Source organism: Prauserella cavernicola, assembly GCF_016595675.1.
Taxonomy (GTDB): Bacteria; Actinomycetota; Actinomycetes; order Mycobacteriales; family Pseudonocardiaceae; genus Prauserella_A; species Prauserella_A cavernicola.
Genome location: NZ_JAENJH010000004.1, coordinates 113,455 through 168,977, shown reverse-complemented (window position 1 = coordinate 168,977; position 55,523 = coordinate 113,455). Strand labels below are relative to the sequence as shown.

General features: G+C 71.7%; 59 protein-coding genes (2 of these 59 only partly in view). 25 read left to right on the top strand and 34 right to left on the bottom strand.

What is annotated here, in order from left to right; all coding sequences use genetic code 11:
• The 7 genes from JHE00_RS18565 to JHE00_RS18535 form a co-directional block, all read left to right on the top strand.
• A protein-coding gene (locus tag JHE00_RS18565) for an aldo/keto reductase (protein WP_200319697.1) crosses the window boundary here: on the top strand, positions 1-365 show its 3' portion. The gene continues 586 nt to the left of window position 1, outside the view; the window shows 365 of its 951 coding nt (coding positions 587-951); its start codon lies off the left edge, out of view; the stop codon is at positions 363-365.
• Positions 366-390: 25 nt separating this feature from the next.
• Positions 391-1,158 (top strand): HpcH/HpaI aldolase family protein, encoded by a 768-nt coding sequence (locus tag JHE00_RS18560; RefSeq protein ID WP_200319695.1) that lies wholly within the window; start codon positions 391-393, stop codon positions 1,156-1,158.
• Positions 1,155-2,324 (top strand): sialidase family protein, encoded by a 1,170-nt coding sequence (locus JHE00_RS18555; protein ID WP_200319693.1) that lies wholly within the window; start codon positions 1,155-1,157, stop codon positions 2,322-2,324. Before JHE00_RS18560 ends, JHE00_RS18555 begins: the two co-directional genes overlap by 4 nt.
• Positions 2,321-3,262, top strand: coding sequence for a phosphoglycerate dehydrogenase (locus JHE00_RS18550; RefSeq protein ID WP_200319691.1), 942 nt, complete (start codon positions 2,321-2,323; stop codon positions 3,260-3,262). The genes JHE00_RS18555 and JHE00_RS18550 overlap by 4 nt, the downstream gene beginning before the upstream one ends.
• 26 nt (positions 3,263-3,288) lie before the next feature.
• Positions 3,289-4,452: an enolase C-terminal domain-like protein gene (locus JHE00_RS18545; RefSeq protein ID WP_200319689.1), complete on the top strand. Its 1,164-nt coding sequence runs from the start codon at positions 3,289-3,291 to the stop codon at positions 4,450-4,452.
• Entirely contained in the window at positions 4,449-5,849 is a 1,401-nt protein-coding gene (locus tag JHE00_RS18540; RefSeq protein WP_200319687.1) for an Nramp family divalent metal transporter, read from the top strand. The genes JHE00_RS18545 and JHE00_RS18540 overlap by 4 nt, the downstream gene beginning before the upstream one ends.
• A 149-nt stretch (positions 5,850-5,998) precedes the next feature.
• The gene (locus JHE00_RS18535) at positions 5,999-6,925 is read left to right on the top strand and encodes a VOC family protein (protein ID WP_200319680.1); all 927 of its coding nucleotides are present in this window, start codon (positions 5,999-6,001) and stop codon (positions 6,923-6,925) included.
• Positions 6,926-7,077: 152 nt separating this feature from the next.
• Here JHE00_RS18535 and JHE00_RS18530 read toward each other — a convergent pair whose 3' ends face one another.
• The gene (locus JHE00_RS18530) at positions 7,078-7,962 is read right to left on the bottom strand and encodes an SMP-30/gluconolactonase/LRE family protein (protein ID WP_200319677.1); all 885 of its coding nucleotides are present in this window, start codon (positions 7,960-7,962) and stop codon (positions 7,078-7,080) included.
• Between the two features lie 58 nt (positions 7,963-8,020).
• A complete protein-coding gene (locus tag JHE00_RS18525; protein ID WP_200319675.1) occupies positions 8,021-8,374 on the bottom strand; it encodes a YciI family protein in 354 nt (117 codons plus the stop codon).
• Between the two features lie 417 nt (positions 8,375-8,791).
• Between JHE00_RS18525 and JHE00_RS18520 the strand changes: the two genes are divergently transcribed.
• Positions 8,792-9,694 (top strand): nitroreductase/quinone reductase family protein, encoded by a 903-nt coding sequence (locus JHE00_RS18520; RefSeq protein WP_230424537.1) that lies wholly within the window; start codon positions 8,792-8,794, stop codon positions 9,692-9,694.
• 4 nt (positions 9,695-9,698) lie between these two features.
• Here the strand turns inward: JHE00_RS18520 and JHE00_RS18515 are convergent, their stop codons facing one another.
• The 6 genes from JHE00_RS18515 to JHE00_RS18490 form a co-directional block, all read right to left on the bottom strand.
• A complete protein-coding gene (locus JHE00_RS18515) occupies positions 9,699-10,421 on the bottom strand; it encodes a Clp protease N-terminal domain-containing protein (protein ID WP_200319673.1) in 723 nt (240 codons plus the stop codon).
• An 86-nt stretch (positions 10,422-10,507) separates the two neighbouring features.
• Positions 10,508-11,989 (bottom strand): MFS transporter, encoded by a 1,482-nt coding sequence (locus JHE00_RS18510; RefSeq protein ID WP_200319671.1) that lies wholly within the window; start codon positions 11,987-11,989, stop codon positions 10,508-10,510.
• 52 nt (positions 11,990-12,041) lie between these two features.
• Entirely contained in the window at positions 12,042-12,599 is a 558-nt protein-coding gene (locus JHE00_RS18505) for an NUDIX hydrolase (protein WP_200319669.1), read from the bottom strand.
• Between the two features lie 57 nt (positions 12,600-12,656).
• Complete coding sequence (locus tag JHE00_RS18500; RefSeq protein ID WP_200319666.1) at positions 12,657-12,884, bottom strand: hypothetical protein; 228 nt, start codon at positions 12,882-12,884, stop codon at positions 12,657-12,659.
• 12 nt (positions 12,885-12,896) lie between these two features.
• The gene (locus tag JHE00_RS18495; RefSeq protein ID WP_200319664.1) at positions 12,897-14,021 is read right to left on the bottom strand and encodes a fatty acid desaturase family protein; all 1,125 of its coding nucleotides are present in this window, start codon (positions 14,019-14,021) and stop codon (positions 12,897-12,899) included.
• Between the two features lie 9 nt (positions 14,022-14,030).
• Positions 14,031-15,095, bottom strand: a complete 1,065-nt coding sequence (locus JHE00_RS18490; RefSeq protein WP_200319662.1) for a ferredoxin reductase — start codon at positions 15,093-15,095, stop codon at positions 14,031-14,033.
• A gap of 71 nt (positions 15,096-15,166) precedes the next feature.
• On the opposite strand from JHE00_RS18490, the gene JHE00_RS18485 reads away from it, so the two are divergent.
• Complete coding sequence (locus tag JHE00_RS18485; protein ID WP_372440473.1) at positions 15,167-15,835, top strand: TetR family transcriptional regulator; 669 nt, start codon at positions 15,167-15,169, stop codon at positions 15,833-15,835.
• Between the two features lie 15 nt (positions 15,836-15,850).
• On the opposite strand, the gene JHE00_RS18480 is transcribed toward JHE00_RS18485, so the two are convergent.
• The 11 genes from JHE00_RS18480 to JHE00_RS18430 all read right to left on the bottom strand — a co-directional run bounded on the left by JHE00_RS18480 (position 15,851) and on the right by JHE00_RS18430 (position 27,761).
• Entirely contained in the window at positions 15,851-16,819 is a 969-nt protein-coding gene (locus JHE00_RS18480; protein WP_307832001.1) for an aldo/keto reductase, read from the bottom strand.
• Between the two features lie 330 nt (positions 16,820-17,149).
• On the bottom strand, positions 17,150-19,078 hold the full coding sequence (locus tag JHE00_RS18475) for an HtaA domain-containing protein (RefSeq protein ID WP_200319658.1): 1,929 nt from the start codon (positions 19,076-19,078) through the stop codon (positions 17,150-17,152).
• A 2-nt stretch (positions 19,079-19,080) separates the two neighbouring features.
• Positions 19,081-20,175: a hypothetical protein gene (locus JHE00_RS18470; RefSeq protein WP_230424536.1), complete on the bottom strand. Its 1,095-nt coding sequence runs from the start codon at positions 20,173-20,175 to the stop codon at positions 19,081-19,083.
• Entirely contained in the window at positions 20,172-21,014 is an 843-nt protein-coding gene (locus tag JHE00_RS18465; protein WP_200319656.1) for a heme ABC transporter ATP-binding protein, read from the bottom strand. Before JHE00_RS18465 ends, JHE00_RS18470 begins: the two co-directional genes overlap by 4 nt.
• A complete protein-coding gene (locus JHE00_RS18460) occupies positions 21,011-22,108 on the bottom strand; it encodes a FecCD family ABC transporter permease (RefSeq protein ID WP_307832000.1) in 1,098 nt (365 codons plus the stop codon). Before JHE00_RS18460 ends, JHE00_RS18465 begins: the two co-directional genes overlap by 4 nt.
• Entirely contained in the window at positions 22,105-23,223 is a 1,119-nt protein-coding gene (locus tag JHE00_RS18455) for a heme/hemin ABC transporter substrate-binding protein (protein ID WP_307831999.1), read from the bottom strand. The genes JHE00_RS18460 and JHE00_RS18455 overlap by 4 nt, the downstream gene beginning before the upstream one ends.
• A 121-nt stretch (positions 23,224-23,344) precedes the next feature.
• Positions 23,345-25,597, bottom strand: a complete 2,253-nt coding sequence (locus JHE00_RS18450) for a heavy metal translocating P-type ATPase (RefSeq protein ID WP_200319654.1) — start codon at positions 25,595-25,597, stop codon at positions 23,345-23,347.
• Positions 25,594-26,472: a DUF8832 domain-containing protein gene (locus JHE00_RS18445; protein WP_200319651.1), complete on the bottom strand. Its 879-nt coding sequence runs from the start codon at positions 26,470-26,472 to the stop codon at positions 25,594-25,596. The genes JHE00_RS18450 and JHE00_RS18445 overlap by 4 nt, the downstream gene beginning before the upstream one ends.
• Before the next feature lie 44 nt (positions 26,473-26,516).
• The gene (locus tag JHE00_RS18440) at positions 26,517-26,723 is read right to left on the bottom strand and encodes a heavy-metal-associated domain-containing protein (protein WP_200319649.1); all 207 of its coding nucleotides are present in this window, start codon (positions 26,721-26,723) and stop codon (positions 26,517-26,519) included.
• A gap of 35 nt (positions 26,724-26,758) precedes the next feature.
• Positions 26,759-27,040, bottom strand: a complete 282-nt coding sequence (locus JHE00_RS18435) for a metal-sensitive transcriptional regulator (protein ID WP_200319647.1) — start codon at positions 27,038-27,040, stop codon at positions 26,759-26,761.
• 115 nt (positions 27,041-27,155) lie between these two features.
• Complete coding sequence (locus tag JHE00_RS18430) at positions 27,156-27,761, bottom strand: TetR/AcrR family transcriptional regulator (RefSeq protein ID WP_200319645.1); 606 nt, start codon at positions 27,759-27,761, stop codon at positions 27,156-27,158.
• Between the two features lie 92 nt (positions 27,762-27,853).
• Between JHE00_RS18430 and JHE00_RS18425 the strand changes: the two genes are divergently transcribed.
• Complete coding sequence (locus JHE00_RS18425) at positions 27,854-28,534, top strand: FadR/GntR family transcriptional regulator (protein WP_200319643.1); 681 nt, start codon at positions 27,854-27,856, stop codon at positions 28,532-28,534.
• A gap of 215 nt (positions 28,535-28,749) precedes the next feature.
• Here the strand turns inward: JHE00_RS18425 and JHE00_RS18420 are convergent, their stop codons facing one another.
• Positions 28,750-29,502 carry an SDR family NAD(P)-dependent oxidoreductase gene (locus JHE00_RS18420; RefSeq protein WP_200319641.1) on the bottom strand — a complete coding sequence of 251 codons (753 nt, stop codon included), beginning with the start codon at positions 29,500-29,502 and terminating at the stop codon, positions 28,750-28,752.
• A complete protein-coding gene (locus JHE00_RS18415) occupies positions 29,502-30,365 on the bottom strand; it encodes a fumarylacetoacetate hydrolase family protein (RefSeq protein ID WP_200319639.1) in 864 nt (287 codons plus the stop codon). The genes JHE00_RS18420 and JHE00_RS18415 overlap by 1 nt, the downstream gene beginning before the upstream one ends.
• Positions 30,366-30,541: 176 nt before the next feature.
• Between JHE00_RS18415 and JHE00_RS18410 the strand changes: the two genes are divergently transcribed.
• The 6 genes from JHE00_RS18410 to JHE00_RS18385 are packed head-to-tail and all read left to right on the top strand — an operon-like array spanning position 30,542 to position 37,189.
• Complete coding sequence (locus JHE00_RS18410) at positions 30,542-31,819, top strand: L-fuconate dehydratase (protein WP_200319637.1); 1,278 nt, start codon at positions 30,542-30,544, stop codon at positions 31,817-31,819.
• Positions 31,812-32,768 (top strand): aldo/keto reductase, encoded by a 957-nt coding sequence (locus tag JHE00_RS18405; protein WP_200319635.1) that lies wholly within the window; start codon positions 31,812-31,814, stop codon positions 32,766-32,768. The genes JHE00_RS18410 and JHE00_RS18405 overlap by 8 nt, the downstream gene beginning before the upstream one ends.
• The gene (locus tag JHE00_RS18400; RefSeq protein ID WP_200319633.1) at positions 32,768-33,616 is read left to right on the top strand and encodes an amidohydrolase family protein; all 849 of its coding nucleotides are present in this window, start codon (positions 32,768-32,770) and stop codon (positions 33,614-33,616) included. The genes JHE00_RS18405 and JHE00_RS18400 overlap by 1 nt, the downstream gene beginning before the upstream one ends.
• Positions 33,613-35,175 (top strand): sugar ABC transporter ATP-binding protein, encoded by a 1,563-nt coding sequence (locus JHE00_RS18395; protein ID WP_200319630.1) that lies wholly within the window; start codon positions 33,613-33,615, stop codon positions 35,173-35,175. The genes JHE00_RS18400 and JHE00_RS18395 overlap by 4 nt, the downstream gene beginning before the upstream one ends.
• Positions 35,176-35,181: 6 nt before the next feature.
• A complete protein-coding gene (locus JHE00_RS18390; protein WP_200319628.1) occupies positions 35,182-36,183 on the top strand; it encodes an ABC transporter permease in 1,002 nt (333 codons plus the stop codon).
• A gap of 37 nt (positions 36,184-36,220) precedes the next feature.
• The gene (locus JHE00_RS18385; RefSeq protein ID WP_200319626.1) at positions 36,221-37,189 is read left to right on the top strand and encodes an ABC transporter substrate-binding protein; all 969 of its coding nucleotides are present in this window, start codon (positions 36,221-36,223) and stop codon (positions 37,187-37,189) included.
• Positions 37,190-37,216: 27 nt separating this feature from the next.
• Here the strand turns inward: JHE00_RS18385 and JHE00_RS18380 are convergent, their stop codons facing one another.
• The gene (locus JHE00_RS18380; RefSeq protein ID WP_200319624.1) at positions 37,217-37,963 is read right to left on the bottom strand and encodes an ABC transporter permease; all 747 of its coding nucleotides are present in this window, start codon (positions 37,961-37,963) and stop codon (positions 37,217-37,219) included.
• Positions 37,960-38,883, bottom strand: a complete 924-nt coding sequence (locus tag JHE00_RS18375) for an ABC transporter ATP-binding protein (RefSeq protein WP_200319622.1) — start codon at positions 38,881-38,883, stop codon at positions 37,960-37,962. Before JHE00_RS18375 ends, JHE00_RS18380 begins: the two co-directional genes overlap by 4 nt.
• 121 nt (positions 38,884-39,004) lie before the next feature.
• On the opposite strand from JHE00_RS18375, the gene JHE00_RS18370 reads away from it, so the two are divergent.
• Both JHE00_RS18370 and JHE00_RS18365 read left to right on the top strand, forming a co-directional pair.
• Positions 39,005-40,168 carry a sensor histidine kinase gene (locus JHE00_RS18370; RefSeq protein ID WP_307831998.1) on the top strand — a complete coding sequence of 388 codons (1,164 nt, stop codon included), beginning with the start codon at positions 39,005-39,007 and terminating at the stop codon, positions 40,166-40,168.
• Positions 40,165-40,767: a response regulator transcription factor gene (locus tag JHE00_RS18365; RefSeq protein WP_200319618.1), complete on the top strand. Its 603-nt coding sequence runs from the start codon at positions 40,165-40,167 to the stop codon at positions 40,765-40,767. Before JHE00_RS18370 ends, JHE00_RS18365 begins: the two co-directional genes overlap by 4 nt.
• A gap of 6 nt (positions 40,768-40,773) precedes the next feature.
• Here JHE00_RS18365 and JHE00_RS18360 read toward each other — a convergent pair whose 3' ends face one another.
• Positions 40,774-41,388, bottom strand: coding sequence for a DinB family protein (locus JHE00_RS18360; RefSeq protein WP_200319617.1), 615 nt, complete (start codon positions 41,386-41,388; stop codon positions 40,774-40,776).
• 151 nt (positions 41,389-41,539) lie between these two features.
• Here JHE00_RS18360 and JHE00_RS18355 point away from each other — a divergent pair, with 151 nt between their 5' ends.
• Positions 41,540-41,983, top strand: a complete 444-nt coding sequence (locus JHE00_RS18355) for an Hsp20/alpha crystallin family protein (protein ID WP_200319615.1) — start codon at positions 41,540-41,542, stop codon at positions 41,981-41,983.
• 106 nt (positions 41,984-42,089) lie between these two features.
• Here JHE00_RS18355 and JHE00_RS18350 read toward each other — a convergent pair whose 3' ends face one another.
• The 3 genes from JHE00_RS18350 to JHE00_RS18340 all read right to left on the bottom strand — a co-directional run bounded on the left by JHE00_RS18350 (position 42,090) and on the right by JHE00_RS18340 (position 44,270).
• Positions 42,090-42,455, bottom strand: a complete 366-nt coding sequence (locus tag JHE00_RS18350) for a hypothetical protein (RefSeq protein ID WP_307831997.1) — start codon at positions 42,453-42,455, stop codon at positions 42,090-42,092.
• A gap of 108 nt (positions 42,456-42,563) precedes the next feature.
• Entirely contained in the window at positions 42,564-42,884 is a 321-nt protein-coding gene (locus JHE00_RS18345) for a DUF2795 domain-containing protein (RefSeq protein ID WP_200319611.1), read from the bottom strand.
• A 60-nt stretch (positions 42,885-42,944) separates the two neighbouring features.
• The gene (locus tag JHE00_RS18340) at positions 42,945-44,270 is read right to left on the bottom strand and encodes an aminotransferase-like domain-containing protein (protein ID WP_200319609.1); all 1,326 of its coding nucleotides are present in this window, start codon (positions 44,268-44,270) and stop codon (positions 42,945-42,947) included.
• 69 nt (positions 44,271-44,339) lie between these two features.
• On the opposite strand from JHE00_RS18340, the gene JHE00_RS18335 reads away from it, so the two are divergent.
• From JHE00_RS18335 to JHE00_RS18325, 3 genes are all read left to right on the top strand, one after another.
• Entirely contained in the window at positions 44,340-45,146 is an 807-nt protein-coding gene (locus JHE00_RS18335; protein ID WP_307831996.1) for an alpha/beta fold hydrolase, read from the top strand.
• A gap of 125 nt (positions 45,147-45,271) precedes the next feature.
• Positions 45,272-45,814, top strand: a complete 543-nt coding sequence (locus JHE00_RS18330) for a hypothetical protein (protein ID WP_200319605.1) — start codon at positions 45,272-45,274, stop codon at positions 45,812-45,814.
• Positions 45,815-45,888: 74 nt separating this feature from the next.
• Positions 45,889-46,737 carry an aminoglycoside phosphotransferase/kinase family protein gene (locus JHE00_RS18325; RefSeq protein WP_200319603.1) on the top strand — a complete coding sequence of 283 codons (849 nt, stop codon included), beginning with the start codon at positions 45,889-45,891 and terminating at the stop codon, positions 46,735-46,737.
• Between the two features lie 8 nt (positions 46,738-46,745).
• Here the strand turns inward: JHE00_RS18325 and JHE00_RS18320 are convergent, their stop codons facing one another.
• The 4 genes from JHE00_RS18320 to JHE00_RS18305 all read right to left on the bottom strand — a co-directional run bounded on the left by JHE00_RS18320 (position 46,746) and on the right by JHE00_RS18305 (position 51,346).
• On the bottom strand, positions 46,746-48,377 hold the full coding sequence (locus JHE00_RS18320; RefSeq protein ID WP_200319601.1) for a thiamine pyrophosphate-binding protein: 1,632 nt from the start codon (positions 48,375-48,377) through the stop codon (positions 46,746-46,748).
• Positions 48,374-49,147: a cyclase family protein gene (locus JHE00_RS18315; protein WP_200319599.1), complete on the bottom strand. Its 774-nt coding sequence runs from the start codon at positions 49,145-49,147 to the stop codon at positions 48,374-48,376. The genes JHE00_RS18320 and JHE00_RS18315 overlap by 4 nt, the downstream gene beginning before the upstream one ends.
• Before the next feature lie 100 nt (positions 49,148-49,247).
• Positions 49,248-50,375 carry an NAD(P)/FAD-dependent oxidoreductase gene (locus JHE00_RS18310; protein ID WP_200319597.1) on the bottom strand — a complete coding sequence of 376 codons (1,128 nt, stop codon included), beginning with the start codon at positions 50,373-50,375 and terminating at the stop codon, positions 49,248-49,250.
• An 86-nt stretch (positions 50,376-50,461) separates the two neighbouring features.
• Positions 50,462-51,346, bottom strand: a complete 885-nt coding sequence (locus JHE00_RS18305; RefSeq protein ID WP_200319595.1) for an RNA polymerase sigma-70 factor — start codon at positions 51,344-51,346, stop codon at positions 50,462-50,464.
• Between the two features lie 419 nt (positions 51,347-51,765).
• Between JHE00_RS18305 and JHE00_RS18300 the strand changes: the two genes are divergently transcribed.
• Positions 51,766-53,175 (top strand): amidase, encoded by a 1,410-nt coding sequence (locus JHE00_RS18300; protein WP_372440471.1) that lies wholly within the window; start codon positions 51,766-51,768, stop codon positions 53,173-53,175.
• A gap of 4 nt (positions 53,176-53,179) precedes the next feature.
• Here JHE00_RS18300 and JHE00_RS18295 read toward each other — a convergent pair whose 3' ends face one another.
• The 3 genes from JHE00_RS18295 to JHE00_RS18285 are packed head-to-tail and all read right to left on the bottom strand — an operon-like array spanning position 53,180 to position 54,125.
• The gene (locus JHE00_RS18295; protein ID WP_200319591.1) at positions 53,180-53,443 is read right to left on the bottom strand and encodes a DUF4235 domain-containing protein; all 264 of its coding nucleotides are present in this window, start codon (positions 53,441-53,443) and stop codon (positions 53,180-53,182) included.
• On the bottom strand, positions 53,440-53,718 hold the full coding sequence (locus JHE00_RS18290; protein ID WP_200319589.1) for a DUF3618 domain-containing protein: 279 nt from the start codon (positions 53,716-53,718) through the stop codon (positions 53,440-53,442). The genes JHE00_RS18295 and JHE00_RS18290 overlap by 4 nt, the downstream gene beginning before the upstream one ends.
• Entirely contained in the window at positions 53,715-54,125 is a 411-nt protein-coding gene (locus JHE00_RS18285; RefSeq protein WP_200319587.1) for a phage holin family protein, read from the bottom strand. Before JHE00_RS18285 ends, JHE00_RS18290 begins: the two co-directional genes overlap by 4 nt.
• A gap of 149 nt (positions 54,126-54,274) precedes the next feature.
• Between JHE00_RS18285 and JHE00_RS18280 the strand changes: the two genes are divergently transcribed.
• A complete protein-coding gene (locus tag JHE00_RS18280) occupies positions 54,275-54,628 on the top strand; it encodes an STAS domain-containing protein (protein ID WP_200319585.1) in 354 nt (117 codons plus the stop codon).
• A gap of 67 nt (positions 54,629-54,695) precedes the next feature.
• Positions 54,696-55,523: the 5' portion of a prenyltransferase/squalene oxidase repeat-containing protein gene (locus tag JHE00_RS18275; RefSeq protein ID WP_200319583.1), read on the top strand. The gene runs 63 nt beyond the window's last position; only the first 828 of its 891 coding nucleotides appear in the window; it begins with the start codon at positions 54,696-54,698; the stop codon falls past the right edge of the window.

The window sequence follows — 55,523 nt, the reverse complement described above, 5'->3', positions numbered from 1 at the left end:
CGCTCGGCGGCGGGCTGCTCACCGGCAAGCACCGCTTCGGCAACGAGCCGGGCAGCGGTCGCTTCGGCGACTCCGTGCTCGCCGGGATGTATCGCCAGCGCTACTGGGACGAGCGGCTCTTCGAGGCCATCGAGGCGCTGGAGGCCATCGCCGGACAGGCGGGCGTGCCGCTGACCGAGCTGGCCCTGCGCTGGCTGTGCAACCGCGACGTGGTCGGCTCGGTACTACTCGGAGCGTCCAAACTGGACCATCTCACCGCCAACATCGCCGTGCTGGGCAAGGGCGCGCTGCCCGACGACGTCGCCGCCGCGTGCGACGAGGTCGGCTCCAGACTGCGCGGGCCGATGCCCAACTACAACCGCTGAGAACGAAGAACAGGAGCACATTCCCGTGAGCGCACTCGAGTTCGCCCGTCGAGTCCGGAGCCGCCAGCAAGCCATCGGCTACTGGGTGGTGCTCGACGACCCCATCGCCACCGAGCGGCTCGCCCGCCTCGGCTACGACTACGTCGCGGTGGACGCCCAGCACGGTCTGCTCGGCTACGAGGGCATCCGCAACGCGATGCTCGCCATCGACGCGGGCGCCACGTCCGCGGCGATGGTGCGCGTGGAGCAGAACGACCCGTTCGCCATCGGCCGCGTGCTCGACGCGGGCGCCACCGGCGTGATCGTGCCGCTGGTCGACAACGCCGAGGACGCCGCCGCCGCGGTGCGCGCCACGCGCTACCCGCCGGTGGGCCGCCGCTCGTACGGTCCGATGCGCGCGCAGCTGCGTGTGGGCCCCACACCCTCGGAGTCCGACGAGTCGGTGCTGCTGCTCGCGATGATCGAGACGCCGGAGGGCCTCGAGAACGTCGCCGAGATCTGCTCGACGCCGGGCATCGACGGCGTGTACGTGGGCCCGTCAGACCTGCGGCTCGCGGTCGGCGGCGCGACCTCCACCGACCCGGCCGTCGACGACGTCTTCGAGGCCGCCGTGGAGAAGATCGCCAAGGCCGCGGAGTCCGCGGGCATCGCCGCGGGCATCCACACGCCGAACGGCGAGGTCGCCAGGCGCAGGTTGGACCAGGGCTACACGTTCGCGTCGGTGGCCTGCGACCTCGTGCACCTGGAGCAGGCGGCCAGGGCGCACCTGTCGGCAGCCAAGGGCGACCAGTGAGACTGCACGAAACCGGGCCAGGGCGCGTCGAGGCCTCCCTCGTCGCGCCCGTGGCCCAGTGCCACGCGGCGAACCTCGCCGTGCTGCCTGGCGGTGACCTGGGGTGCGTCTGGTTCGGCGGCACCCAGGAGGGTGTGCACGACATCCGCGTCTGGTTCTCGCGACTGGCGCCCGACGGCGAGCAGTGGTCGGAGCCCGTCGCGCTCACCGCCGACCCCGAGCGCTCCGAGCAGAACCCCGTGCTGTTCACCGATCCCGGCGGCACGCTGTGGCTGTTGTGGACCGCGCAGCACGCGGGCAGGCAGGACACCTCCGAGGTCAGGGCTCGCCGCTCGACCGACGGCGGCCACACGTGGGGCGAGCCGAGGGTGCTGCTGCCCGCCGACGAGACCGGCGGGGTGTTCGTCCGGCAGCCGGTCCAGGTCACCGAGGACGGCACGTGGCTGCTGCCCGCGTTCCGCTGCGTCACCCCGGCCGAAGGTGCGTGGTCGGGCGGCGACGACACCAGCGCGGTGTACGCCAGCGACGACTCCGGCGTCACGTGGACCCGGTACGACGTGCCCGCCAGCAGGGGCTCGGTGCACATGAACGTGCTGCCCTCGGAGACGGGCTACGTCGCGTTCTACCGCAGCCGCTTCGCCGACGTGATCCGCTCCAGCTCGTCCGCCGACGGTCTGGTGTGGACGGAGCCAACGCCGACGGAACTGCCCAACAACAACTCCTCGGTGCAGGCCACCAGGCTCGCCGACGGCAGGCTCGCGCTGGTCTACAACGCGAGCAGCGCCGCCGACGCCACGCACCGCAGGCTGGGCCTCTACGACGAGGTCGGCGACGACGGCGCGCTGGGCGGGCAGGACCGGCCCGCGCTGGCCCACACCGGCCCGGTGGGCACCGCCGAGGCATTCTGGGGCGCGCCGAGGGCGCCGCTGGCACTCGCGACGTCCGCCGACGACGGCACGAGCTGGCAGCGGCACCCCGACCTGGCGCAGGGCGAGGGCACGTGCCTGAGCAACAACTCCCGCGACGGCGTCAACAAGGAGCTGTCGTACCCGTCGATCGTCGAGGACGCGCGGGGCCGCGTGCACGTGGCGTTCACCCACCATCGTTCGTCCATCTCGTACGTCCGGCTCGACGCGGACTGGCCGGGCTGGCAGGAGAGAGCATGAGCCTGACCCTGATCACCACTCCCACGTTCGGCCGGTTCGCCACCGAGCCGTGGGACCTCCTGCGCGACGCGGGCGTGCGCGCCGAGCGGCCCCGCGAGGACGGTCCGCTGCCCCGCGCCGACCTGCTCGCCCGCGCGGGCGAGGCCGAGGCGCTGATCGTCGGGCTCGACCCGATCGACGCCGAGGTGTTCGCGGCGGCGCCGCGGCTCAAGGTCGTCGCCAAGCACGGTGTCGGCTACGACAACATCGACCTCGACGCCGCCCGCGAGCACGGCGTGCGCGTGGTCTACGCGCCGGGCAGCAACTCCCGCGCTGTCGCCGAGCTGACGTTCGGGCTGCTGCTCGACGTCGCCAGGGGCATCTCCGCCAACGACCGCGCGGTGCGCGACGGCGGCTGGCCCAAGACGTTCGGCGTGGAGCTCGCGGGCCGCGGCCTCGGCATCGTCGGCTTCGGCCGGATCGGGCGGATGCTGGCGGGCTACGCCGCCGCGTTCGGCATGCACGTGACGGCGCACGACCCGTACCTGCCCGCCGACGCGTTCGGCGACGTGGCCTCGGCCGACCTCGACACCACGCTCGACAGCGACGTCGTGAGCCTGCACCTGCCCGCCGTTCCCGGCGCGACCCCGCTGCTGGACCGCCAGCGGCTCACCGCCATGCGGAAGGGCGCGATCCTGCTCAACGCCGCGCGCGGCGGGCTCGTCGACGAAGAGGCGGCCGCCGAGCTGCTGCACAGCGGGCACCTCGGCGGAGCGGGCTTCGACGCCTTCGCGGTCGAGCCGCCCGGCGACAGTCGCCTGCTGAGCGCGCCGAACGTCGTGCTGACAGCCCACATCGGCGCGTGCAGCCGCGAGGCCAACCGGGCGATGGGCATCGCCGTGGTCGAAGGCGTGCTCGCCGTGCTCGACGGCTCCGAACCCCGCCACGCCGCCGTCTGAGAACTCCACCGAACCGAAGGACAACGATGAAGATCGAGCGCATCCGCATCGACAAGGCGAAGTTCGACATGGTCGACTTCTCCAAGCACCCCACCGGTTTCTCGCTGGTGTACACACCGGGCAGCCGCAAGCCGACCAGCGCCTACGCGATCCGGATCTACACCGACGAGGGCGTGGTGGGCTCCTACGTCGGCGGAAACTCGGTGGCCGCGGCGCAGGTGAACATGTTCGGTGACTACCTCATCGGCAAGGACCCGCTGCAGCGCGAGCTGATCTACAACGACGTCAAACGCCAGCTGCGCAAGTTCGACAAGATGGGCATGGGCTTCGTCGACATCGCGCTGTGGGACCTCGCGGGCCGCGCGCACAACGCCTCGATCCGGACGCTGCTGGGCGGCTGGAAGACCAGGGTGCCCGCCTACGCCTCCACCGCCGCCGGTGACCGCAACGGCGGGCTCGACAGCCCCGAGGCCTACGCCGACTTCGCCGTGGCCTGCAAGGAACTCGGCTACCGCGCCTACAAGCTGCACGTGTGGGACGTCTACGAGGTCTCCGAGGTCGTGCGCACCATCGCCAAGGTGCGCGAGGCCGTCGGCCCCGACATGGACCTGATGCTCGACCCCGGCTGCAAGCTGGAGACCTTCGCCCACGCCGTGCAGGTCGGCCGTGCCTGCGACGAGGCCAACTTCCTGTGGCTGGAGGACCCGTACAAGGACACGGGCATCTCGATCTTCGGCCACAAGCGCCTGCGGGAGCTCATCCGCACGCCATTGCTGCAGACCGAGCACGTGCGCGGGCTGGAGCAGCACATGGACTTCGCCATCGGCGGGGGCACCGACTTCCTGCGGGCCGACGCCGAGTACGACGGCGGCATCACCGGTGCGGTCAAGATCGCGCACGCCACCGAGGCGCTCGGACTCGACGTCGAGCTGCACACCCCCGGCCCCGCCCAGCGTCAGCTCATGGCCTCGCTGCGCAACACCAACTACTACGAGATGTCCTTCGTGCACCCGAAGTCCTCGGAGATCGGGCGCAGCCAGCTGATCTACGCCGACGACTACCGCGACGGGCTCACCGCGATCGACTCGGAGGGCTACGTGCCGGTGCCCGAGGGCGTCGGGCTGGGCGTGGAGTACGACTGGGACGCCATCGAGGCCCACACGGTCGACACCGTGGAGTTCACGAAATGACGGCTACGGCCTCGTCCAAGGCCGACCTGTACGCGCTGCACGAGGACGACGTCAAGGAACCGCCCACGACGTTCAGGGGCAGGTTGCGCTACCTCGGGCCGGGCATGATCCTCTCCGCCGCGGTGGTGGGCTCGGGCGAACTGATCCTCACCACCTCGCTCGGCGCCCGCGCGGGCTTCGCCCTGATGTGGCTGATCATCGTGGCCACCACGGTGAAGGTCTGGGTGCAGATGGAGCTCGGCCGACTGACTGTCCTCTATGGACGTCCGGCGCTGGAGGCGTTCAGCGACGTCAAGCCGCGCACGCGGCGGGGCAGCTGGATCAACTTCCTGTGGGTCGGTATGGACTTCGCCAAGATGTTCCAGCGCGGCGGGATCATCGGCGGCGTGGCATCGGCGTGCTCGATCCTGTGGCCGATCGCCGGCGAGCCGTTGAGCTGGACTTCCACCGCGGTGTGGTCGCTGGTGGTCGTGGCGATAACGGTCGCGCTGCTGCAGAGCAGCCGGTACTCGATCGTCGAGACCGCATCGGTGGTGGCCGTGGCCTTGTTCACGATGATCACCGTCGGACTCGCGCTGGCGCTGCCGTTCACCGAGTTCGGCTGGAGCCCCGCCGACATCGCGGGCGGGCTGGAACTCGCGGTGCCCGCGGGTGCGCTCGGGCTCGCGATCGCGATGTTCGGCTCCACGGGCGTGGGCGCCGACGAGATGACCACCTACACCTACTGGTGCATGGAGAAGGGTTACGCGCGCTGGACCGGCCCCGCGGACGGCTCCCCCGAGCGCGACCGCAGGGCCGAGGGCTGGCTCAAGGTGATGCGGCTCGACGTCGCCGTGTCGTGGCTGGTGTGCACGCTCTGCACGCTGGCGTTCTACGTGATCGGCGCGTCGGTGCTCAACCCGCAGGGCCTCGTGCCCGAGGGCAACGACATGATCACCACGCTGTCCAGGATGTACACCGACACCCTGGGCCCGTGGGCCGAGGTCGTGTTCCTCCTCGGCGCGATCGCGGTGCTGTTCTCCACCAACGTCGGCTCGACGGCGAGCGTGCCGAGGCTCTGGACCAACACGCTCGGCATCCTCGGCGTGCTGGACTGGAAGGACCCGGCGGTGCGCAAGCGGACCATCCGGGTGCTGACGTTCTGCTTCCCGCCGCTGTGGGCGTCGCTGTTCCTGTTCGTGCAGTCGCCGGTGCTGATGGTGCAGATCGGTGGCATCGGCTCCGGGGTGTTCCTCGTCGCCGTGGTCATCGGCGTGTGGTACCTGCGGTCCCAGGAGCCGGACAAGCGGTTCCGCCCCAACCCGTTCATCACCACGGCGCTGGTGCTGAGCAGTCTCGCGATCGGGGCACTGGGCGTCTACTCGGCGCTGGAGGTCTTCGGCATCGAGATCGGCTAGCGGGTGACCCGAACCACGGGGGGGTCGTCCACTTCGGACGACCCCCCTGGTGTGTCCGTGACCTGGGTCGCACCCGCACCAGGGGCGTGCTGTGCGGAAAATGAAATCGGCACTACTCTCGCCGGAGCCCGCCCGAAGGAGGATGCCGGATGCCCCGTGCCGACGCGGCGACGCATGCCTTCCTCCGCTGCACCCTCAACACCGCCGACCGGGCGAAATCCGCGCGTTTCTACGCCGACGTGCTCGACCTGCGGCAGCGCGGCGAGTTCACCGACACCGAGGCGGACGTCACCGCGCTGGGCGTGTCCGAACCCGCGCACCGGAGCAGGGTGCGACTGCGGGATCGCCGCTGGTCGCGCAGGACTCCCGCGCTGGAGCTCGTGCAGTGGCACGAGCCCCGTGGCTACGGCGTCGTTCCCGACTCGCCCACGACCATCGGGCTGCGCGCGCTGGGTTTCCGCGTCGACTCGGTGGCGACGGTGCGCTCGGCCGTGGCCAGGGCCGCCCGCGACGCGCGGCTGCTGCCCCCGGGCTGGCCTGCCGGAGCCGGGCCGACGGCCTGGACCACCGACCCCGACGGCGTCACGGTGGAGCTCGTGCAGTCACGCCTCGCCGACACCGACGGTCCCGTGCTCTCGCACCTGCGGCTCAACTGCGCGAACCTCGAACGCAGCATCGAGTGGTACCAGCACCTCGGCTTCGAGGTGGTCGCCAAGGAGACCTCGGTGCTGCTGCCCGGCCTGTCGTTCGGCCTGCCGGGCCACGTCGAGCTGGCGAGCGCGTCGCTGCAACTCGGCGAGGACGATCCCTTCCGGCTCGAACTGCTGCAGTGGGTGGACCCGCCCGGCGAGGCGACGGTCCGCGTCCACGGCAACACCCCGGGCCTGCGGCACGTCGCCTTCGCCGTGGAGGACACCCGGATGGCCCACCGCTACCTCGCCGAGGCGGGTATCGCCAACGGCGGGCCGCCGCGGTGGCACCCGATGCCCGCGGGCAAGGGCGAGACGGGCTGGTCGCTGTTCCTCACGGACCCGGACGGCGTCTACGTGGAACTGGCCGAACACCCCCCGCTCTGACAGCCCAACCGCACCGGACCGGGCTTACCTGACTGCGGTGAAGGGCACCTTTACTGCATTGAACGCAGTAAAGGTGCCCTTCACCACGGTCGTCGGCGGGGTCGGCGGGGTCGGCGGGGTCGGCGGGCTGCGGCGGGGGCCAGGGTGGTGGGTCAGGGGTGGCCTGTGTGGGGGGCCGGGGCGTTCAGCGCCAGGACCCGGCCCGTTCTGGCGCCGAAGGGGTCGTCCGGGTTCCAGCTCGCCGTGAGCGCGAACAGCGTCCGGCCGTCCCGGCCGCCCAGCATGCACGCGAAGGGGCTGCCCGCCACCTCGACACGGTCGAGGATCCGGCCACCCTCGCTCACCCGCACGCACACGTCACCGCCGGTGGAGGTCCAGATCGCCCCCTCGGCGTCGAGGCAGATGCCGTCGGGGGCCAGCCCGTCCGCCCACCCGCGGCGGTTCGTGAGGCTCCCGTCCTCGGCGATGTCGAACGCCGTGAGCCTGCCCGCGAACGACTCCGAGACCACGAGCGTCCGGCCGTCCGGCGTCACCACCATGCCGTTGGGGAACTCGATGCCCTCCGCCACCCGGCGCACCGCTCCGTCCGGGGTGACCAGCGCGAGGAAGCCCGGCTCGAAGCCCGGCCGCTCGCGCCACGGCACCGTCGGGTCCTCGTCGTGCTTGCGCTCCTCCAGGAAGGCGAGGAAGTCGAACGCGAGCCCGTTGACGTAGACGTTGCCGCGGCCGTCGGCCACCAGTTCGTTGAGCCCGCCCGGCAGCGCGCTCAGGTCGGCGTGGTCGACCAGCGACCCGTCGGGTTCCCTGCGCAGGAGGCGGGCCTGGTCCTTCGGCACGATCAGCTGTCTGCCGTCGGGCAGCCAGTCGATCGAATGGGCCCTGACCTCGTCGTCCGGGTAGGGGTGCTCACTCGCCCCTTCCTCGGTCACGGCGACGATCCGGTCGGGGCCCCAGTGGCAGAACCAGAGCCTGCCGTCGTGCCAGCGTGGTGACTCTCCGATCACCAGGTCGTCCATCAGCACTCGCGGGTCGGACATGGGAACCTCCTCGATTCGGTCTCACCCCCCACACGAACGGCCTCGCCCCGGATCGACATCAACAGTGCTCGCCGTCCTCCATCGGCCGGACCTCGATCGGCAACGTGAGCGCGGCGGCGAGCTTGCGGCCCCAGCCGAGCGCGGTGTCGAGGTCGGGGGCCGCAATGACGGTGAACCCGCCGATGTGCTCCTTGCCCTCGACGTAGGGCCCGTCGGTGGTGAGCACCTCGTCACCGCGCGCACGGACCACCTTCGCGCCATCCGGCGGACGCAGCCCGGCGGAGAACACCCACGCTCCGGCCTCGCGCAGCTCGGTGTTGACGGCGTCCAGGTCCCGCATGATCGGGTCGAGCACCTCGGGCGGCGGCGGATCGCCGTCGGGCTGGTAGATGCTGAGCAGGTAGTGCGCCACGGTGGTCCTCCTCGATGAGTTGCTCCCACCATTCTCACCGACGTTCGCCGCGTCGCGCACCGGCCAGGGAGCGCGGTCCATCCCTTGTGGAGGGACGAGCGGGTTGACAGCGCGGCGGCCGTTGGGCTGTAATAGCGCGCGTGTCGCGTGTCGAGGCCGGGTTGACGGTCCTGGGCATGGAGGCACCGTCATCCTTGGGGGGTCCATCGTGAGTTCACACATCACGCACGCCGGCTGACATAGCCGTCGTGGCCCCGGCTTCGCGCCGGGCCACACGCTTCGCCGCGTCTTTCCCACACTTTTCCGCACGGCAGAGCCCTGCCGTGCGCGCGTTCTCTCGCGCCCGCGTTGACCTCCAGGCCGCGCCCCCGCGCGCCAGCCTGCCCATTTTCTCAGTCTTACCAAGGAGATATCCGCTTGTCCGCCAACCCGCATTCCACCAGCGCGCCCACGATCGCGCCGTTCAACCAGCCCATCGTCGAGGAGTTCCGCGCCCGCGGTGGCCTCGTCGGCGGCATGTTCGAGGGCGGCGACCTGCTGCTGCTCACCACAGTCGGCGCCCGCTCGGGGCGGGAGACCACCTCGCCGCTGGCGTTCCTGCGCATCGACGGCGCCCTGCTGGTGGTCGCGTCCGCGGCGGGCGCGCCCCGCCACCCGGCGTGGTACCACAACCTGCTCGCCCACCCCGCGGTGCGCGTCGAGCTCGGCACCGAGACGTTCGCGGCGGTCGCCGTGCCGGCCGAGGGCGCCGAACGCGACCGGCTGTTCGCGCGGATCGTGGAGCGGGAACCGGGTTTCGGCGACTACCAGGCCTCGACCGAACGGATCCTGCCCGTCGTGACGTTGGAGCGCGCCGAGTACGCGGCTCCGGCCGAGGTGAACACGCTCGCGGACAAGCTCGTGGAGATTCACTCGTGGCTGCGCGCACACCTGCGGTACATCCGCGAGGAGACCGACGCCTACTTCGCCGGGCGCGAGGGCGAACCCACTCCCCTGAGCCTGCAGATCCGCCAGCACTGCCTGGCGTTCTGCGAGGGCCTGCAGTTCCACCACGACGGCGAGGAGGCCGCCGCGTTCCCCAGCCTGGAGCGCTCGCACCCGCACCTGCGGGAGCCGATCGCCCGGCTGCGGGCGGAGCACGTGACGGTCTCGCGGTTGCGGGAAGAGCTGGAAAAGCTGGTCGCGAACGTCGCCACCGCCGATCCCGATCAGTTTCGCGCCGAGCTCGACCGCATGTCGGCCGAGCTGACGAACCACCTCGACTACGAGGAGGAAAGCCTGATCCCGGCGCTGGCGGAGGTGCCGTTCCCGCCGAGGTGAGCGTCTACTGTGGATTCCCGGTGATGGCGGCGAGGGCGGCGCGGACGTCGTCCTCCACCTCCGCCTTGGTGACCCCGAGGTCGGTGAGCACCCCCGCGCCGCCCTCGAACTCCAGCAGTCCCAGCAGGATGTGCTCGGTGCCGATGTAGTTGTGGCCCAGCCGCAGGGCTTCCCGGAACGTCAGTTCCAGCGCCTTGCTCGCCGAGGCGGCCACGGGCGGGTCATCGGGAACGGACTCCGCCCGCGGCGGCAGCGACGCGGTGGCGGCGCGGCGCACGGCGTCGGCCGGCACACCCCGGGCGGCGATCGCCTTGGCGGCCAGCGCTTCCGGTTCGGACAGCAGTGCGAGCACGAGGTGTTCGGCGCGGATCTCGGCGTTGCCCGCCGCTCGCGCCTCGGTGCGCGCGGCGCGCACGATGTTCTTCGCACGCGGGGTGAACCGGTCGAGCTCGTCGGGATCGAGTCGCGACACGTCGGGCTTGACCACGAACCGCTTCTGGGCGGCCTGCTTGCTGACACCCATGCTCGTGCCGATGTCGGTCCACGAGGCGCCGGAGCGCCGGGCCTGGTCGACGAAGTGGCCGATCAGGTGGTCGGCCACTTCGCCGAGGTGCTCGGCGGCGAGCACGGCGTCGGAGAGCTGGTCGAGCGCGTCGGGGTGGGCCTTCTTGATGGCCTCGATGAGGTCGTCGAGGCGGATCCGGGGTGACCGGGCTGAGTCTGCCATTCGTCAACCATAAGTTGACGACGCCGGGATCGTCAACCCGTAGTTGACGATGATTCGCACCCTCATCCGCGACGCCGACCGGCGCCTCACCGCCCGGCTTGCGCGGGATGCACGGGGACCGTGTGGGAGGTCGCCGCCGCGGCGGCGGCGTAGTCCACCGCCTGCGGACGGTGTGTTCGCCGGGCGGCCAGCAGACCCAGCAGGATGCCCGCGGCCGAGAAGATCGCCAGCGCGATCGAGGCCGTCGCGAGCCCGTCAGCCAGCGACTCGGCCTTGCTCTCGCCCGCGGCGATGTGGTCGTTGCTCACCGACCCGTAGATCCCGGCCGCCACCGCGGTGAGCACCGCACCGCCGACATAGCGGGCCATGTTGGAGATTCCCGACGCCGAACCCACCTGGTCGCGCGGCACCGAGGACGTCGAGATGGACGACGAGGGCCCGTTCGACAGCGCGAGCCCCACGGCGATGCCGACCAGCGCGGGCAGCATCGCCCAGTACGTCCAGGACGGACCCACCGCGCCCAGCACGGCGAAGCCCGCGGTCATGAGCACGAACCCGCTGACGATCACCATCCTGGCCCCGAACTTGTGCGCCAACGGTGTCACCGTGGGCGCGGCCAGGATCACCAGCGCGGCCAGCGGCAACGTGGCGAGCCCGGCCTCGAGGCTGCTCATGCCGAACGCCGCCGGGTTCTGGAAGTACAGGCTGATCAGCAACGACAGCCCCGCGATCGCACCCGCGCCGATGAGGATCGCGATGGTGGAGCCCACCAGCAACGCGTTGCGCAGCAGCCGCAGGTCCACCAGCGGCGCGGTGACCCGGCGCTCGACGGCGACGAATCCCACGGCCGCGGCCACCGAGATCACCAGGCACACCAGCGTCGGCGCCGACGCCCAGCCCCAGCTCGACCCCTCGGTCATCGCGAAGACGAACGGTGCGAGCACGGCGGCCACCAGCAGGGTTCCCCAGAGGTCGATCGTGCGCGGCCGCGCCGTGTCCCGCGACTCCGGCACGGTGCGCAGTACCCACGGCACGCACAGTGCGGCGATGACGGCGTCGATCCAGAACAACCCCTGCCAGCCCGTTGCCTCGTTGAGCACGCCGCCGAGCAGCGGTCCGGCAGCCGCGCCACCCGCGGCGGCGCCGCCCCACAGCGCCACCGCACGCATCTGCGCGGGCCCCGAGGCCGCCACCGAAAGCAGACTGAGCCCGGAGGCCAGGATCGCCGCGCCCGCCGCACCCTGGATGACCCTGCCCACGATGATCATCCAGCCACCGGGGGCCAGTGCGATCAGCACGCACGAGACCACGAACAGCGCCAGCCCGTAGACGAACATCTTGCGGCGCCCGAAGACGTCGCCGAGCGCACCCGATGTGACGATCGTGGCCGCTCCGACCAGCATGTATCCCGTCACCGCCCACTGCAGCAGGTCCAGCGAGACACCCAGGTCGGACCCGATCGAGGGCAGCAGGATGCTCACCGCGGAGGTGTTGGCGTTGACGACGAACGTCGAGACGCAGGCCGTGCCCAGCACGCCGGAGGAGATCTTGGGCGTTGCGGTGGTCATGCCGTCACCGTGCCCCGCACAAGCGCGCGGCACCTCACCCGCAACGGACGAGCTAGCCGGTGACCAGGCGTTCGACGCGGGTGAGCGTCTCCAGGACGTTCGGCAGGCCGTTCGCCTGCCGCGCCTCGCTCACGTCGAGCCAGCGCAGCGGGGCGCTGGGGCGCTCGGCGCGGACCGCCGTGGGCGCGCCGGTGGCCAGCACGAAGCGCAGGTCGGCGTGCTCGTGCGCGGGTTCGTCACCCTTCGCGGGCACCGGCACCACCGCGACGTGCACCAGGTCGGCCGAGGGCCACGGACCGAGGTCGGTCAGTCCGGTCTCCTCGCGGCCCTCGCGCAGGGCGACCTCGAGAGGGTCGGTCTCGCCGGGGTCGAAGTGCCCGCCGACGTGCAGCCAGGCCTGCTGCCGCTCGTGCCAGCGCAGGAGCACCCGGCCCGAGTCGGGATGCACCACGAAGGCCGATCCCGTGACGTGCAGCGGCGTCGAGCGGTCCCACGGCTCGGCGGAGGTCTCCACCAGCTCGCGCACGCGGGCGAGGTCGGCCTCCTCCCGGGCGCCGTGCGGGCGGTGCCGGGACAACAGCGAGCCGAGCGGCGACTGTGGGTCAACCATGCCGGTCACCTTAGCGCGCCCCGCATGTCCGTTGTGGACGATCAGGGCGAGCGACGGCTACACCTCGGCCTGGCCGTCGGGCCGGCCCCCTGCGCGCTCGTCGTCGGCCTGCGCCCGCTGCGACGCCTCACGCATCTCGATCACCTCGGTGACCCAGTCACCGGTCTCGCGCGCGATGTCGCGCACGGCCCCGGTGACGATGCCCGCGATGTTGCCGATGTGCGTGGCCGCGGACTCGGTGAGCACCTGCACGGTGTCCTTGCCGCTCTCGAACCGACCCACCATGTCGTCTCGTCCCTACGCCGCGCTGAGGTTCCGGTCGCGGTTCAGCGTACTGGGCTCGGGCCGGTTCGCATCCCCGCCTCGGTCGGGCAATGCGTACTTGACGAGTTTCTTCGCCACCGAGAAGAGCTGCTTGTGCAGCGGCCCGGTGTTGTAGGGCAGACCGTACTTCTCGCAGATCGCCCGCACCTCCGGCGCGATCTGCGGGTAGCGGCGCGCCGGGATGTCCGGGAAGAGGTGATGCTCGATCTGGTGCGACAGGTTGCCGGACAGAATGTGGAACAGCGGGCCGCCGGTGATGTTGGCCGAGCCGAGGATCTGGCGCAGGTACCACTGGCCCCTGCTCTCCTGCTCGGTCTCCTGTTCGCTGAAGCTCTCCACGTCGGCGGGGAAGTGCCCGCAGAAGATGATCGAGAACGCCCACAGGTTGCGCACCACGTTCGCCGAGGCGTTGCCGAGCAGCGTCAGCGGCGCGAGCGGGCCGGTCAGCAGCGGGAACAGCACGTAGTCCTTGCCGACCTGGCGGGATGCCTTGCGCAGCATGCGCTTGCGCACGTCCGCGAACTCCGACCACTTCCGCTCACCCTTGACGATGCGGTCGAACTCGAGGTCGTGCAGCATCACACCCCACTGGAATATGAAGGCCAGCATCACCGCGTACACCGGGTTGCCCAGGTAGTAGGGATGCCACTTCTGCGCGGGGTCGATGCGCAGGATGCCGTAGCCGACATCGCGGTCCTTGTCGACGATGTTGGTGTAGGTGTGGTGGATGTAGTTGTGCGAGTGCCGCCAGTTCTCCGCCGGGGCCACGGTGTCCCACTCGAAGCGCTGTGAGCTCAGTGCCGGGTCGCGCGTCCAGTCGTACTGGCCGTGCATGACGTTGTGGCCGATCTCCATGTTGTCGAGGATCTTCGACAGCGACAGCGCGCCGACGCCAGCGAGCCAGGCGGGCGGGAAGAACCCGGCGAACAACAGCGCGCGGCCCGCGACCTCCAGCCCGCGCTGGGTCTTGATGACGTTGTGGATGTAGGCCACATCCTCTTCGCCGAGGTCGGCCACGAGCCGCTGGCGCAGTTCGTCCATCTCGCGGCCGAACTCCTCGACCTGCTCGCGGGTGAGGCGATCCTGCAGTCCGGTCATCGTCGTCTCCTAACAGTCGATCTCGACGTCCCCCACGGGGACGGAGATGCAGAGCTGGATCTCTTCGTTCTCGCCGTCGGACACCGCGCCGGAGCGCGCGTCTCGCACCGCGCCCCGCGACTTCACCTGCGTGCAGGAGAAGCAGATGCCCATGCGGCAGCCGTGTTCGGGCGCGAGGCCTGCGTCCTCCGCCTGTTCCAGCAGCGGCCTGCCCGAGTTGTCGACCTCCGTGCCGCTGCGCGCGAAGCGCACGCGCCCGCTCGCGCCCTCCGTGTCGAGCCGCAGCGCGGGCGGCGTGAACTCCTCGGTGTGCAGGCGTTCACTCAAGCCGTTCGCCGCGTACAGCTCGGCGGCCGCGTCCCTGAGCGGTTCCGGCCCGCACAGGTAGGCAGGCGCATCCCGGAACCACGGCGCGACCTCGTCCAGGTGCCGCTCGCCGAACCGGCCGTGCAGCTCACCGTCGGCGGAGCGGGTGCACGCGAGCACCACGCGCACGCCGGGGCGTTCGCCGAGCCTGGCCAGCTCGGCGCGGTGGGGCACGTCGGCTGCCGTCGCCGCGTAGTGCAGCAGCACGACCTCGCCGCGATGTCCCTCGTCGGCGAGGGTGCGCAGCATCGAGAGCACGGGCGTGATGCCGCTGCCACCGCTGACGAGCAGGAGCTTGTCCGGCCGCGCCGGCGGCAGGGTGAACTCACCCTCCGGCCGGGACAGCCCGAGCACCAGACCGGGCGCGGCGGTGCCGTACAGGTGCCGCGAGACCAGGCCGTGCTCGTGGGCCCTGATCGTCAGCTCCAGCTCGTCGCGCCGGTAGGCCGAGCTCGCGGGCGAGTAGCAGCGGATCCGCCGCACGCCGTCGATGTCGACGGCGACGCGGACGTACTGGCCTGCCGTGAACCCCGGCCAGGCCCTGCTCGGGCGCAGCGTGAGCGTCACCGTGCCAGGGGTCTGCCTGCGCACGTCGGTGACCTCGGCCCTGATCTCCCTGCGCACGAGCATCGGATCGATCAGTTCGAGATAGCGGTCGATGCCGTGCGGGGTGAGCAGCGAGTCGGCGATCGCCGCGAGTCTGCCCATCGCACACCTCCCATTCAGTGCACACGCGTACACTCAATAGTGAGGCGAGCGGCAGGACCCCGCAATGTGAGGTGGACGACAAGTTGGACGTTTGTACGCTGAACGCCGTGACGGCGGAACAGGTGACTCGGCACGAGCGCAAGGAGCGCACCCGGCGCGCACTGCTGGACGCGGCGCTGCGCCTGCTCGCCGACCGCGGCTTCGCGAGCCTGAGCCTGCGCGAGGTGACCAAGCAGGCCGGGATCGTGCCGACGGCGTTCTACCGGCACTTCGCGTCGATGGAGGACCTCGGGGTCGCCCTCGTCGAGGAGTCGATGCGGACTCTGCGCGGCATGATCCGCGCCGCCCGCAGCGCGCCCGCGTCGTCCGCGGGCATCATCCGCGCGTCCGTGCGCACCCTCGTCGAGCACGTGCGCGCGCACGAGGACCACTACCGGTTCCTCACCAGGGAACGCTACGGCGGCACGGGCACGGTGCAACGCGCGGTCGCGGTCGAGTTACGGCTGTTCTCCCGCGAGCTCGCCGTCGACCTCGCCCGCTTCGAGGGACTGCGCGAGTGGAGCACCGAGGACCTGAACATGATGGCCGACCTGATCGTCACGGCCATGCTGGGCACGGTGCTGGACCTGCTGGAGGCCCGCCCCGGCGACACCGACGCCGTCGCGCACATCCAGCGCACGGCCGAGAAACGACTCCGGCTCGTCACCGTCGGGGTTCCGGGCTGGCGCAGCGACGGCTGAGGCCGCTCTGCCGGCTCAGACGTCGAGGCCATCGAGGAAGTCGGCGGGAAACCCGCGTTCGAACGGCGCCGCCGCGCGCAGCCGGGCCACGGCGTCGGCGGGCAGCTCGACGTCCACCGCACCCAGGAGATCGTGCAGCTGCGCGGGCGTGCGCGGGCCGAGGATCGGGTGCACCGCGGGTGAGCTCGCCAGCAGCCACGCGACCGCGACCTGCGAGGGCGTGGCGCCCAGCTCGTGGGCGACGTCGCGCACCACCCGGGCCGCCGCGTGCTCGCGCTCGGTGATCGCGGCCGGGTCGACCCTGCTGCCGGTGCCGCCGTCGAGGTAGCGCCCCGACAGCACCCCGCCCGCGAGCGGGTTCCAGGTGGTGACGCTGAGGCCCAGCTCCTCCGCCATCGGCAACAGCTCGCGCTCGATGTCGCGCCACAGCAGGTTGTACGGCACCTGCACGGCCGAGAACGGAGTCCAGTCGCGCCACTGCGCGAGGGTGTTGGCGCGGCTGATCCACCACGCGGGCGCGTCGGAGATCCCGACGTGGAGGATCTTGCCCGCGCGCACCGCGTCGTCGAGCGCCCGCATCGTCTCCTCCGCCGGGGTGCGCTGGTCCCACACGTGCACCCAGTACAGGTCCACGTAGTCGGTGCGCAGCCGTCGCAGGCTCGTCTCCAGCGAGAGGCGCAGGTTCTTGCGGTGGTTGCCCGAGGCGTTGGGGTCGGAGGCGTCGCGGCTGAGCGTGTACTTGCTGCCCAGGATGAACCGGTCGCGACGGCCTTTGAGCAGCTCGCCGAGGATCGTCTCGCTCTCGCCGGCCCGGTAGACCACCGCCGTGTCGATGGCGTTGCCGCCCGCGGCGGCGAAGGCGTCGAGCATGGACCGGCAGTCGGCCACCGGCACCGGCGAGCCGCCGTGCCCGCCGAAGGCCATCGCGCCGAGGAACAGTTCGGACACCCGCAGCCCCGTCGGGCCGAGCCGGCGAAGTCGCACGGCCGGGACTCCCCTCAGTCGAGCTGGACCTTCACGACGGTGTCGAGCATGCAGGCTGCGCACGTGAGATCGAAGTCGCCGCGCCGCAGCGGAGGTGGCTGTGGCGGGTGGGTGCGCCGGGGACTCGCGCGGACGCCCGGTCCCCTACGGCGACGTCATCCCCGCCGACGGCTCGGCGGACTGGCTGATCTGCACGCTTCTCGGCGTCGCGAGCGTGGTGACCCCGGTGGCCTGGGCGGTCACGACGGCGCGCCTGCTCCGCGCGTCGCGGACACGGCGAAGGCCACCTCCCCCGACCGGAAAAGGTGGCCTCCACCGCCGGGATCCCGGTCAGACCTGAGCGCGGCGGCGATGCGCCAGCACCGTCAGCGCGACGCCCGCGGCCAGCAGCGACAGGCCGGTGTAGATCGGCCAGGCGCCCATGCCCGTGTAGGCCAGGTCGCTCGCACCCGCCTGCGGCCGGAACTGCACGGCGGGCACCAGGTTGTCGTTGCCGGAGCCGCCGCCGGAGCGGTTGCCGCCCTGGTCACCGCCGCCCGCGCCGGGCAGCTGCGCACACTCGGCGCCCAGCGACAGCGACACCGGGTCGAGCTCGGTGCCGTCCTGGTAGAAACCGCCGAACGCGTCGGAGCTCGTCAGCGTCGCCGCGATGTTCTCGATCGCCAGCGCACCGTCCTCGTCACTGCTCTGCGCGCCGGAGAGGTCGAGGTCGGCCAGCGCGACGCCGGGCAGGTTCACCGGTTCGCTCGGCGCACCCTCCTCGGTCCGCAGCTCGACGTCGGCGAAGAGCGTGCCGGTGCCGCCCTCCACCACGACCTTCGGGTCGCCGAGCACGAATGTGAAGAAGTGCGACGGGTAGGCGAAGGTCACCGTGCCGCGGTAGCTCACGGTGAAGTCCTCCGCGGAGCGGTACTCGGCGGAGCCGAACGCGAACCGGTACGCGCCGGTCGGCACGCCGGCCGGGTTGGCGACGCCGTCGCGCACGACCTCGTCGACGGCGGTGACGACGGCGCCGTCGGTGGCGGTGATGCTGTTGCCCTCCGCGCCACCGATGCCCACGCCGACGTAGGTGCGGAAGCTCTTCTTCAGGCCCCACAGCAACTCGCCCTTGGCGACGTCGTCCGGCGTGAGCACGCACGTCGGCGCCGGGCCGGTGCCGTCGCCGTCGCCAGTGCCGTCACCGTCGCCGTCGCCGTCGCCGGGTCCGGGGTCGGTCGGCTGGTCGGCGAACGTCAGCGGAGTCGTGGTGTCCCAGGTCGTGTCGGCCGACTCCCAGGCGAAGGTGTGCACGGCGAACGGCGTGTCCGCGGCGGCCCTGGCCACTCCGTCGGCTCCGGTGTAGGCACCCGTGACCGTGGTCCGCACCTCCCACGAGCCGTCCTCGGTCACCGGGATCTCGCGGTCGAGCTGGAAGGCACCGCCCGCGTCGGCGTCCTTGAGCTCGTCGAGGCCGGGCCCGATGCGCAGCCGGTAGCCGTTGCCGTCGTGGGCATCCGGGTCGAAGCCGGTGCCCGCGATCGTCACCTCGGCGCCGTCCGGGTCGAGGCCGCTCGAGGGCGTGACCGTCACCGCGGGGTCCTGTGGTTCGGGCTGCGGATCGGTGCCGGGCGCGGCGAACGCGAGCCTGCCCGCGTCGAGTTCGTCACCCGCGTTGTAGAAGCCCGCGAACGCCTCGGCCCCGGCCTCGGTCAGTGTCGAGGACGTGATCGCGGCGACGAGGGTGTCACCGTCGGCCACGGGCGCGCCGTCGAAGGTCAGGTCCGCGAACACCACCTCGGTGGGGTCCTGGACCTGCTCCGGCTTGTCGGCGGTGCCGTAGAAGGCGTAGCTGACCGTGCCCGTGAGCGAGCCGGTGCCGTCGCCGTCGAAGGTGACGGCCGGTTCGGCGAAGGTGAGATCCCAGATGAAGTGCGACGGCGACGCGAAGCTCACCGAACCGTCGAAGGAGACGGTGCCCGTCCCCGTCTGCGGGTCGAACGTGGACTCCTGCTGCGGCCACACGTAGGGCTTGGGCGTGGGCAGCCCCGGGTCGGGATCCAGCGTGGCGCCGCCGGACGGCGTGATCGTGCCGCCGAAGGCGTTGATGTAGCTGCGCCACGACTGCTTGACGCCCCAGTGCAGCCCCGAGGCCGCTGAGGTCTCTGTCTGCTCAGGGGTCTCCTGTGCGGCTGCGGGGCCCGCAGCCAGCGCGGTGCCCGTCAGCAGGCTCAGCGCGGCGGCCGCGGCACCCAGTCTTCGCCAGGTGGCTCTAGTCGACACTGTCAGTTCCCTTCGATTTCCCCGGTCCGGCGGCGCAGTCGCACCACGACCGCCACCGCCGCGACCACCAGTAGGACCGCTCCCCCGACGAGCAGGGCCACGAACAGCGCGTCGCCCTTCTCCCCGTCGCCCTGTGCCCGCACGGCCGGTTCGGCCCGCGAGGTGGGCGGCGCCGCCGAGGACGTGGCGGCGGCGAGCACGGTGAGCTCGACGGAGGTTTCCACAGTGGACTGTTCACCGGTGAACACGAGCCGGTGAGTCCCTTCGGCGACGTCGTCGGGGATCGTCGCCGTGTAGGTGAAGCCGCCGTTCTCGCCCGCTCGCACCGGCGGCAGTTCCGCCGGGTCGGAGTGCAGCGTCACGGCCACGTTCTCGCCGGGAGCGAACCCGGTGCCGGTCACCTCCACGTCGTCGCCGGCGCGGGCGTCGGTGGCCTCGGTCGTCACCGCGGGCTCCGGCTTGGGCGCCGTCGTCGTGGTGGCGGGCGGCGGTTGCGGTGAGGCGGGTGGCGGCGCCGCATCTTGGCCCGGCACGGCGAAGTCGACGGGGGTGAACGTCTCGTTGGCGGGGTTGACCACGCCGTGCGCGCCGATGGTGATGACGCCGCACCGCACCTGGGTGCAGTCCACCTGCGTCGTGTTGCCGGATCGGTCGACGGCGGGGAACCGCGCGCCGGGGATCACGAGCCGCGCCTGCCACGTGCCGTCGGCGGCCACCACGCCGTTGGCGCTGCCGCCCGTGTCACTGCCCGGGAACGCGAGGTAGCGCTGGAAGCCGTTGTTGTCCCTGGCCTCGCTGTCCTGCACGTACTTGTAGGTGCTTCCCGCTGAGCCGCCCTGGCTCGGCCGCCAGCCCCCGCCCGCGTCCGACACCCAGCCGAACAGCACGTACACGCCGCCGTGTCCACCCTGGACGGACTGGAAGCCGCTGCCGCGCAGCTCCACCACCGTGGCATAGTCGGGGTCGGCGGTGCCCGGCGAGACGGTCACCGTGGCGGCCTGCGCGCTCGCGGTTCCGGTGAGCGGCGCGCACGCCGCGCCCAGCAGCAGCGCGAGCGCGGCGGCACGTCCGCGCCACCGCGAAGAGGACTCGATCATGGGCGGTTTCCTGTTCCTTCCCGGTACGGCAGGACGAGGGGTTTTCCGGTGCGGGGATGGCTGATCACCTCGACCGGGTGCTGATAGACCCGCGAGAGCAACCCGGCCTCGCAGACCTCGCCGGGCGGGCCCAGCGCGGCGAGCCCGCCGTCGGAGAGCACGGCGATCCGGTCGGCGTGCGCCGCGGCGAGGCCGAGGTCGTGCAGCACCACGAGAACTCCGGCACCTGCCTCCGCGCGGGCACGGGCGAGCGTGAGCACCTGTTCCTGGTGTCGCAGATCCATCGCCGCCGTCGGCTCGTCGAGCAGCAGCAGCCCGGTCGACTGCGCGAGCACGCGCGCCAGCGCCGTGCGGGCCTGCTCGCCGCCGGACAGCGTCGGGTAGCTCCGGTGGGTGAACGCGGTGAGCTCGGTGTCGGCGAGCGCGGCCGCGACGGCTCGCTCGTCGTCGTCCTCGGCCGCGGTGCCTTCCCACGGCGCACGGCCCATCTCGACCACGGCGCGCACGTCGAACGGGAACGACACGGGATTGTGCTGCGGCAGCACGGCTCTGCGCCGCGCGAGCTCCACTGTGGACCACGCCGTCGCGGGCCTGCCACCGATCGACACCGAACCTCGCTCCGGCACGGCGTCCCCCGCGAGCACCCCGAGCAATGTCGACTTACCGGCACCGTTCGGGCCGACGAGCGCGAGCACCTCCCCCGCGAGGACTCCGAGGGACACGCCGTCGAGCAGTCGCCTGCCTCCCGCGGTGACCACGACGGACTCCGCCTCGGCCAGCACGTCGCCAGCGCGAACGGGGTCGGGCAGCCGCGGGCCGGGACGCGCGAGCAGCCTCATGCCCAGCCTCCTTCCCTGCGCCGCGTGCGCAGCAGCAGCCAGAAGAAGAACGGCCCGCCGACCAGTGCGGTGAGCATGCCGATGGGCAGGTCCGCGTAGTCGAAGGCGTTGCGCGCCAGCAGATCCGCCGACACGAGCAGCAACGCGCCGCCGAGCAGGCTCGCCGGGATCAGCACGCGGTGCCCCGGCCCCGTGATCATCCGGATCAGGTGCGGCACGACGAGCCCGACGAAGCCGATGATGCCGGAGTAGGACACCGCGGCCGACACGGCGATGGCCACCACCACGATCGTCACGAGCCGCAGCACTTCGACGTCCACCCCAAGGTGGCGGGCCTGCCGGTCGCCGAGCGCGAGCAGGTCGAGCCGCCTGGCGAGCAGCAGTGCCACCACAACGCACACCGCCACCAGCGGCGCGATCGTCGCAACGTGGACCCAGCGGCTGGCCGCGAGCGAACCGAGCTGCCAGAACACGATCTGCTCGCGCGCGGCCTGGTCCCCGGCGAACACGAGGAACGAGATCGCAGCACCGGCCACGGCGTTCACGGCGACGCCGGTGAGGATCATCGTCACCACCCCGGCCCTGCCCTTCGAGCGCGCCAGCACGTACACCGCGAGCGTGGTGAGCAGGCCGGTGCAGAACGCCAGTGCCGGAGTGGTGAACGAGCCGAGGAACGTCCAGCCGAACACAATGGACAGACAGGCACCGACGGCCGCACCCGAGGACACGCCCACCACGCCGGGTTCGGCGAGCGGGTTGCCGAAGCAGCCCTGCATGAGCGCGCCGCAGATGCCGAGCACCCCGCCGACGAGCAGGGCCAGCACCACGCGGGGGAAGCGGACGTCCCACAGCGCGGCCTCGGCGAAGGGATCGCCCGGCGCGGCGAGCACGTCGAGTCCGGCGCGGCTCAGCACCGAACCCACCACCTGGGACACCGGGATGTCGAACTGCCCCACGGCCGCCGACGCGACGCTGGCCACCACGAGTCCGGCCACGAGGACGGTGAACAGCACCGCGACCCGCGCGGAGCCGCGTCGTCGGCGCAGGACCGGATCCCCGCCGGAGGTCACCGGCGGGCTCGTCGTGGCGGTCACCCCGAAGCCTCGAGGGAGTCGGGCGCGTAGAGGGCCCTGGCGAGCGCGTCGAGCACGGACGCGGTGAGCGGGCCGAAGCTGAGGATCTGGTAGTCGTTCATGTCGACGAACCGGCGGTGCTGCCCGGCCGGGGTCTGTGCCACGCCGGGGATCTCCGCGGCGCCCGCGACGCCGCCGACGGACTCCAGACCCTTGGTCATGAGCAGCACGACGTCGGGTTTGGCCTTGGCGAGCGCCTCCGGGTTGATGGGCCGCGTGCCGTTGATGCCCGCCTCGCTCGCCACGTCGACCGCGCCCAGCGCGGAGATCAACGCGTCGGCGCCGGAACCCTTGCCGAACATGTGATAGACGCCCGCGGTGCCGCGCAGGTAGAGGAACACGACGCGGGGCCTGCGGGATTCGTCGTCCGGTGCGAGCGCGGCGATCTCGGCGCGCTTGGCCTCGACCTCGCGGTCGAGGCGGTCGGCGAGCTGCTCGCCCGCGTCGTCGACGCCGAGCGCCCCGGCGACGGCCCGCACGATGTCGCCGTTGTTGTCGAGGGTGCGCTGCGGCGTCACCACCACCACGGGCACTCCGGCGTCGCGCAGCTGCAGGACGACGTCCCAGGGCCCGAGCGTGGTGTCGGTGAGCACCACCGTGGGCCGCAGCTGGAGGATCGCCTCGGAGTTGAGCTGGTGGCCGTTGCTCGTCACCAGCGTGAGGTCGCGCGCGGCGGGAAAGCCCGTCGAGGAGTCCCTGCCGACGACACTGTCGCCGAGCCCGAGGCCGAACACGGTCGCGGCCAGCGTGCCGGAGCGGTCGAGCGCGAGGATGCGGCTGGTGTCCTCGACGGTGACGCTCGTGCCCTGGTGATCGGTCACGGTCGCGGGCAGCCGCGGGGTCGGCGCGGGCTCGACGGGCTCGATGTCGGGTTGCGCGACGACCGCCGTGGAGGGCCCCTCGTGGGCGCGCGGGTCGGCGACGGGGGTCAGCTCGGACAGCGGCGTCTGGTCGGCGATTCCGGCAGGGACCGGCGAGGCCGGACCGGGATCGGGTGCGCTGCCGCACCCCGCCAGCACCAGCACCGCGCTGGCCAGCGCAACGGCCGTGCGCCGTGATCTTGCCCGTATGAACACTTAGGTGAGGCTAACCAACTTCACCCGTTCGAGTAAGTTAGCCTAACCTTTTTTACCGAGTCGTTACGGGGCGAGCTGCTCGCGCCACTGACGCGAGCAGCTCGTCCCAGGGCCGTACGGACTAGCGGAACCGGCGCAGCCGCAGGCTGTTGCTCACCACGAACACCGAACTGAGCGCCATCGCCGCCCCGGCGAGCATCGGGTTGAGCAACCCGGCCGCCGCCAGCGGCAGGGCCGCGACGTTGTAGGCGAAGGCCCAGAACAGGTTGCCCTTGATGGTGCCGAGAGTCCTGCGCGAGAGCCGGATCGCGTCCGGCGCTGCCCGCAGGTCGCCCCGGACCAACGTCAGGTCACCCGCCTCGATCGCCACGTCGGTGCCGGTGCCCATTGCCAGGCCGAGGTCGGCCTGCGCGAGCGCCGCCGCGTCGTTGACGCCGTCGCCGACCATCGCGACGACCCTGCCCTCGGACTGCAGGCGCCGCACCACGTCCACCTTGTCCTTGGGCAGAACCTCGGCGATCACCTCGTCGATGCCCACCTCGGCGGCGACGGTCTCGGCCACGGCCTGGTTGTCACCGGTGAGCAGTACCGGCGTGAGGCCGAGCTCGCGCAGGCGGCGCACCGCCTCGGCCGAGGTCGGCTTCACGGTGTCGGCCACCACCAGCACCGCGCGGGCCCTGCCGTCCCAGCCGACACCGATCGCGGTGCGGCCCTCGGTCTCGGCCGCGGCCTTGGCCTCGGCCAGCGACGCGGGCAGGTGCAGGCCCCACTCCTCCAGCAGCGCGGAACGTCCGGCGAGCACGGCGTGGCCGTCGACCACACCCTGCACGCCGAGGCCCTCGACGGCGGCGAACTCAACCACCGGCGGCAGCTCGCCGACCCGCTCTCGCGCACCGAGGGCGATGGCGCGAGCGATCGGGTGCTCGGAGGCGTTCTCCAGCGCACCGGCGAGCCGCAGCACCTCGTGCTTGTCATCCCCGTCGGCCACGTGCACACCGGCGAGCGACATCGTGCCCGTGGTGACCGTGCCGGTCTTGTCGAGCACGACCGTGTCCACCCGCCGCGTCGACTCCAGCACCTCGGGGCCCTTGATGAGGATGCCCAGCTGCGCTCCCCTTCCGGTGCCGACGAGCAGAGCCGTGGGCGTGGCGAGGCCGAGCGCGCACGGGCAGGCGATGATCAGCACCGCGACCGCGGCCGTGAACGCCTCCGACGCCGAGGCGTCCGCCCCGAGCCAGAACATCAGCGTGCCCAGCGCCAGCGCGATGACGATCGGCACGAACACCGCCGAGATCCGGTCGGCGAGCCCCTGCACCGCCGCCTTGCCCGTCTGCGCGTCCTCCACCAGCTTCGCCATCTGTGCGAGCTGGGTGTCGCCGCCGACGCGGGTGGCCCGCACGACGAGCCTGCCGCCCGCGTTCACCGTGGCGCCCGCGACCGTGTCGCCGACTCCGACCTCGACCGGAACCGACTCACCGGTGAGCATGCTCGCGTCGATCGCCGAGCCGCCCTCCTCGATCACGCCGTCGGTGGCGATCTTCTCGCCGGGCCGCACCACGAACAACTCTCCGACGGCGAGCTCGCCCACCGGCACACGCACCTCGCGGCCGTCGCGCAGCACCCCGACGTCCTTGGCGCCCAGCTCGAGCAGCGCCCGCAGGGCCGCACCGGCGCGCCGCTTGGACCGCGCCTCGAAGTAGCGGCCCGCGAGGATGAACGTGGTGACCCCCGCGGCCACCTCCAGGTAGACGTTGGCCTCACCGCCACCGCGCTGGAGCGTGAACTCGAAGCCGTGCGTCATGCCGGGCATCCCGGCCTCGCCGAACAGCAACGCGTACAACGACCAGCCGAGCGCGGCCAGTGTGCCCATCGAGATGAGCGTGTCCATGGTCGCGGCGCCGTGGCGCAGGTTCGTCCATGCCGCGCGGTGGAAGGGATACGCGCCCCACACCACGACGGGTGCGGCGAGCGTCAGTGAGATCCACTGCCAGTAGTCGAACTGCCACGCCGGGACCATCGCGAGGACGATGACCGGCACCGACAGCACGAGCGAGCCGAACAGGCGCTGCCTCGCCGCGCGCAGCGGATCGTCGCCGGGTTCCGGCTGCTCGGGCTCGGTGTCCGGCTCCGGCGGCAGCGTCGCCGAGTAGCCCGCGGCCTCCACCTGCTCGACGAGCCGCTCCGGCGACACTCCGTCGGCGTAGGTGACCCTGGCCTTCTCGGTGGCGTAGTTGACCGTGGCCGTGACGCCGTCGAGCTTGTTGAGTTTGCGCTCCACGCGCATGGCGCACGAGGCGCACGTCATCCCACCAATGGCGAGCTCGATCTCCGTACCCTGCTTGCCCGCGGCGGTGTCGGTCACTCCCGACGTCATGCCCGCTCCCCTTCCACGGTGAACTCGGCCGTCCGCACCACGCCCTCGTGCTGGAAGTCGAGGAACAGCCGGTAGGTACCCGCCGAGGGCACCTCGGCGAGGAACGAGATCTCCGGACCACCGGTGTTCTCCCCGCCGGGGTGGACGTGCAGGTAGGCGAGGTCGCCACCACGCAGTGCCACGAGGTGACCGTCCGCGCCGAGATAGGGCTCCAGGTCGGTGACGGGCCTGCCGTCCTTGCTGATGGTGAGCGTGACCTCCGAGGCCTCGCCCGCGTCGAGGTGGCCGTCGAGGCGGACCTCGTAGCCGTCGACCTCGTCGACCCGCGACGGTTGCGGCTCCAGCGGCCGGAAGTCTCCGGGTGCGAACAGGTCCGTGCCCAGCGTCATGGCCTCGCCGCCGGACGGGGCGAAGTCGGCGAACGCGCGGTAGGCGCCAGGACCGGCGAGGTTCAGCGGCACGCTCCACGTGCCGTCGGCCGCCATCTCGGGGTGGACGTGCTGGAAGTCCGCGGTGTCCCTGCGCACCACGATGAGGTGCATGCGCTTCTCGTGCTCGACGTCGAAGCGGGTGAGGGCCCGGCCGCCGGGGCCGGTGATGTGGAAGGAGAACGTCTCGGTGGTCCCCGGGGTCAGCGTCGTGCGGGTGGGCGTGAGTGTGTAACCGCCCCTGGCCGACGCCAGCCCCTCGGGCTGGTCGACGTGCGCGCTCCCCGCGACGGTGCCGCTGTGGTCGTCCCCGCCCCCGGCATGCTCCTGACCGGGGGCACCAGCCTCGCTGGTGAAGGGACCGACAGCGGTGCCGATCGTCCAGGCGCCCGAGGCGACCAGAACGAGCGCCGCACCGTAGGCGGAGAGCTTCGCTGCTGTGTTCATGTCAGTCCTGTCGGTGCTGTCGTTGCCCGCCGCCGGTCACCCGGCTACGCGGTGAGCTGGTATCCGGCCTCCTCGACCGCGGCCCGGACGTCGGCGACGCCGAGCTCCCCCTCGCTGGTGACGGTGACCGCGCCCGTGGGAACGTCCACGGCGACGCCGGTCACGCCGTCGATGGCCTCGACCTCCTCGGTCACCGAGCTGGCGCAGTGCTGACAGGTCATCCCGGTGACGGTGTAGGTCGTCTCGGTCATCGCGGTTCTCCTTCTCTCGGTCGTACGCGGTCGTGTCAGGAACGGACGAGCCTGGCGATGGCCTCGCTGGCTTCGCGGACCTTCTCCTCGGCCGTCTCGCCGCCCTCGGCGATCGCCTGTGCCACACAGTGCTTGAGGTGTTCGTCCATGAGTCCGAGGGACACCGCCTGCAGGGCCTTCGTGGCCGCGGCGATCTGGGTGAGCACGTCGATGCAGTACTCGTCGTTCTCGACCATCCGCTGCAGTCCGCGGATCTGCCCCTCCACGCGGCGAAGCCGCTTCAGATAGGCGTCCTTGTCGCCGGTGTAACCCCGCATGGCTGTACTCCTCACTCGCGCCGGATTCCCTCGAGCTTACCCCCTACCCGTATGGGTGAGAGTCACCTCGGGTGTCCCGGCATGGATGTTTATACCCTAGGGGGGTAGGGCACTGTCAACGCGAGGAGTCGCCCGAGAACAGCGAACCCAGCAGCTGCCGCACTGCCGCGTCCAGCTCGTCCCTGGTGAGCGCGGGCTGCCTGGCGGACCCGAGCACCAGCCCCGCGCGCACGAGCGCGCCGTGGAGCAACTGCGCCAGCGGCTCCACCGGCTGCGGTGGCAGCCCTCCCCCGCGGACCGCGGCGGCGAGGATCTCGACGAGCGGGCTCAGTGCGTTGTCGAGCCGCTGCCACCCGAGCACCAGGGGCGCGTCACGCAGCAGGAGGCGCTGCACGTCCGGCTCCAGGCACTCGTCGAGGAACGCTCCCGCACCCGCCAGCAGGCCGGCGAGCGGGTCGTCGCGCGCACCGGCGGCCTGCTGGCAGGCGCCGCGCACCCGGATGCGAACGCGGGACTCCACCGACGAGACGGCGGCCTCGAACAGCTCGTACTTGTCGGCGAAGTGGTGGTAGAGCGCGGCCCGGGTGAGCCCGGCACGGTTGACGATCTCACTGGTGGCGGTCTCGGCGAATCCCTTGTCCGCGAACAGGTCCACCGCCGCGGCGACGAGCGCGCGCCGCGCAGCGTCACCCCGTTCGAGCTCGCGGTTGCGCGCCACCACGCACAGATATTACGCCGCACGGCTCGTCACGAAGAGTCGCGAAAGATCCGATGTATTCTGACGCCACTGTGGTAGCAGCACCGAGGAGAACCATGTCCGTCACCGACGACGCCATCGAGGCGATCAAACAGATGATCGTCGACGGCGAGGTGCGTCCGGGAGACCGGCTCCCCCGCGAACCCGATCTCGCGGAGCGACTGGGCCTCTCGCGCAACTCACTGCGGGAGGCCGTGCGGGCGCTGTCACTCATTCACGTACTGGACGTCCGGCAGGGAGACGGCACCTACGTGACGAGCCTCGAACCGTCACTGCTGATGGACGCGATGAGTTTCGTGGTGGACTTCCACCGCGACGACACGGTGCTCCAGTTCCTGGAGGCGCGGCGCATCCTCGAACCGGCCGCCACCGCGATGGCCGCCACCGCCATGTCGCCGGAAGACATCGGAGGCCTCGCGGTGTTGATCGACTCACTCGGGGAGCGGCCGACGGTCGAGCAGCTCGTGGCCAACGACCTCGAGTTCCACCGCCGCATCGCCGTGGGGTCGGGCAACCAGGTGCTGTCCTCGCTCGTGGAGAGCGTCTCCGGCCGCACGCAGCGGGCCAGGACCTGGCGGGGGATCACGCAGGAGGCCGCCGTGGAACGCACCCTGGCCGAGCACCGGGCCATCCAGCAGGCGCTGGCCGCGGGTCAGGCCGAGGTCGCCCGCGCCTGGGCCACGGTCCACATCGCGGGCGTGGAGCAATGGATCCGCCAAACCCTGGTGGAAAGCTGACTCCCCCGGGCCCACGCGGAATGCGGTGAAGGGCACCATACCTGCGTTCAATGCAGTGAAGGTGCCCTTCACCGCACCGGCCACCCGCCCCACGAGGCGGAACCCGACCCCGCGCGACCCGCTGTCCTGCTTGCGGTGAAGGGCACCTTTACTGCGTTCAATGCAGCTAAGGTGCCCTTCACCGCGTTCTGTGCGGGCCCGGGCAGGCGGGGCGGTCAGGGGGCCGGGCGGAGGCGGAGGTCCTGCATTCCGCCGTCGACGGCGACGGCGGTGCCGCTGGTCGAGCCCGCGAGCGGGCTCGCCAGGTAGGCCACCGCGTGGGCGACCTCCTCCGGCGTGACGAGCCGGCCGTGGGGTTGCCGCGCGCACAGCGCCGCCCGTTCCGCCTCGGGATCGTCGGCGCTGTCGAGCAACCTGCCGATCCACGGGGTGTCGGCCGTGCCGGGGTTGACGCAGTTGACGCGGATTCCCTCGCGCAGGTGGTCGGCGGCCATCGCGCGCGTCAGCGCCACCACGGCTCCCTTCGACGCGCTGTAGAGCGCCCGCCGCGGCAGACCGGCGGTCGCCGCGATCGAGCCGACGTTGACGATCGCCGCCGCCGGCGAGCGGCGCAGGTGCGGCAGCGCCGCTCGCGCCGTGCGCACCATGCCCAGCACGTTGACGTCGAGCACGCGCAGCCACTCCGCGTCGTCGTTGTCGGCGACCGTGCCCTGCGCCCCGATGCCCGCGTTGTTGACCAGCACGTCCAGCCCGCCGAAGCGCGCGACCACGGTCTCGATCGCCTCGCGCACCGACGCGTCGTCGGCGACGTCGGTGCGCACGCCCAGCACACCGTCGGCGTCGGGCGCCGGCCGCACGTCCAGCGCTGCCACGCGCGCCCCGCGCTCGCGCAGGACGCTCACCACGGCGGCGCCGATTCCCGACGCGCCCCCGGTGACCGCGGCGACGAGCCCGTCGAACTCCGCCATCAGCCGAGTCCGTCCCCGAACGCGACGTACTCCTGCCGCTGCCTGCCGAGGCCCTCGATCTCCAGCTCCACCACGTCGCCCGGCGCCAGGTAGGGGAACCGGCCCGACAGCGCGACGCCCTCCGGCGTGCCGGTCATGATCACGTCGCCGGGTTCGAGCGTCAGGTAGCGGCTGATGTCGTAGACCAGGTGCTCGACGCCGAACACCAGATCAGCGGTGCTGGAGTCCTGCCTGGGCTCACCGTTGACCCGGCTGCGCAGCCGCAGCGCGCCGTGCTCCACTTCGTCGGGCGTCACGAGCCACGGCCCGAGCGGGTTGAACCCCGGAGCGCACTTGCCCTTGCTCCACTGGCCGCCGGAGTCGACGAGCTGGTGCTGTCGTTCGGAGACGTCGTTGCCCAGCGCGAATCCCGCGACGTGCGCCATGCTCTCGGCGGGCGAGCCGAGGTAGGCGGCGCGGGTGCCGATCACCACGGCGAGCTCCACCTCCCAGTCGGTGCGTTCGCTGCCGGGCGGGATCGTCACCGCGTCGTCCGGGCCGGACACGGTGTTGGGCGTCTTGAGGAACAGGATCGGCCGCTCCGGCGGCTGCGCCCCCGACTCCGCGGCGTGCGCGGCGTAGTTCATGCCCACGCACACCACCGCGCTCGGCCTGGCGATGGGAGCTCCGACCCGTTGCGCGCCAGCGCCTTCGAGTTCCGGCAGCTCACCGGCCGCCAGCGCGGTGCGCACGGTGTCCAGACCGCCCGAGGCCAGAAACGCGCCGTCGATGTCGGCGGTGACGCTGCCGAGGTCGTAGGTCTTCCCGCCGTCGAGCACGACGGGCCGCTCCTCGCCGAGGGGTCCGAGCCGGGCCAGTTTCACAGTGCACTCCTCACACCAGTGGTCGGGTGTCTCTGCGGGGCCGACTGTAGATCATCGAAGAAAACATCTAAGGAATCGCGAATGGTAGGCGTAGTCTGCTCGGACATCGAGTCTTGACGGCCCAGACATCCGATGTCTATCGTTCGGCGGTGACGTAGCTCATACGAAGGAGCATCGTGGCTCGCCTCATCGCGCTACAGACGCACGACGTCCGGTTCCCCACCTCGCAGACCCTCGACGGATCCGACGCGATGAACCCGGATCCGGACTACTCCGCGGCGTACCTGCGCCTGCTCACCGACGCCGGCGACGGACTCGAGGGGCACGGCTTCGTCTTCACCATCGGCCGCGGCAACGATGTACAGGTCGCCGCGCTGCGCGCCCTCGAACCGCACCTGATCGGCAGGGACGTCGACGCGACGCTCGCCGACCTCGGCGGCATGTGGCGCGAGCTGGTGCACGACTCGCAGCTGCGCTGGCTCGGCCCCGAGAAGGGCATCATGCACATGGCCATCGGCGCGGTCGTCAACGCGCTGTGGGACCTCAAGGCCAAGCGCGAGGGAAAACCCTTGTGGCAGCTGCTGTCCTCGCTCTCGCCCGAGCAGCTCGTGGACCTGGTCGACTTCCGCTACCTCACCGACGCGCTCACCCGCGACGAGGCGCTGGAGATCCTGCGCGCCGCCGAGCCGGGCCGCGCCGCGCGCGAGGCGACGCTGCTGCGCGAGGGCTACCCGGCCTACACCACCACGCCCGGCTGGCTCGGCTACGACGACGCCAAGCTCGAGCGCCTGTGCCACGAGGCCGTGGCCGAAGGGTTCTCGCTGATCAAGCTCAAGGTGGGCGCCGACCTCGACGACGACGTGCGCAGGCTGCGCATCGCGCGCGAGGCGTGCGGGCCGGACGTGCGCATCGCCGTCGACGCCAACCAGCGCTGGGACGTGACCGAGGCCGTGCGGTGGATGGGCGAGCTGGCGGAGTTCGACCTGGCATGGATCGAGGAACCCACGAGCCCCGACGACGTGCTGGGGCACGCGACCATCGCCAGGGCGATCGCGCCGATTCCCGTCGCCACCGGCGAACACGCGGCCAACCGGGTGCTGTTCAAACAGTTCCTGCAGGCGGAGGCGCTCAGCGTCCTCCAGCTCGACGCCACACGCGTGGCCGGGGTCAACGAGAACCTCGCGATCCTGTTGCTGGCGGCCAAGTTCGGCGTGCCCGTGTGCCCGCACGCGGGCGGTGTCGGGTTGTGCGAGGCGGTGCAGCACCTGGCGATGTTCGACTACGTCGCCGTGTCGGGCACCACCGAGGGCCGCGTGATCGAGTTCGTCGACCACCTGCACGAGCACTTCGTCACCCCGGTCGATGTCCACGACGGGCACTACCACGCGCCGAAGTCGCCCGGCGCGGGCACCGAGATGCTCTCGGGGTCCATTGTGGAGTACGAGCATGGTTGACGTCGGTGTCCCCAGCCGGTTCGGGCTCGGCACCGCGAGCCTGGGCAACCTCTACGAGCCGGTCAGCGACGAGCAGGCGCACGCCGCGCTCGCCGCCGCGTGGGACACCGGGATCCGGCACTTCGACACGGCGCCGCACTACGGGCTCGGGCTCGCCGAACGCAGGCTCGGCGAGTTCCTGGCCGGCACACCGCGCGACGAGTACGTGATCTCCACCAAGGTCGGCCGCCTGCTGGTACCCGACCCCGCCGGCGCCGGCCGGCTCGACGACGCCCACCACTACGCCGTGCCGGCCGAGTACCGGCGCGAGTGGGACTTCTCGGCCGACGGCGTGCGGCGCAGCCTCGACGCGTCGCTGGAGCGGCTCGGCCTCGACCACGTCGACACGGTCTACCTGCACGATCCCGACGAGCACGATCTCGGCCCCGCGCTCGCAGAGGGGCTGCCCGCGGTTGCCGCGCTACGCGAACAGGGCGTGGTGCGGGCCGTCGGTCTCGGCTCCAAGTCCACCGAGGCGCTGCTGGCCGCTGCGCGTTCCGGCGTGCTCGACGTGCTCATGGTGGCGGGGCGGTTCACGCTCCTGGAACAGCCCGCGCTCGACGCCGTGCTCCCGGAGTGCCGCGCGCGCTCGGTCGGCGTGGTGAGCGCGGGAGTCTTCAACTCCGGGGTGCTCGCCACGCCCACGCCGTCGGAGCGCGACCGCTACGAGTACGGCGCGGTGCCGCCGGAGGTACTCGCCAAGGCCAGGGCCATCGCCGACGTCTGCGCCGAGTTCGGCGTGGACCTGCCCACCGCCGCGCTGTGGTTCTCGCTGCGTGAACCGGTGGTGCGCACCGTCGTCGTGGGCGCGGCGAGCGCGGCCGAGGTCCGCGAGAACCATCGAAGGCTGCACACGCCGGTGTCCGACGAGCTCTGGAACACCCTGCGGGACAAGGGACTGACGCGCTGATGGGCCCGCCGACCGTCGACACGCACCTGCACCTGTGGGACCTCACGGTGAGCGAGTACGCCTGGCTGCCCCAGGGCACACCGCTGCACGCGACCTTCACGGCGGACGCCGCGCGCGCCGAGCTCACCGCGGCGGGTATCTCCTCGGCGATTCTCGTGCAGGCCGAGGACTCCGAGGCCGACACCGAGTTCCTGCTCGCGCAGGCGAGCGCGCACGACTGGATCACCGGCGTGGTCGGCTGGGTACGTCTCGACGACCCCGGCACGGCGAGCCGTCAGCTCGAGAAGTGGAGCGAACATCCGGCGCTGCACGGCATCCGCCACCTCGTGCACGACGACCCGCGCGACGACTTCCTCGCGCTGCCCGCCGTGCGGCGTTCGCTCGGGCTGCTCGCCGAGCGGGGGCTGCCCTTCGACGTCCCCGACGCGTGGCCGCGCCACCTCGGCTCGATCGCCGGGCTCGCCGCGGCGCTGCCCGAGCTGACGATCGTGGTGGACCACCTGGGCAAACCGCCACGTGCGGAACCCGGCTTCGGCAGCTGGCGCGACACCATGCGCGAGGTCGCCGCACGGCCGAACACGGTCGCGAAGGTCTCCGGACTGCAGGTGCCCGGTGAGCCACTGACGGTCGAGGCGCTGCGGCCCGCGCTCGACACAGCACTGGAGCTGTTCGGGCCGCGCCGCCTGATGTACGGCGGCGACTGGCCGATGACCGTGCCGTTCGGCGGATACCAGGCGAGCTGGCGCGTGCTGTCGGACCTGATCGGTGAGCTCTCGCCCGACGAGCGCGCGAGCGTGCTGCACGGCACCGCGAGCGCGGTGTACGGAGTGCCGGAGCCGGGCCGATGACGGGGGTCACGACGATGACGGAGCCGCTGCTCGAGGTCGAGGGCGTGGACAAGAGCTTTCCCGGTGTGCGCGCGCTGCACGACATGCGCCTGGAGCTGCGCGCCGGTGAGGTGCTCGCGCTGGTCGGCGAGAACGGGGCCGGCAAGTCCACGCTCATGAAGCTGCTCTCGGGCATCCACACCGCCGACACCGGGATGTTCCGGCTCGGCGGCGAGTCCTTCGAGGCGACGAGTCCCCGGCACGCGCAGGAGCTCGGCATCAGCATCATCCACCAGGAGTTCAACCTGGTGCCGCACCTGACGGTGGCGCAGAACGTGTTCATCGGCCGCGAGCCGAGGCGCGGCCGGTTGCTGCTCGACGAGCGCAGGCTCAACGCCGACACCACCCGGCTGCTGGAGCGCCTCGGCCTGCCGCTGGACCCGAGGGCGGTGGTCGGCGAGCTGACCGTGGCCAACCAGCAGATGGTGGAGATCGCCAAGGCGCTGTCCTACGAGCCGCGCGTGCTGATCATGGACGAGCCCACCGCCGCGCTCAACGACGCCGAGGTCGCCACGCTGCACGAGCTGATCCGCCGGTTCGTGCTGCCGCACACCGGCGTCATCTACATCTCCCACCGCATGGAGGAGATCAAGCGCATCGCCGACCGCGTGACCGTGATCCGCGACGGCGAGTACATCGACACGCTCGACGTGGCGAGCGCGACCACCGCCGAGATCATCGCGCTGATGGTGGGCAGGGCCATCGACACCGGTGCCCGGCCCCAGGGTGTGCGGGCCGACCGCGACGTGGTGCTCGGCATCGACGGTCTCAACACCAAGGCGTTGCTCAAGAACGTCACGTTCGACCTGCGCGAGGGCGAGATCCTCGGGTTCGCGGGACTGATGGGCGCGGGCCGCACCGAGGTGGGCAGGGCGCTCGTCGGCGCCGACCGGATCGACTCCGGCACGATCACCCTGCACGGCAAGCCGGTGCGCATCGGCAATCCCGCCGACGCCGCGCGGCACGGCATCGGCTACCTCTCCGAGGACCGCAAACGCTTCGGCCTGCTGCTGGACCAGGACGTGCGCGCCAACATCGCGCTCGGCGCGCTGCGGGACCAGTTCACCCGCGGCGGGTTCGTGCGCGACCGCGACGCGAGGGCCACGGCACAGAGCTACGTCGGGACACTGCGCATCAAGACACCGTCGCTGGAGCAGACCGCCAAGCACCTCTCCGGTGGCAACCAGCAGAAGGTCGTCATCGCGAAGTGGCTGGCGAAGAACTGCGACGTGCTGGTGTTCGACGAACCCACGCGGGGTATCGACGTCGGCGCCAAGGAGGAGATCTACCAGCTGCTCAACGAGCTGGCCGCGCAGGGCAAGTCGATCATCATGATCTCGTCGGAGCTGCCGGAGATCCTGCGCATGTCCCACCGGGTCGTGGTGATGAGCGAGGGACGTGTCACGCGCGTGCTCGACGCCGACGAGGCGAACCAGGAAACGATCATGCACTACGCGACGCTACGCCCGGACGAGAACCCGGACGACGCCGCGGAACTCGGGATCCGGACAGGGAGCTAGAGGGCGATGGCAGCTGTCAAGACGCAGGCCCCGGAGCGGGCACAGGGTGGCGGCATCGCGGGCGCGCTGAAGGGCAGCCTGCAGCAGTTGCTGGCGTTCGCGAGTCTCATCGTGATCGCCGCGTTCTTCTCGTTCGCGAGCCCGTACTTCTTCTCCTACGGCAACTTCACGGCGATCCTGTTCTCCACGGTGGTGATCGGGACGCTCGCGATCGGCACCACGTTCGTGATCATCGCGGGCGGCATCGACCTCTCCATCGGCACCGGCATGGCGTTGTGCGCGGTGATGTCGGGCGTGTTCCTGGTCAAGCTCGGGCTGCCGCTGTGGCTCGGTGTCCCGGCGGCGGTCCTGTTCGGCGGGCTCATCGGGCTCGTCAACGGGATCAACGTGGCACTGCTGAAGATCCCGCCGTTCATCGCGACCCTGGCGATGATGCTCGTCGCCGAGGGCCTCGCGCTCGTGCTCTCGGACAGCACGCCCATCTACTTCACCGAGGCGCCCGGCTACACCGAGATCTCCACCGGCAACCTGATCCCCGGGGTGAACTTCCCCAACGCGGTGCTGGTGCTGCTCGTGGTCGCGCTCATCGCCGGCGTACTGCTGCGCAAGAGCGTGCTGGGCCGCTACACGTACTCGATCGGCAGCAACGAGGAGGCCACCGCGCTGTCGGGCATCGACGTGCGCCGGTGGAAGATCGCGATCTACGCCTTCGCCGGGCTGTTCATCGGCCTGGCCGGGGTGCTGATCTCGGCGAGACTCGGCTCCGCCCAGCCGGCTACGGGCATGGGCTACGAGCTGCAGGCCATCGCGGCCGTGGTGATCGGTGGCACGTCGCTGTCCGGCGGCAAGGGCTCGATCGTCGGCACCCTGATCGGCGCGCTGATCATCTCGGTGCTCAACAACGGGCTGCAGATCATGTCGATTCCCCAGGAATGGCAGAACGTCATCCTCGGCTGCGTCATCCTCGTCGCCGTCTACACGGACCGGATCCGGAAGAAGGAACTGTGACGGGCCAGGCAGCCGCGACCAGAACAAAGGAGATCTGGTGAAGAAACTGAGGAAGATCGTCGCGGCGCTCGCGGGCGGCGCGCTCGCACTGACGCTCGCTGCCTGCGGATCCGACGGCGGCTCGGGAGGCGGCGGTGACGGACCCTTCATCGCGATCGTGTCGAAGGGCTTCCAGCACCAGTTCTGGCAGGCGGTGAAGCAGGGCGCCGAGGAGGAGGCCGCCGCACGGGGCGCGCGGGTGACGTTCGTCGGCCCGGCCACCGAGCAAGAGGTGGAAGAGCAGATGAACATGCTCACCAACGAGCTCGCCAAGTCGCCGCAGGCCGTCGGATTCGCCGCACTCGACTCCCGGGCCGCCGCTCCCCTGCTGCAGCAGGCTCAGTCCCAGAACATCCCGGTGATCGCGTTCGACTCCGGCGTGGAGAGCGAGGTCCCGGTGACCACGGTCGCCACCGACAACAAGGCCGCGGCGGCCGAGGCGGCCAAGCACCTGTCCGAGCAGCTCGGCGGCAAGGGCAAGGTGGCGCTCGTCGTGCACGACCAGACGAGCCGCTCCGGCATCGACCGCAGGGACGGCTTCCTGGAGTGGATGAAGGAGAACGCCCCCGGCATCACGGTGCTCCAGCCGCAGTACGGCGGCGGTGACCAGCTGGAGTCGGCCAACATCACCAAGTCGATCATCTCGGCGAACCCGGACCTCAAGGGCATCTACGCCAGCAACGAGGGCTCCGCGATCGGTGTCATCAAGGGCGTGCAGGAGAGCGGACGGCAGGGCGTCACGGTGGTCGGCTTCGACTCCGGCAAGGCACAGATCGACGCGATCAAGAGCGGTGTGATGGCGGGCGCGGTGACCCAGGACCCGATCGACATGGGCCGCAAGCTCGTGGACTCGGCCATCAAGGCCATCGACGGCGAGCAGCTGCCGAAGACCATCGACACCAACTTCTACTGGTACGACAAGTCCAACGTGGACGACCCGAAGATCAAGGCGACGCTCTACGAATGACCCAGGAGAAACTCCGTCCCGCCCGCCTCACTGCCTTGGCTCCCAACGGAAGAGGCGCCGCGCGGCGCTCAGTGCCAGCACCGTCCAGGCGGCCAGCACACCCAGTGCTGGCAGGCCCTCGGCGAGCTGACCGGTGAACGTCGACGTCTCGGAGTAGGCCAGCCGCAGCAGCTCGGCGACGGCGCCACCCGGCAGTGCCAGCTGCAGCGTGCTGAGCCCCTCCGTGAGGCTCATCCCCGCCCAGAAGCCGCTGCCCAGCAACGCGAACACCACCGGCGTGGCCACGGTCTGGGCCTGCTCGCTCGAGGACGTGATGCCCGTGACGGCCATGCCGAGCCCGATGCTCAACGCCGCGCCCAGCACGATCACGGCGAGCAGCAGCAGCGGGTTCGTGGGCAGCATCGAGGCGATGGTGCCGACGAGCACCACCATCAGCACACTCTGTGCGAGAGTCACTCCGATCGCGGGCGAGAGCACGCCGAGCAGCACCGTGGTGTCCGAGGCGTTGCCGGAGCGCAGTCGCTTGAGGTAGAGCTCGTCCCTGCGGTACGACAGCGATGCCGCCGCCGTGATGCAGCCCGACATCCCGAACACCGTCAGCAGCATCAGGGTCACCAGAAAGCTCGTGCCCGCTCCCGGCAGCAGGTCGTCGGCGTTGAGGAACAGCACTCCCATCGCGGCGGGCACCAGCACCGCCGAGACGGCGACCGCCGAGTTGCGTGCCAGTAGCTTGGTCTCCGCGCGGAAGATCGCGCCCAGGGCCCCGCTCATCATGCCGCCACCGTCACTTCGCGCGTGCCGTTCACGACGTCGCGGAACACCTCGTCAAGCGAGGCGTGCTGAGCCCGGAACCGGGTGAGGCGCACGGTGTGGTGCTCCGCCCACCGCAACACCGCACTCAGGTCCGCCTGCAGGTCTCTGGTTCGGATGTGCACCCGGCCTTCGCCGATCGCGTCCCGGTCGAGCTCGCCGACGTCGGGCAGCGCGTCGCCCACACCCGCGGGCAGGTCGAAGCTGATGCGCGCGCGTTCCCGGTCGAGCACGTCGACCAGGCTGCCCGCCACCGCGAGGCGACCCTCGTGCATGATCGCCAGCCGGTCGGCGAGCCGCTCGGCCTCCTCCAGGTAGTGCGTCGTGAGCAGCACCGTGGTGCCCTGCGCGAGCAACTCCCTGACGAGCTGCCAGGTGGTCTCGCGCGACTCGGGGTCGAGGCCCGTCGTCGGCTCGTCGAGGAACAGCACCTCGGGGCCACCGAGCGTGGCGAGCGCGAGGTCGAGCCTGCGCTTCTCCCCGCCGGAGAGCTGCTTGACCCGCACGTCCCGCCGGTGCGCGAGCCCGATGCGCTCCAGCGCCGCGTCCACATCGGAGGCACGCTCGACCATGCGCTGCCACAGCCGCGCCGTCTCCAGCACCGTGAGGTCCCCGGCGAACCCGCTGTCCTGCAACATGATCCCGCATCGCGAGCGCACCTTGTGCCGATCGCGGTGCGGGTCGTGGCCCAGCACCCGGACGCTGCCACCGCTCGCAGGCCGGTGTCCCTCGATCGTCTCCATCGTCGTGGTCTTGCCGGCGCCGTTGGTGCCCAGCAGCGCGAACAGCTCTCCCCGCCGCACGTCGAGGTCCACACCGCGGACGGCGTCGAAGTCGCCGTAGGAGCACCGCAGGCCGCTCACCCGCACTACCGTTTCCGTCATCGCCTCAGCGTGCGCGGCCGACGTCGGCGCCGGTAGCGCCGGACGTCATCGGTCCGAGTGCGGGTGTCACCGCCCGGTCGTGACAAATGTCAGGTGGTCGATGATGGCTACGCTGTCCGGTGTGAACGATGCCGGGACACGCGTGCGGGGGATGCGCCTCTACACGCTGTGGTCGCTGATGGCCATCGGTGGATTCTGCCTGGTGCCGCCGGTGATCCTGCTGGCCGAGAACCGGTTCGACGGCCCGGGCGTGTGGCTGTTGTGCACGGTCGCGGGCGTGCTCGCGGTGCAGCGGGCCCGGCTCGTCCGCCAGGCGGTGCACCACGCCGGGCAGCCACTGGGACTGCGGGCCGAGCTCCTGGTGACGCTCGCGCTGGCGATCGCGGCGTGCAGCTACGCCTTCGTGGTCGATCCCGAGCCGATGTGGTGGGGATTCCTGCCCGCGGTGGTGGGCGGCGCGGTCGTGCTCAACCTGCCCGCCGAGGCCCGGTGGCGGGCGGCGACGGTGGTCTCGGTCGTCACCGCGCTGTGCGCGGCGGCGGCGACCGTGCTGTGGGCTCAGGGCGACTACCCGACGACGGGGTGGTTCAGTGTCGCGGTCCTCGTGCTGGTGCTGCTCTCGCTCGACGTGGCGCAGCTGTGGTTGTGGGACATCGTGACCGAAGTGGACAGAGCGAGGGCGACGGCGGGTGAGCTCGCCGTGGCGCGCGAACGGCTGCGGTTCGCCGCCGATCTGCACGACATCCAGGGTCACCATCTGCAGGCGATCATGCTGAAGGGCGAACTGACCGAGCGCCTCATCGGCCGCGACGACGACGCGGCCCGCGCGCAGGCCGCCGAGCTCACCGAACTCGCCCGCACCGCGCTCACCGACACTCGCGAGGTGGTGCACGGCTACCGGAGCACCGACCTCGGCACCGAACTGACCAACGCGGTGGAGTTGCTGCGCGCGGCGGGAATCCGCACCACGGTGTCGGGTTCGGCCGACACCGTGCCGCCGCCGCTGCGAGGGCTCTTCGGTGCGCTCGTGCGCGAGGGCACCACCAACATCCTGCGGCACAGCCAGGCGAGCACGTGCGAGCTGACGTTCGACGTCGCTGACGGGCGGGCGCGGGTGCGCCTCGGCAACGACGGCGTGAGCCCGGCCGAGGTCGACCCCGGCAGCGGCATCGCGAGCCTGCGCGAGCGGTTCGCCACGATGGGCGGCGAGGTGTCGGCGCTCTCGGCCGACGGCCGCTTCGAGCTCAGCGGCAGCGCCGCCGAACCGGGAGGGGTACCCGCGTGATCCGCATCGTGCTCGCCGACGACGAGGACCTGATCCGTGGCGCGCTCGCCGCGCTGCTCGGGCTCGAGGACGACATCGAGGTGGTGGGCCAGGCCAGCGACGGGCGCACCGCGGTCGAGCTGGCGAGGGCGCACAGGCCCGACCTCGCGGTGCTGGATCTGGAGATGCCGGGCTGGGACGGGCTCGCCGCGGCGAAGCAGCTGAGCGAGAATCCCGGCATCCCCTCGGTGCTCGTGACGCGGCACGCGAGGCCAGGCGTGCTCAAGCGCGCGCTCGGCGACGGCGTTCGCGGCTTCGTGCCCAAGACGACGCCCGCGAGCAGGCTCGCCGAGATCCTGCGCGACGTGCACGCGGGCAAACGCTACGTCGACCCGGAGATCGCCGCGTCGGCGCTGACGGCCACGAGCTGCCCGCTCACCGACCGCGAGCTGGAGCTGCTGCGCTACGCCCACGACGGCGGCACGATCAACGCGATCGCCGGGCAGGCGCACCTCGCGCAGGGCACGGTGCGCAACTACCTCTCCTCGGCGATGACCAAGCTCGGCGTCGAGACGCGCTACGAGGCGGCGCGCAGGGCGTGGGAGGAGGGCTGGTTCTGACGCCGCTCAGCCCCGCCTGCCTGTGAGCGCGAGGTAGCGCGTGCGCCACGACGCGCCGTCGGCCACGGGCACCGGCTCGCGGAACACACCGATCTCGCGCCACGTCGGCGCCAGACCCACCGAGCCCTCGTACAGGCGGCGCGACAGCTCCTCCGACAGCGGTGACCGCCCGCCGAGGTGCTCGGCGACGTCGTGCGCGGTGAGACTGCGCGCCACGTTGAGCTGCCAGAAGTAGTTCCACGTCTCGCAGTCGCCGTACGAGCAGTGCACCGCGGCGACGCGATCGGTCACCGTGCGGGCCGCCGCCCTGGCCGCGTCCGCGAGGTGCGTGAGAGCGCCCTCGGGGTCGGCACCGAGCAGGTCACCGTCGTAGGCGTCCTCGCCCACCTCGGCCATCGTCCGGCCTGCCAGCAGGTCCGGGATCCACGCCTCGTCGTAGGCGAGGTGGGCGACCACGGCACGCAGCGGCGTGGGCCCGTCCGCACCCATGTCGAAGACCGGCGGCAGCGGGCTGTCCAGGCGCTCGCGGGGAATCCGGGTGAGCACCGACATCGCGGCCTCGTCGGCGAGCAGGAACACCTCGGCCTCGGCGATCATCGTCTGCTTCTTCGTCTCGGTCATGGGGCGAACGCTATGAGGCGTACAGGCCAGTTCCTGGCCGGAACAGAGTTGAGTTGTTTGGACTCAACTTAGGGAACAAACCTCGACGCAACTCCGTTGGAGCAGATATCGGCCCCGCCAGAGGGGCCAGAGCTTCCAGGAGGTAGGAGCCATGACACAGCCCGCTGCCCGGACCTCTCGTCCGCTCGCCAGCTGGGACCCGTTCCGCGACTTCGACGACGTCTACCGGCGGCTGGGCCTCGCCCGCCTCGAGCAGAACCGTGCGTGGGCGCCCGCGGCCGACGTGTCCGAGACCGACGACGCCTACGTCGTCGACGTCGAGGTACCCGGCGTCGCGAGGGACGACATCACCGTGGACGTCAGCGAGCGCAGGCTGACCATCAGCGGTGAGGTCACCGCGAAGGAGCGCGAGGGCCGCCTGCGGCACCGCACGCGCCGCACCGGCCAGTTCCGCTACGCCGTCACGCTGCCGCGCGGCGTCGAGCAGGACAGCATCGCGGCCGAGCTCGCCGATGGCGTGCTCACGGTCAGGGTGCCCAAGAGCGCCTCGGCCACGCCGCGCCGCATCGAGATCTCGGAGAAGTCCGAGAAGTGATCCCGGCGACGGGGCGCCTCCGGGCCAGTGAGCCCGGAGGCGCCCTGCCGTGCGCGGGGAGCGCGGTTACTGCGTGGCTGTGGTGCGAGTAGCGCGACTGGCGCGACTACTGCGTCGCGAGGTCGCGGCTCGCGGTCTGCGCGGCCTGCAGCTCACGGCCGAGCTGGGCGCTCATGCGGTGAGCCCTCGCCAGCGCCGCGGCGACCTCGAAGGTGGACTTGGTGAGCTCGTCGAAGGACAGCTCGCCGCCGTTGCCGAGTGTTCCCGACCACATGCGCTGCTCGAGCCACGTGTTGAGCTCGGGCAGACACCGGGCGAGGTTCTCGACCACGAGCTTGAGGGAACCCAGCATCTGGTGCACCTCTGCGGTGTCCGCGATGCTGTCGTCATTGGCCTGGCCCGACGTGCGCTGGTACAGCGCTCGGGCGGCTTCTTCGGCGCGGGCGGCCAGGACGGCGGGCGTGGAAGCCACGTCGCGATTGCCGGTTAGATCCATGATGGGGACGTCCTGTCGGGTGGAGCGGAGACGTGCTTGACTACCCCGGACTCACCGCCCCAAACCCGCCCGCGCCAAAAAGAATCAGCTGCCGCGGTTCTCGCCGAGCTCGTCGATGATCGGGTGCCCTGAGATGTCCTTCTCCGGCTGGGCCAGCCCTGGCTTGTCGTGCTCCTGCCGCCGCGGAGCCTCCTCGGCGGGGTCGCGGCCCTGATCGAGCGGAACGGACCGCAGCACCTCGCGCAGGTTCTCGTACGTGACGGGCGGCATCGCCCGCAGTGCCTTGATGGTGCGCGAGTCGGCGTCGGCCTGTTCGGCCCGTCTCACCAGATCGGCCTTCTCCGCGGGGAAGTCCGCTTCGGACAGGGCCGCGCGTACGCGCTCGTCGGTCGTGGTCGTCGCCATGTCTGTGTCACCTCCGGTGCGCAGTTACCCGGAGCGTCTTTCGGCAAAACGACTCCCTCCTCAGCTGATCGCCGTCTCGTCCTCGGGCGTCGCTCTGGCCAGCGCCGCGAGGGTGTGCAGCGCTGAGGCCAGCACCGGTTCGGGCGGCGAGGCGAGCGCGAGCCGCACGGCGTTGGGCGCATGGCCGGAGCCGACCGTGAAGGCGCCGGCCGGGCTCACCGCGATGCCCCGGCGCGCGGCCGCCGCGACGAACGTCTCGGCTCGCCAGTGCGAGGGCAGTTCCCACCAGCAGTGGTAGGCGGCCGGATCCGCGTGCACGGCGAAGTCATCGAGGTGCTCGCGGACGAGTTGCTGCCTGCGCGCGGCGTCGGCCCGCTTGGCCGCCTGCACCTCGTGGGCGGTGCCGTCGGAGATCCAGCGCACCGCGGCGTCGAGCGCGAACGCCTGCGGACCCCAGGTTCCCGAGCGCAGCGCCGAGGCCAGTGACTCGTGCAGGCGAACGGGAGGCACGACGAACCCGAGTGAGAGGCCGGGCGCGAGCCGCTTGGAGAGGCTGTCGACGAGCACGGTGTGCTCCGGCGCAGCGGAGGCGACGGGCGGTTCGTCGCGCAGGAACGCGTAGATCGTGTCCTCGACGACGGACAGGTCGAGCTCGCGCACGGTGGCGGCGAACTCGCTGCGGCGAGCCCGCGACATGGTGACGCCGAGCGGGTTGTGCAGCACGGGCTGGACGTAGACGGCGTGCAGCGCCGCCGGCTCCAGCGCCTCGGGCAGCAGCCCCTCGTCGTCGGTGGCGAGCGGAACGAGCGTGAGGCCCAGCCTCGCGGCGATGCCCTTGACTACCGGATACGTCAGCGCCTCCACCCCGAGCCGGCCACCGACGGGCACCAGCGCGGCGACGGCGGCGGCGATCGCCTGCCTTCCGTTGCCCGCGAACAGAATCCGGTCGGGGTCGGGCCGCCAGTCCGCGCGTGCGAGCAGTTCCGCCGCGGCGTCACGGGCGGCCGGAGCACCCGCCACGCCGACCTGACGCAGTGCGGCGCCGAGCGCGTCGGGGCGCAGCAGACCGTCCAGTGCCGCCGCGAGCTGTTCGGGTTGCCCTGGCAGCACGGGGAAGTTGAGTTCGAGATCCACGCGCGCCGCGGTGGGCTCGGCCAGCGCGGGCTCGGCGGGAGGCAGGCCCGCGCGCACGAACGTGCCCCTGCCGACCTCGCCGGTCACCAGGCCGCGGCGGGTCAGTTCGGCGTAGACGCGGGCCGCGGTCGAGCTCGCGATGCGCCGGTCGCGCGCGAAGCGCCGCTGCGGCGGAAGCCGGTGTCCCGGCTGGAGCCGCCCCGCCGCGATGTCGGCGGCCACGGCGTCGGCGATGGCCCGGTAGTCGTCCATGTCGCCATTATTGCACCGACGTCAATGTTTTCATTGCACCGAGCTATTGCACTGGCTAGCGTCGAGCTCGTGAGCACACTTCCCCTCAACGGCATCACGATCGGCTACGAGGACGCCGGCAACGGGCCCGCACTCGTCCTGGTGCACGGGCACCCTTTCGACCGGACGATGTGGAGGCCGCAGCTCGACCGGTTCGCCCGTGAGGGCTGGCGCGTGATCGCCCCGGACCTGCGCGGCTACGGCCAGACCACCGTCGTCCCCGGCGTCACGCCGCTCGAGACCTTCGCGCGTGATCTCGAAGCGCTGCTGGACGCGCTCGGCGTCGACGAGTTCGTCCTGGGTGGACTGTCGATGGGCGGGCAGATCGTCCTGGAGTGCCAACGACTTTTCCCCCACCGCATCCGCGCACTGCTGCTGGCCGACACCTCACCGCACGCGGAGACGGCCGACGGCAAGATCGCGCGAGAGGACCAGGCGCGACGCCTGCTGCGCGAGGGACTCGCGTCGTACGCGCACGAGGTGCTGCCGACAATGCTGGCACCGCACAACATTCGCCTGTTGCCCGCCACCGCGCGGCACGTGCTGCGCATGATGACCACGGCCTCACCGGAGGGTGCCGCAGCGGCGCTGCGCGGCAGGGCCGGACGACCGGACTACGTGGATCTGCTCGGCGACATCGCTGTGCCGACGCTCGTGGTGGTGGGCGAGGAGGACGAGTTCACGCCCGTCGAACTCGCGAAGTTCCTGCACTCCCGCATTCCCGGCGCCGAACTGTCGGTGATCGAGGGCGCGGCACACCTGCCGAACCTGGAACGCGAGGTCGTGTTCGACGACGTCGTACTGGACTTCCTGCACGCGGTGATCACGCCTGAGTGACGAAAGGCGACAGATTTTGCCACGGAGAGTCGATAATCGGGGAAAAATCCCCCCGTCGTCCCCCATCGGGTGAACCCTAGGGTACAAATGCTCCGCCGCCCTACCCCGCCCGAAAGGCCCACCCGGTGTACGACGACGTGTCGGTGACCCGGCTCTCCGACGAGGACAGCTGGAACGACCGGGTGCCGCCCGGCCCGCGCTCCCGGCTGCGCGTCCTCGCCGTGATGGGAGCCGTGGTGGTCGGCTGCGGCGTCGCCGCGTTCGTCGTCACCACCGGGGACGGCGAGGACCAGCCCGCACCCGCCCCCGAGGACGCGGTGGTGATCGCGATCCCCACGCGCACGACCACGGAGCCCTTCCCCGGCACCACGACCCCGCTGGAGGTCACTCACTCGTCGTCCACCGTGGAGTCCAGCGACTTGACGTCCACGACCTCCTCGGTGTCCAGCACGACGTCGTCGAGCGAGACCACCACGACGACGACCGCAACGACCACCACCGACGCCGTGGAACCGCCGCCGAGCGAGGACGATCCCACCGAGCCGCCGCCCCAGGAGCCGGAGGAGCCCGAGCAGCCTGGGGAACCGACACCGCCGCCGTCCTCCTCGGAGCAGCCGCCCACGACCCCGCCCGAAGACGACGACTGCTGGTTCTGGATCTTCTGCTAGGCCATGCCCGCGACCGAGTTCCCCACTGGCTCACCGACTGGTGCGTCGAGTGGCTCGGCGCGGAACCGGCCCGCGTGCTGTTCGCGCGGCGCAGCATCTCGGCGGTGTACGGGCTGCGACTGGCCGATGGCCGCGACGTCGTGGTCAAGACCCGCGAGGACGACGGCAGGGCCGCCTCGTGCGTCGCCGCGCAGTCGGCCTTGGCGGAGCGGGGATTTCCGTGCGCCGGACCGCTCACGCCCGTCGTCCGGATCGACGCGCAGGCCGTGCACGCGGAGGAGTTCCGGCCCGGCGGTGAACCGCTGCGCGGTGACTCTCCCGCCGTCGCCGCGCGCGCCGCGGCGGTGTTCGCGCGGCTGATGACCGAACTGGCCGACGTCCGGGTCGCGCCTCCGCTACCCAACCCACGCTGGGTGCGGTGGGACCACACCGATCCCGGTGTCTGGCCGTCGATCGGGTTCCTCGACGAACGCGACCAGAGCGCCGTCCCCGCGGACGTCGTGGACGCCGCCGTGCGGGCCCGCGCGCGACTGCTGGGCGCCCGGCTGCCGTGCGTGCTGGGGCACGGCGACTTCGAAGCGCAGAACCTCCGCTGGCACGACGGCACGGTGTGGGCCGTGCACGACTGGGACAGCCTGACCTGGCAGCCGGAGGCCGCACTGGCGGGCGCGGCGAGTGGAGCGTTCGCCAGCGACTCACCGCCGACACTGGCGCCGGTCGAGAGCTCCGCCGCGTTCCTGGCCACCTACCAGGACCTGCGGGGACGGCGGTTCACCGCGCGGGAGCGGGAGATCGCGTGGGCGGCCAGCCTGTGGCCCGCGGCGCACAACGCCCGTTGGGAGGCCCTGCACGGCGACGCGCCGGTGTCCGGCGCCACCGTCCGCGCCCAGGCCGCCGAACGGCTCCGCCTGGCCGGCGCCTGATCGTGTGCTCAGTGGCCCCGGAACGCCTCGGCGAGCCACCACGACCCGCCGTCGTCGGCGATCTTGGCGTCGATGAGCAGCGGGCGGTCCCTCGGACCCGCGAGCCAGCCGGACACGGCGCCGAGATCGGACTCGCCGCGCACGGTCACGGCGTCGCAGCCGAAGCCGCGCGCGATCGCCGCCAGGTCGGTGTCCGGGAAGCGCACCGTGCCCAAGTCCACACCAGGGCCCGCGAAATGGTGCACCTCGGCGCCGTAGCCCGCGTCGTTGTAGACGACGATCACCATCGGCAAACCCAGTCGCACCGCGGTTTCCAGCTCCGCGATACTCATCAACCCGCCGCCGTCGCCGAGCGCGGCGACGGGCAACCGGTCCGGTCTCGCGAGCGCGGCGCCGATCGCACTCGCCAGGCCGAGCCCGATCGACTGGAACGCCTGGGTGAAACAGAACCCGTTCTCGTCGGGCACCGAGAGGTAGGCGCTCGGATAACCCATGAAGTTCCCGGAGTCGACGGCCACGACGCGCTGTTCGGGCAGCAGGTCGTCGAGGCGCGCGCTCAGGATACGCGGGTCGATCCGGCCGCTCACTGAGCTGTCCACTGTGGATTCATCACGCCAGCGGATGCCGGTCGCGATGCGCTCGCGCACCAGCTCGGTGCGATATCCTTCGCGCGGCGCGAGCACGGCGAGCACGTCCCGCGCTGTCACCGCCGCGTCGCCCACCACTCCGAGGTCGACGGGGCGGTGGGCGCCCAACGCCGAGGACTCGACGTCCACCTGCACCACCGTCGCGCCCTGCCCGAGCAGCGTGCCGTGCCGGGTGGTCCACATGTTCAGCGCGCAGCCCCAGCCCACCACCAGGTCGGCCCCCGTGATCAGCTCCGCCGCGAGCGGCGAGGCGAAGCCGCCGGAGATGCCGAGCGCGAACGGATCGCCCGTGAACAACCCGTTGGCGACGGCCGAGGTCGCGAGCAGCGCCCCGGCGCGCTCGGCCAGCTCACCGAGTTCCGTCGCCGCACCGCGCGCTCCCCTGCCCGCGACGAACACGGGCCGTCGCGCGTCGGCGAGCACCCTGGCGAGGTCGGCGACCGAGTCCGGATGGGGCCGGACGGGCCTCGGCGCGGACGGGATCGAGACGGGACCCGGGTCGGGCGCCTGCTGCGCCTGCACGTCCAGCGGCAGGTTCAGCACCACCGTCCTGCGCTCCTGCAGCGCCCTGCGGTAGGCCCGCAGAGTGTCGGTGACGGCGCTGGCCGCGGAGTGCACGCGCTCGGGCACCGCGCCGACCGCGGCGATCGCGGCGTCGGCGTCGATGCGGAAGTTCGAGTTCACCGCCGAACCCGCCACGTCGGCCGCGAGCACGAGCAGCGGCGTCCGGCTCTTGGCGGCCTCTCCGATGCCGGTGAGCGCATTGGTGAGCCCGCAGCCCTGGTGCAGGGTGACGACGGTGGGCTCGCCGCGCAGCCGCGCGTAGGCGTCGGCCATCGTCGTCGCGCCGCACTCGTGCCGGGCCGCGGTGAACGGCACGCCGTGTGCCCGCAGCGCGTTGGTGACGGCGAAGTTGCCGCTGCCGACGACACCGAACGCGTGTGCCACGCCCAGCCCGGCCAGCACCCTGCCGACGAGATCCGCGACCCTCATCGCTGCACCAGTGCCAGTACCCTGGCCGGGCTGCCCGACCCGCCGACGATCGGCAGTGGCGCGACCACCAGCAGCGCGCCCGTCGCGGGCAGCCGCGCGAGGTTGCGCAACTGCGTCAGACCGCACTTGCCCGCGCCGAGGAAGTAGTGGTGGCACGGGAAAGGCGGGTCGAAACCCGCCGCGGCGCCCGCGTCGGTACCCACGGTCTCCACCCCGAGCCCGGCCAGCGGAGTCCGCTCGGCGAGCCATCGCGCGCACTCCGTGGACACGCCGGGCGTGTGCGATCCGGTGTCGTCGGCGTTGTGGAACCGCTCCGCGTCGGCGGCACGCTCGTCCCAGCCCGTGCGCAGCAACAACCAGCCGCCGTCGGGCAGCGCGCCGTGCTCGGCCTGCCACGCCCGCACGTCGGAGACCTCCAGGAGGAAGTCGGGATCGGCGGCCACGCGCTGCGAGACGTCGAGCACGGCGGCGGGCGCCACCAGCGTGCCCAGCGGGACCTGGGAGACGTCGGGGCCGTCCTTGCCGGTGATCCAGTGGACCGGCGCGTCGAGGTGGGTGCCCGTGTGCTCGCCCGTGTGGATGTCGTTCCAGTACCAGCCCGGGCCCGCGTCGTCGTAGCGGCTGAGCTGTTCGAGCCGGAACGGCGTCGTGTTGGCGAACGGCTCCGGCAGCCGCAGGATCGGTGTGCTCTCGGTGAGCGGGGCCGTGAGGTCCACGACCTCGATCCGGCCGGTCGCGAGGGCTTCGAGCAGGTCCGGCAGCAGCGGCATGGCTGGTCCTCTCGTCGGCGGAGCACGCGCCCCGCGCCGGGGTCGAGAAGCCAAATGTGCCACAACCCCGGCACCCTCGTCTCCTCCTCGCGTGCCTCCCCTACTCGGCCGCGCGGCGGCGCGCGGCCGAGTAGGGGCCCGGCTTCGCCGTCATCGCCAGGGCGCCCCGCACGATCGCCTCCTTGTACCGCGCCGCCGCCCGGCCGGTGATGATCGTCCGGTGTGGACGGTCGTCGGCGTCGACGTACTGGATCAGCGCGTCCCGGCGGCCCAGGCTCACGCACTGGTTGACGTACCGGAACCGCAGCGGCCTCGGCTCGCGCCCGGTGAGCCGCGCGGCGATCGCATCGGCCGCGCAGCACGCCGAGGGCAGACCGGTGGCGCACGCCATCCGCAGCTCGACCCCGTTGGCGCGCGTCGCCGCCGCGGCGTCGCCGATGGCGTAGACATCGGGGTGCGAGCGCGACCGCAACGTCGAGTCCACGCGGACCCGCCCGCGCTCGTCGACCTCGAGGCCCGCGCGCCGCGCCGCCTCCGGCACCCCGAAACCGGTGGACCACACGGTGAGCCCGGCACTGATCTCGCGCCCGTCGCGCAGCACCACGGCGTCCTCGCGCACCTCCTCGACGGCGGCGTCGGTCACCACCTCGACGCCCAGCCGGTCGAACACGCGGCGCACGTGCCGCTGTCCGTTCGCCGACAGGCCCGGTCCCGGCTCTCCGTGGGTCACCAGCCGCACGCGCAGGCCGGGGTGCGTCTCGGCGAACTCGGCGGCCGCCTCGATGCCGGTGAGCCCGCCGCCGACCACGGCGAGCGTGCCCCGTTCGGCAGCGAGGTCGGCGATGCGCTTGCCTGCCTCCGTCGAGTCCTCCGCGCCCGCGACCGTCAGTGCGGCACGCGCCCGCTCCGGGACCGACGCCGTGCTGCCGAGCGCGTAGACGAGCGTGTCGTAGCCGAGGACGTCGTCGCCGAGACGCACCTCGTGGCGGTCGGGGTCGATCGCGGTGACCCGGCCGATCGACAGCCCGATCCCGTCGCGCACGCGATCGGCGAGCAGGTGCTCCTTCGGCCGCTGACCCGCCGCGACCTGGTGCAGGCGCACGCGTTCCACGAACGTCGGCCGGTCGTTGACCAGGGTCATCTCGACACCACGGAGCCTGCGGGCGAGCCGGTTCGCCGCGGTGAGGCCCGCGTAACCGGCGCCGAGGACGATGATGCGCTGGGTCATCGGAGTTCTCCTTCCAGGCTGGTGTGTGAACACCCCCTGAACCGGAGAGCGCCGGGAAAGCTGACAACTCCGGGCTGTGCCGCCGGTCACCCCAGCTGCGAGGACAGGAATCCCAGCTTGTCGGGGTTGGCGGCGATGCGGATCGTGGCGATCCGGTCGTCGACGACGTCGAGCAGCACTGCCAGCACCGCGGCCCCGTCCACGACGGCGACGATGCCGGGCTGGCCGTTGAGCTCGGTGACGGTGATGACGAGCCCCGGCACGTCGCTGCTCATCCAGCCCAGGTAGCGCGACACCTTGTCGGCGCCCAGGATCGGCCTGCGCGCGGCGTTCGCCTTGCCGCCGCCGTCGGCCCACGACACGACGTCGTCGGCGAGCAGGGCCCGCAGCCCGTCGAGGTCCCCGCCGCGAGCCGCGTCGAGGAAGCGGCGCGTCACCAGTGCCCGGTCCTGCGCCGACGGTGTGAACCGGGGCCGCTCGAGCGCCACGTGTTCCCGTGCGCGGCGGTACAGCTGCTGGGCGTTCGACTCGGTGAGGTCCAGGACCTCGGCGATCTCGGCGTGGCGGTAGCCGAAGGCCTCCCGCAGCACGAACACCGCGCGCTCGGGCGGGGTGAGCCGTTCCAGCAGCACCAGCACGGCCATCGACACCGAGTCGCGCTGCTCGGCCGTGTCGAGCGGGCCGAGCGCGGCTCCGGTGGTGACGACCGGCTCGGGCAGCCACGGCCCGACGTAGGTCTCGCGGCGGGCCCGTGCCGAGGTGAGCCGGGTGAGGCAGAGGTTGGTGAGCACCTTCGTCAGCCACGCGGCGGAGGTGTGGATCGCGGAGCGGTCGGCGTCGCTCCAGCGCAGGTACGTGTCCTGGACGGCGTCCTCGGCCTCCGCGGCCGAGCCGAGCAGGCGGTAGGCGATCGCGAACAACCGCCCGCGCTGGTCCTCGAACTCCCGCACGTCCTCCGGCGCGATCGACATCGCCCGAGCATACGAGTGGCACGCCCCGACCCCCACGCCGCGCGAGCCCAGCGCGCCCGCCCGCGAGTCCCCCACTCCAGCGCGCGAGTCCCCCGCTCCGGCACACGAGTGGCCCGCTCGGGTGCGCGAATGGCGCGGTCGGGCACGCGAGTCGTGCACCAGGCCCCGCGAGTCGTGCACTCTGGCACGCGACTCGTGCGTTCGCGACGGCGAGCCGCGCGGGCGAGACACCAGCGGTGCGGATGTGTTCCGCTGAACGGGAGACTCGCGGGCCTGAACGGGAGACTCGCGGGCCTGAACGGGCAACTCGCCGTCCGGAGCGGGGAACTCGCGGGCCGGAGCGGGAGACTCACGTACCTGAACGGGAGACTCGCGGGCTGGAGCGGGGGACTCGCGGGCCGGAGCGGGGGACTCGCGGGGTGAGAGGAGATCGGGTGGGATTTGAGAGTGCTGGTGCGGTGGCTCGGGCGATTCGGCGCAAGGACGTGTCCGCGCGCGAGGTGGTGGCCGCGCACCTCGAGCACGTCGAGCGCGTGAACCCGCGCCTCAACGCGATCGTCACGCTCACCGCGGAGCGGGCCATGGACCAGGCAGCGCTGGCCGACGAGCGGCTCGCCGCTGGGCAGGACGTCGGCCCGCTGCACGGCCTTCCCGTGGCGCACAAGGATCTCGCCGACACCGCGGGCGTGCGCACCACCTACGGTTCCCCGCTGTTCGCCGAGCACGTGCCCGAGCACGACGACCTCGTGGTCGCCCGCATGGCCGCCGCGGGCGCGATCAGCCTCGGCAAGACCAACGTGCCCGAGTTCGGACTCGGCTCGCACACGTTCAACCCCGTGTTCGGCATGACGCGCAACCCCTACGACCACGCCCGCAGCGCAGGCGGCAGCAGCGGTGGCGCCGCGGCCGCGCTGGCGGCCGGGATGGTGACGCTCGCCGACGGCAGCGACGTGGGCGGCTCCCTGCGCAACCCGGCCTCGTTCTGCAACGTCGTCGGCCTGCGCCCCACACCGGGCCGGGTGCCGTCGTGGCCGGTCGCCGCGCCGTGGTCACACCTGGGCGTGCAGGGGCCGATGGCGCGCACCGTCGCCGACACGGCTCTGCTGCTCTCGGTGCTGGCCGGCCCCGACCCGCGCAGTCCGATCTCCCTGGAGACGCCGGGCGGCGACTTCACACCTCCGCTGGAGGGCGACCTGCGCGGGCTGCGCGTCGCGTGGGCGCCCGACCTCGGCGGCGCCGTCCCGGTGGACGCCGAGGTACGCGACGCGCTGCGGCCGGTGCCGTCGTTGTTCGAGGGTCTCGGCGCCGAGGTCACCGAGGCGTGCCTCGACCTGAGCGGAGCCGACGACGTCTTCCGCACGCGCAGGGCGTGGCAACTGGAGCTCACCCACGGCGCGCTGCTCGACGAGCACCGCGACCGGCTCAAACCCGACGCGGTGTGGAACATCGAGCGCGGCCGCGAGCTCACCGGCCCCGATCTCGCTCGCGCGGAACGGCTCCAATCCGCGCTGCACCAACGAGTTCTGGCCTTCTTCGAGCGCTTCGACGTGCTGCTCGCCCCGGTGTGCCAGGTGGTTCCGTTCCCGGCGGAGCTGGACTACCCGCACACCGTCGACGGTGTCGACATGGAGACCTATTTGGACTGGATGGCATCGTGCTACCTCGTGACGGCGATGGGCTGTCCCGCCCTGTCGGTGCCCGCGGCGTTCACGCCCGCGGGGCTACCCGTCGGTCTGCAGATCGTCGGCCCACCGAGGGCGGACGCGCGCGTGCTCGCCGTCGGGCACGCCTTCGAGTCCGCCGCCCGCGCGGGCGAGCGCAGGCCGTGAGCCGCTACTCGTCGCCGGGCCAGGACCCGGTCGCCTTCTCGTAACCGGCGGCTCCGGCCCTGTCGACGGCGGCTTTCACCGCACCGAAGATCGCGCCCTGCACCGCCGCCGCGGCGACGACCTCCCAGAACGCGTACGTGCGGTCGGTGGCCTCGGGCGCGTTGGACTCGCCGGTCACCTTCGTCCAGAGCTGCTTGAACACCGAGCCCGCGAGCATGGCCCCGCCCGTGCTGACCACCAGGCTCAGGGGTTTGTACAGCGCCTTCATCGCTTGTTCCTCCACGTGATCAGACCGCCCACCGCGACGGCGGCCACCGCGCAGATCACGAGGAGCGGCACCGGATTGCCGCGCACGGTCTGAGTGCCGTGCCGCAGCTGTGACTTCACCTGGGCGGCGCGTTCCTGCGCCTGTTCCTTCGCGCGCGCGGGCACGTCCAGCTTGTGCGCCAGTGCCTGCGCGGTGTCGCCCAGTTCCTTCCGCGTCAGTTCGATGTCCAGCCGGGCCTGATCCGGGTCCCGGGGGAACTCCTTCGGGTCGCTCATCCGCGAACTCTCGCCTTCACGGTCTCGACGTCGCGCCGCACGCTCTCGGTCGCCTCGGTCGGCATCGGCGGCGTCGCGCTCTGGACCTGCTTCTTGCCGGTGAGCCCCAGCACGCCTGCGACCAGCAACAACACTCCTCCGACGATCAGCGCGGCCGCCCAGCCCGGCAGGACCAGCGCGAGCGCCAGCACGGCGGCCGCGACCAGTGCGCCGGCTCCGAACCACGCGACCACCGCGGCTCCACCCGCGAGGCCCGCGCCCATCCCCAACCGCTTGCCCTTGTGCTGCAGCTCCGCGACGGCGAGTGTCAACTCGTCCCGCACGAGGCGGCTGGTCTGCTCGGAGAGATCGCTGACCAGTTGCGCCACCGAACGGTCCGTGAGGTCGCGGTGTTCCTCGTAGACCATGACTCCTCCAGCTCGGTGCTGGTCGTCGGATTTCCCGGACGCGAGTCGGACAAACATCGCCCAGTTCGCGTACCGAGCGCACGAGCGCACACGTGCTTGCACGCTCGGGCAACAGGATTACGCTCGGCAGTGACACCGCTGGAGGCCACGTGCCAGAGCTGCTCGGCATCACCGACGACCGCCGCGGGACGACACTCGTGGTCCGCGTGACGGGTGATGTCGACCTGGCCTCGAGCGCCACGCTGGAGCGGCACCTCACCGACGTCGTCACCACGGCACATCCGCCGGAACCGCTGGTGCTGGACCTCTCCGCGGTCGGGTTCCTCGGCTCGTGCGGGTTGTCGCTGTTGCTGCGGCTGCACCAGGCCGCCGAGAGCAGAGGCACCCACCTGCGCATCGTGGCCGGGCACCGGGCCGTCACCCGGCCCGTCGAGCTGTTGGGGCTGCAGCACACGCTGCGGCTGCATCCGACGGTGGAGGCCGCGCTGGCCCTGACGTACTGACCGGACTCGTGCGGCGATGACCGGTCTGTTCAAGACGAGGCGCGTCCCGGCGAGCACGATGGGTGCCATGTCCGACGACCTCACGATCGACCTCGACGCGGCGGCCACCTTCCAGCGAGCCCACGCCAGGCTGCTCGACCAGCACCGGTTGCAACTCCTGCTCGGCCGGGGCGACGCCGACGCGACCCTCGCCGCGCTCACGGCCTACCGCAACCCCGACGGCGGCTTCGGCCACGGCCTCGAACCAGACCTGCGTTCACCGGAGAGCCAGCCCGCCCCCGCCCTGCACGCCTTCGAGGTGCTCGCCGAACTGGGCCCGGTCACCAGTCCGCTCTCGGCCGCGCTGTGCGACTGGCTGGACTCGGTGACGCTGCCCGACGGCGGGCTGCCGTTCGCGCTGCCCGTCACCTCGCCCTCCGGCTGCGCGCCGTTCTGGGTGAGCGCCGAGCACGACGTGTCGTCGCTGCAGATCACGGCCATCACCGCGGCCTGCGCACTGCGAGTCGCCGCGCACGACCCCGCGGTGGCCGCGCACCCGTGGCTGCGGCGGGCCACGGAGTACTCCTTCGACGCCATCCGGGCGCTGGAGGGCAGGCCACACGCACTGGTGCTGGCCTTCGCAGTCGGGTTCCTCGACGCCGCGTCCGACAGCCATCCCGAGGCCGTACCGCTGCTGGAGCGCCTCGGCGAGTACGTGCCCGCCGACGGCCTGGTGCCCGTGGAGGGTGGCGCTGAGGGAGAGTCGATGCGCCCACTGGACTTCGCGCCGCTGCCGGGCAGGCCGGCCAGAAACCTGTTCAAGCCCGAGGTGGTGGACGCGGAACTACGCGCGCTGGCCGCCGCGCAGCAGGACGACGGCGGCTGGCGCGTGGACTTCACGAGCTACTCCCCCGCC

Excerpts from the sequence above, each read along its gene's own strand:
- JHE00_RS18550 (WP_200319691.1), top strand. The coding sequence starts at position 2,321 with ATGAGCCTGACCCTGATCACCACTCCCACGTTCGGCCGGTTCGCCACC.
- JHE00_RS18545 (WP_200319689.1), top strand. The coding sequence starts at position 3,289 with ATGAAGATCGAGCGCATCCGCATCGACAAGGCGAAGTTCGACATGGTC.
- JHE00_RS18540 (WP_200319687.1), top strand. The coding sequence starts at position 4,449 with ATGACGGCTACGGCCTCGTCCAAGGCCGACCTGTACGCGCTGCACGAG.
- JHE00_RS18535 (WP_200319680.1), top strand. The coding sequence starts at position 5,999 with ATGCCCCGTGCCGACGCGGCGACGCATGCCTTCCTCCGCTGCACCCTC.
- JHE00_RS18530 (WP_200319677.1), bottom strand. The coding sequence starts at position 7,962 with ATGTCCGACCCGCGAGTGCTGATGGACGACCTGGTGATCGGAGAGTCA.
- JHE00_RS18515 (WP_200319673.1), bottom strand. The coding sequence starts at position 10,421 with ATGGCAGACTCAGCCCGGTCACCCCGGATCCGCCTCGACGACCTCATC.
- JHE00_RS18510 (WP_200319671.1), bottom strand. The coding sequence starts at position 11,989 with ATGACCACCGCAACGCCCAAGATCTCCTCCGGCGTGCTGGGCACGGCC.
- JHE00_RS18505 (WP_200319669.1), bottom strand. The coding sequence starts at position 12,599 with ATGGTTGACCCACAGTCGCCGCTCGGCTCGCTGTTGTCCCGGCACCGC.
- JHE00_RS18500 (WP_200319666.1), bottom strand. The coding sequence starts at position 12,884 with ATGGTGGGTCGGTTCGAGAGCGGCAAGGACACCGTGCAGGTGCTCACC.
- JHE00_RS18495 (WP_200319664.1), bottom strand. The coding sequence starts at position 14,021 with ATGACCGGACTGCAGGATCGCCTCACCCGCGAGCAGGTCGAGGAGTTC.
- JHE00_RS18490 (WP_200319662.1), bottom strand. The coding sequence starts at position 15,095 with ATGGGCAGACTCGCGGCGATCGCCGACTCGCTGCTCACCCCGCACGGC.
- JHE00_RS18470 (WP_230424536.1), bottom strand. The coding sequence starts at position 20,175 with ATGATCGAGTCCTCTTCGCGGTGGCGCGGACGTGCCGCCGCGCTCGCG.
- JHE00_RS18465 (WP_200319656.1), bottom strand. The coding sequence starts at position 21,014 with ATGAGGCTGCTCGCGCGTCCCGGCCCGCGGCTGCCCGACCCCGTTCGC.
- JHE00_RS18450 (WP_200319654.1), bottom strand. The coding sequence starts at position 25,597 with ATGACGTCGGGAGTGACCGACACCGCCGCGGGCAAGCAGGGTACGGAG.
- JHE00_RS18445 (WP_200319651.1), bottom strand. The coding sequence starts at position 26,472 with ATGAACACAGCAGCGAAGCTCTCCGCCTACGGTGCGGCGCTCGTTCTG.
- JHE00_RS18440 (WP_200319649.1), bottom strand. The coding sequence starts at position 26,723 with ATGACCGAGACGACCTACACCGTCACCGGGATGACCTGTCAGCACTGC.
- JHE00_RS18435 (WP_200319647.1), bottom strand. The coding sequence starts at position 27,040 with ATGCGGGGTTACACCGGCGACAAGGACGCCTATCTGAAGCGGCTTCGC.
- JHE00_RS18425 (WP_200319643.1), top strand. The coding sequence starts at position 27,854 with ATGTCCGTCACCGACGACGCCATCGAGGCGATCAAACAGATGATCGTC.
- JHE00_RS18420 (WP_200319641.1), bottom strand. The coding sequence starts at position 29,502 with ATGGCGGAGTTCGACGGGCTCGTCGCCGCGGTCACCGGGGGCGCGTCG.
- JHE00_RS18405 (WP_200319635.1), top strand. The coding sequence starts at position 31,812 with ATGGTTGACGTCGGTGTCCCCAGCCGGTTCGGGCTCGGCACCGCGAGC.
- JHE00_RS18400 (WP_200319633.1), top strand. The coding sequence starts at position 32,768 with ATGGGCCCGCCGACCGTCGACACGCACCTGCACCTGTGGGACCTCACG.
- JHE00_RS18395 (WP_200319630.1), top strand. The coding sequence starts at position 33,613 with ATGACGGGGGTCACGACGATGACGGAGCCGCTGCTCGAGGTCGAGGGC.
- JHE00_RS18390 (WP_200319628.1), top strand. The coding sequence starts at position 35,182 with ATGGCAGCTGTCAAGACGCAGGCCCCGGAGCGGGCACAGGGTGGCGGC.
- JHE00_RS18380 (WP_200319624.1), bottom strand. The coding sequence starts at position 37,963 with ATGATGAGCGGGGCCCTGGGCGCGATCTTCCGCGCGGAGACCAAGCTA.
- JHE00_RS18375 (WP_200319622.1), bottom strand. The coding sequence starts at position 38,883 with ATGACGGAAACGGTAGTGCGGGTGAGCGGCCTGCGGTGCTCCTACGGC.
- JHE00_RS18360 (WP_200319617.1), bottom strand. The coding sequence starts at position 41,388 with ATGACCGAGACGAAGAAGCAGACGATGATCGCCGAGGCCGAGGTGTTC.
- JHE00_RS18355 (WP_200319615.1), top strand. The coding sequence starts at position 41,540 with ATGACACAGCCCGCTGCCCGGACCTCTCGTCCGCTCGCCAGCTGGGAC.
- JHE00_RS18345 (WP_200319611.1), bottom strand. The coding sequence starts at position 42,884 with ATGGCGACGACCACGACCGACGAGCGCGTACGCGCGGCCCTGTCCGAA.
- JHE00_RS18340 (WP_200319609.1), bottom strand. The coding sequence starts at position 44,270 with ATGGACGACTACCGGGCCATCGCCGACGCCGTGGCCGCCGACATCGCG.
- JHE00_RS18320 (WP_200319601.1), bottom strand. The coding sequence starts at position 48,377 with ATGAGGGTCGCGGATCTCGTCGGCAGGGTGCTGGCCGGGCTGGGCGTG.
- JHE00_RS18315 (WP_200319599.1), bottom strand. The coding sequence starts at position 49,147 with ATGCCGCTGCTGCCGGACCTGCTCGAAGCCCTCGCGACCGGCCGGATC.
- JHE00_RS18310 (WP_200319597.1), bottom strand. The coding sequence starts at position 50,375 with ATGACCCAGCGCATCATCGTCCTCGGCGCCGGTTACGCGGGCCTCACC.
- JHE00_RS18305 (WP_200319595.1), bottom strand. The coding sequence starts at position 51,346 with ATGTCGATCGCGCCGGAGGACGTGCGGGAGTTCGAGGACCAGCGCGGG.
- JHE00_RS18295 (WP_200319591.1), bottom strand. The coding sequence starts at position 53,443 with ATGAAGGCGCTGTACAAACCCCTGAGCCTGGTGGTCAGCACGGGCGGG.
- JHE00_RS18290 (WP_200319589.1), bottom strand. The coding sequence starts at position 53,718 with ATGAGCGACCCGAAGGAGTTCCCCCGGGACCCGGATCAGGCCCGGCTG.
- JHE00_RS18285 (WP_200319587.1), bottom strand. The coding sequence starts at position 54,125 with ATGGTCTACGAGGAACACCGCGACCTCACGGACCGTTCGGTGGCGCAA.